The following is a 57,671-nucleotide window of genomic DNA, read 5'->3' as shown; positions in this document are numbered from 1 at the left end:
CTGGCATAGATCCGTAGGACGAACAGAACAAAGAACGCGATCGCGAGCAGCGCCACCGACACCGCTGCGGCGTCGGTGGGCCGGTCGATTTCGATGTCCTGCTGGATGAGCTGCGACGCCATCTGCGTGACGCGCGGGATGTTACCGCCGATCAGCACAACCGAACCGTATTCACCAATGGCACGGGCAAATGCGAGACCGGCTCCGCCGATGACCGCGGGAGCCAGAGTCGGCAGGACTACTGAACGGAAGATCGTCCAATTGGACGCGCCCAGAGAAGCTGCTGCCTCTTCGACTTCACGGTCGACTTCGATCAGCACCGGCTGTACCGACCTCACGACAAAAGGCAAAGTCACGAAGGCGAGCGCGACGACCAGTCCGGGCTGGGTCGCGTTGAGATGGACGTCGATCGGTGACTGCGGTCCGTACAGGGACAGCAACACGATCGACGCGACGATGGTCGGCAACGCAAACGGCAAGTCGATCAGCGCGTTCACGATTCGCTTGCCCGGAAACTCGTCTCGCACCAGAACCCACGCGATGATCGTTCCCATCACGACGTTGATCAACGCCACGATGATCGAGACGAACAGCGTCACGCGCAACGACGCCAGCGCGACAGGCGCGGTGACGGCGTTCCAGAATCCGGCGATACCGTCGTCGAAAGCGGTGGCTGTCAACGCAGCCAACGGAAGTAGAACGATCACGGAAAGCCACAGCGTGGCCACACCGATTCCGAGGGGTCCCACACTCCCCGTGACCCGCGCGAGTTTGCGTCGGCTAATCACGGGGGCGTGTTCGATAGTGTCAGTCACAGCAGCCTTACTTGGTTGCGTTGTCGTAGATCACGGCGATGGAACCGGTGTCCTTGGTGAACAAGGAACTATCGACGGCTTTCCATCCACCGAGGTCTGCGATCGTCCACAGCTTCGCGGGCTGCGGGAACTTGTCGGCGAATTCTGCGGCCACTCCGGGATCGACGGGACGGAAACCTGCTTCGGCCCAAAGCTTTTGACCTTCAGTGGTGTACAGGTAGTCCTTGAAGGCGGTTGCCTTGTCCAGAACCTTGCTGTTCGAGATCACGGCAACCGGATTCTCGATCTTGAACGTGGTCGGTGGCGTGACATGCTCGACGGGGTCACCGTTTCCTTCGAGGAAGAGTGCCTCGTTCTCATAGCTGAGCAGGACGTCGCCGCTGCCTTGAAGGAAAGCCTCCGATGCTTCCCGTCCGGACTTCGGCTGAATCTTGATGTGGTCGTTGACAAGCGCGGTGACGTAGTCGAGTCCGGCTTGCGCATTCTTTCCACCGTCACTCTTTGCGGCGTAGGGCGCCAACAGGTTCCACTTGGCCGAGCCAGAACTGAACGGATTCGGCGTAACAACTTCGAGCCCCGGTTGCAGGAGGTCGTCCCAGTCCTTGATGCCCTTCGGATTTCCGGGACGCGTCACGATGGTCACGACCGATCCGAACGGAATTCCGTTGTAGGCGTCCTGATTCCAGTTCTTGTCCACCAAGCCGGCATCGACGAGGCGGGTGATGTCAGGTTCGACGGAGAAGTTGACGAAGTCTGCTTCGGCGCCGTCTTTGACCTTGCGCGACTGGTCGCCCGAAGCTCCGTACGAGGGGTTGAAATTGACGTTCTTACCCTCCTCCGTCTGCTTGAAGGCTTCGGTGAGCTTGTCGAATCCGGGCTTCGGGACTGCGTAGGCAAACAGGTTGATGGTGCCGCCGCTACCGTCACCGGCAGCGCTGTCACCGCCAACGACGTCACTCGAGCCACCACTGCACGCTGTGAGTACCACGGCCCCCAGGGTCGCGATAGCTGTGGCAAGGATGCGGGAACGGCGTTTCATTGCAAAAACCTTCCTGAAAGGGATTATCGCAGCGATAAACGTCCACGGGATCGAACCCAAGTGGACGGAAAGAGAATCCGACAGAGAGAACTCTTATCGGCAGTGCACGACTACGTGCAGAAAAGTTCGAGCGGGGTGCAAGGCACCGCCGACGGAGTCGAACCGGAGGAAATCAACAACAGGCGACGTCAGCGACGTCGAGCATGCCGACAGCGATCAACGCCAACTCATGGCGGATCTGAGGTGCTGCTGCTTCGGACACGTCGTGGACTCTAGCAGAGCGCGCGCGGGGTCTCTACTCGTCTTGTATCGACAAAACTATCGGGTGAAAAGCCACGCCACGATGCAGAGAAGGACCAGGGCGATCAGGGCAAGAGTGACCCGTGAGCGGGGCATCAGTTTTCCTCAACTTCTCTAAGAGTTTCTCGGGGGGTTCGTCGCAACCATCCGAAGACCGGCCAGGACAACACCGCTGACAATCCACGATCGAGACCGACCGCAATCAACCAACACAGTGGAACAACGACGGCAAGGACCAACACGACCTGTGGGATGAAGGGAAGACCCGCAATCCACAGCTCGAAGCCGTCCCACCAACCCGCAATCCGATCCACGCCATCACCCTATCCTCCGGTTGCGCCCACACCGAATACGCCAAGAGTGGACGCGTCCGCGATATGGCCGGATGATGTGAAAATGAGTGTTGACGACGAAGTTCTGGAGACCGTGCCTTCCGTCACGTCCGGCCATCACCGAAGTACCTTCCCCCCGATCGACGACTACGCGTTTCTTTCCGACTGCGAGACGTCGTGCCTGATCGCGCGGAACGGTTCGGTGGAGTGGATGTGCATTCCACGCCCCGACGCCCCCAGCGTCTTCGGAGCCATTCTCGACCGCAGTGCAGGACATTTCCGAATCGGCCCCTACGGCCAGAACGTTCCGGCTGCGCGACGTTATCTCCCCGGCGGCCTCATCCTCGAAACCACCTGGCAAACGGAAACCGGTTGGCTCATCGTGCGTGACGCGCTGGTTCTCGGTCCGTGGCACAACGTCACCGAGCGTTCCAGCACACGTCGCCGCACCCCTACCGACTGGGATGCGGAGCACATCCTGCTGCGCACTGTGAAGTGCGTCAGCGGCACGGTGGAGTTGGAGATGAGCTGCGAGCCTGCGTTCGACTATCACCGCTCCCCGGCGCAGTGGGAGTACACCGGCAAGGTCTACGAGGAAGCCACCGCGACGTGTAGATCGACCAAGCCCGGCGATCACCCGACGCTGAAGATCACCACCGACTTGAGGCTGGGCATCGAGGGCCGCGAAGCGCGTGCGCGTACCCGTCTCGTCGAAGGCGACAACCGCTACGTGGCACTCACCTGGTCCGAGCTATCTGCGCCCCAGACTTTCGACGAGGCCACCGACAAGATGTGGCAGACCGCGAAGTCCTGGCGCGAATGGGTCACCATCGGCAAGTTCCCCGACCATCCGTGGCGAGCCTATCTTCAACGCAGCGCACTCACCCTCAAGGGCCTCACCTACGCGCCCACCGGCGCACTGCTTGCTGCAGCCACAACGTCACTCCCGGAAACACCAGGCGGAGAACGTAACTGGGATTACCGCTACGCCTGGGTACGCGATTCCACATTCGCACTCTGGGGGCTTTACACCCTCGGACTGGATCGCGAAGCCAACGACTTCTTCAACTTCATCTACGACGTGTCCAGTTCCGACAACGGCCAACCGCATCCACTCCAGGTGATGTACGGCATCGGCGGCGAACGAACCCTCGAGGAATCCGAACTCAGCCACCTTTCCGGCTACGACGGCGCCCGTCCCGTCCGAATCGGCAACGGCGCCTTCAATCAACAACAGCACGATATTTGGGGCACCATGCTCGACTCGGTGTACCTGCACATCCGTACTCGCGAGCGCGTTCCCGAAGCCCTGTGGCCACTCCTCAAGAAGCAGGTCGAAGAGGCCATCAAACATTGGCGTCAGCCCGATCGGGGCATTTGGGAAGTGCGCGGTGAACCACAACACTTCACCTCGTCCAAGATCATGTGCTGGGTCGCTCTCGACCGCGGCGCCAAGCTCGCAGAAATGCAGGGCGAGAAGAGCTTTGCGCAACAGTGGACAAAAATTGCCGACGAGATCAAGGCCGACATTCTCGCGCACGGCGTCGACTCCCGCGGCGTGCTCACCCAGCGGTACGGCCACGATTCACTCGACGCATCATTACTCTTGGCACCGCTCCTGCGGTTCCTTCCGGCCGACGACCCACGCATTCGTGCGACGGTCCTGGCCATCGCCGACGAACTCACCGAAGGCGGCTTGGTGCTTCGCTATCGCGTCGAGACCACCGACGACGGATTGAGCGGGGAAGAAGGAACATTCACGATCTGTTCGTTCTGGTTGGTGTCCGCCCTGGTCGAGATCGGCGAACTGGCTCGCGCAAAACACTTGTGCGAGCGGCTACTCGGATGCGCCAGCCCGCTCAAGCTCTACGCCGAGGAAATCGACGCACACACTGGTCGGCACCTCGGAAATTTCCCGCAAGCGTTCACACACCTGGCATTGATCAACGCGGTCGTGCACGTGATCCGAGCGGAGGAAGCCGCGGAGGCCGGCGCATTCCAGCCGGCGCACAGCGCGACCTAACCTGCTGTGCGCCTTTATTACCCGCGGGCGGTTAATAAAGGCGCACAGCAGCTAGGCGAAACGAGAGAGCAAGCGGTCCGCATCCGCGCCGATACGTCTGACGACGTCACCGGCCGGATGGGTACCGTGCACGAGACCTACGGCTTCACCGGCATAGACGACGCCGTTGTTGGGGTCCGACGGGTCATATGCCTTCGCGAGAGTTTCCTCGTCGGCCGAGACGCCCTCCCACGTGGAAGTGAATTCGTTGGCAATGGCCCGACCACCCCACCGTTGCGGCCACGGCTGGCTACGCGCCCGGTCGAACACGGAGGTGTAGACGGTATCCGCACTTCCGGCCTCGACGACTCGGGTGCGTGCGTAATCGGGTCCCGTGGTTTCGGGACTCGCAAGAAGAGCGGTGCCGATCATGGCGCCTTCGGCACCGGCAGCGATGACCGCTGCCAGCCCGCGGCCGGTGCCGATTCCACCGGCGGCAAGAACGGGAAGCGTTGTCGATTCCAGGATTTCCTGCAGCAACGGCAGCGTGCCGATGCGCCCGGTATGGCCTCCGGCCTCTGCGCCCTGCGCGATGACGGCGTCGACTCCGGCGGCCTCGACAACCCGTAAGTCTTCGAGCGTATTGATCTGCGACACAACAGGAATGCCTGCCGCGTGAACCCGCTCGACGTACGCGGCAGGGTCACCGAAGGACAAAGTGATCAGTGCGGGCTTCTCCGCGATAGCGGCGTCGAGCAAGCTGGTGTCACCGTCGAGTGACCACGTCATGAGGCCGATACCGAAGCGGCCGCCGACGCGAGCTTTCGCGGCCTCGTCAGCTACCCATTGCGCACTGTTGTAGCGGGCTGCACCGAGCAGGCCCAGCCCGCCGGCGGCCGACACAGCGCCGACCAATTCGCCGCCGGCGCGACCGCCCATGGGTGCCCCGAGAACGGGGATCTCGATTCCGAACTCTCGGGTCAACCACGTGGCGATCACAGGCGGTGCTCCTACTTCTTGGGCTTGTCGGTAACCGATTCGGACGACAACGCTGCCACGAAGGCTTCCTGGGGAACTTCCACTCGCCCAATGGTCTTCATGCGCTTCTTGCCTTCCTTCTGCTTCTCGAGCAGCTTGCGCTTACGGCTGATATCGCCGCCGTAGCACTTGGCAAGAACGTCCTTGCGGATAGCGCGGATCGTCTCGCGTGAGATGACCTTGGATCCGATAGCCGCCTGGATCGGGACCTCGAAGTTCTGGCGCGGAATCAGCTCGCGCAGCTTTCCGGTCATTCGGCCACCATAAGCAGCGGCGTTGGTGCGGTGCACGATCGACGAGAATGCGTCGACAGCTTCACCCTGCAGGAGGATATCCACCTTCACCAGGTCCGCTGCCTGCTCGCCGGCCTCCTCGTAGTCAAGGCTGGCGTAGCCCTTGGTGCGCGACTTCAATGCGTCGAAGAAGTCGAACATGATCTCGCCCATCGGCAATTCGTATCGAAGCTCGACACGCGTCTCCGACAGGTAGTCCATGCCGCCGAGTTCGCCGCGTCGGGACTGGCACAGCTCCATGATGGCACCGATGTACTCACTCGGCGCGATGACGGTGCACTTGGCGACAGGCTCGTAGACCTCACGAACCTTGCCTTCAGGCCAGTACGACGGGTTGGTGACAACCTGCATCGTTCCGTCTTCGAGCTGAACGCGGTAGACCACGTTGGGTGCGGTGGAAATCAGTTCGAGGCCGAACTCGCGCTCGAGCCGGTCGCGGGTGATTTCCATGTGCAGCAGTCCGAGGAAGCCGCAACGGAAACCGAAGCCCAGGGCGACGGACGTCTCGGGTTCGTAGGCCAGTGCAGCGTCATTGAGTCGCAGCTTGTCCAGAGCGTCGCGCAGGACGGGGTAATCCGAGCCGTCCATCGGGTACAGACCCGAGTAGACCATCGGCTTGGGGTCGCGGTAACCGACGAGGGGTTCCGTTGCACCGTTGCGAGCTGAGGTGACGGTGTCACCGACTCGGGACTGACGAACGTCCTTCACACCGGTGATGAGGTAGCCCACTTCGCCGACGCCCAGGCCGACGCTGGCCTTGGGTTCGGGCGAAATGATGCCGACCTCGAGAAGTTCGTGGGTGGTGCCGGTCGACATCATCGTGATCTTCTCGCGGGGACGGATCTTGCCGTCAACCACACGCACGTAGGTGACCACGCCGCGGTAGGCGTCGTAGACGGAGTCGAAGATCATCGCGCGAGCGGGACCGTCGGCCTCGCCGACCGGTGCGGGGATCTGAACGATAACTTCGTCGAGCAGTTCCTTGACACCCATGCCGGTCTTGCCCGAGACACGCAGAACGTCGCCAGGCTCGCAGCCCGTGATGTGCGCGATTTCCTCGGCGTAGCGATCCGGATCAGCAGCGGGAAGGTCGATCTTGTTAAGGACGGGAATGATCTTGAGATCCTTCTCCATCGCCAGGTACAGGTTGGCCAGCGTCTGCGCTTCGATGCCCTGAGCAGCGTCGACCAGCAGAATTGCACCTTCACAGGCCTCGAGAGCACGGGAGACCTCGTACGTGAAGTCGACGTGGCCGGGGGTGTCGATGAGGTGAAGAACGAACTCTTCGCCGTTGACAGTCCACGGCAGTCGAACGTTCTGCGCCTTGATGGTGATGCCGCGTTCACGCTCGATGTCCATGCGGTCCAGGTACTGCGCACGCATCGCCCGCTCTTCGACCACACCGGTGAGCTGGAGCATGCGGTCTGCCAGCGTCGACTTGCCGTGGTCGATGTGCGCGATGATGCAGAAGTTCCGGATCTGCGCAGGATCCGTAAACGTCTTGTCGGCGAAGCTGCTGATGGGGGACCCCTTAGTCGGACCGGCACCGGCCCGGATCCGGGCCACTGTCAACCCTTAGGATATCCAACTCTTGCGGCCACCGCGCCACTGGTTCCCGCACCTACCTGATTATGCTCGGACGCTATGGCAAGCATGTGGAAGCAGATCGGTAGAACCCTGGGCAACTTCGCCCGGGACAAGGGGCCTGCGCTCCTCCGTCAACTCCAGTCGTCGAGCGGGCCCCAGGCCTCGTCCGGACGGCCGGTGGCGGCCCGAACTGTCCCCACGGCGCACCGCGCCCGCAAGGTCGAATACTCCCCCGACTTGGACGGCAAGGCCGACCCGGGCGAAATCGTCTGGACCTGGGTTGCCTACGAAGAGGACCCCACGCAAGGCAAGGACCGCCCCGTCCTGGTCGTCGGCCGCGACGGCGACACACTTCTGGGTTTGATGCTGTCCTCACAGAGCAAGCGGGACGGTGAGCGAGATTGGCTTTCAATCGGATCCGGCCCTTGGGACGTCGAAGGCCGCCCCAGCTGGATCAGGCTGGACCGTGTACTCGACGTGCCCGAAGGGGGAATTCGCCGTGAAGGTGCGGTTATGGACCACAAGAAATTCGATGTCGTGGCAGCAAAACTTCGGGCCGACTTCAGCTGGAGCTGAAGCCGACCCGAGAGTTGAGAACAGAAAATGATCAGCTGTTCAGGCGGTTGAAACGGCCGAACAGTGCACGATAGATCAGTGCGCCGAGAGCGCCGCCGATAAGCGGGAACACGATGAAGACCCAGACCTGCGGCAAGGCACCGTTCTGGAAGGCCGCCACACCGAGACTACGAGCGGGGTTGACGGACGTATTGTCGATCGGAATCGAGACCAAGTGGATCACTGCAAGTGTGAAACCGATGGACACGCCGGCCAGCGGCACATCCGAAATCTGATCCGTCGACGCCAGAACGACAAACACCAGAAGTGCGGTCAGCAGGATCTCGATAATCATCACGGCACCGATGCCGTAACCGTCGGAAACTACCTGGCCGAGGAGGTTCTTCTCAGCTGACGGACTGTGCGCGCCCCAACCGTTTGCCCCCAGACCGTCGACTGCTCGGTTATACGCGGGAAGGCTGTTGGCGACTGTGAAGATGACAACACCCGCAATCAGTCCGCCGATTACCTGGGCGACGATGTAGATGCAGGCATTGACGGCGGAGATCCGGCCGATGACAAACTGGCCGACGGTTACCGCAGGATTGACGTGGCAACCGGAAATGGGTCCGATTGCGTACACCAGAAACATCAGGGTCAGACCGAATGCCAGCGCGACTCCGAGATTACCGACCTTGGCACCGGCGAACACTGCAGTTCCAACGGCACAGAACACGAGGACAAATGTCCCTACTGCTTCAGCCGCATACTTCTTCACATCCGAGATCGGTTCAATCTCAGTCAATTCCTGTGCAGTTGGAGACATATTTCCACCTAACTTCTCATGGATCGGTAGTAATGCTCGCTCGACTAGATTTTCCGGACTTTACGCAAGGTGTGTGAACTCCACAACAACTTTGAGATTCTTTTGGCCGGACAGAAGATAAAGGTGCCGACGACTGACGGATCCTATGAATAGTGCTGCTGCGCATACACCGAGAGTTTCTGTTCATTCTCAGCTAACTCTTCTATGTGAGCACAGTTTCTACCAGCACCCGCCCCACCCCCTTTACCGGCATGCGAACCGCGCACCACCAGCCCCCGGTCGGTGCATCTCGCTTCGAATGAACGTACACGCAATCATTCTTGTCGAGAATTCCGCAGGTTCGAAGCCTAATCAATCGTGATGATGTCTGCCCAACGGACAACTTTCAAACATTCCCGAACCATGCCAACGAAGTACATACAACGGTACTTTGCGACACAAGAGACATTCCTCCGAAAACTTGTTACAGCTCAGTTACCAACCGTCAATCCGGGTTCGTCCACTAATCGCAATTCCTTGGCAATTACCGACAACGTCAAATCCGGGGCACATTTCGAATAGTTCCGAGATCCGCGCTGAATCGTTTCGTTATCGTGCTTGACACGCCCCACACCAGACCCGCGCATCCGACGACGGCCTTCGAGCAACATCGGCACGGCTATCCAACTGCTGTCGACAGATCACTCCGACGCATGGATTCGCACCACGTGTGGGTTGTCAGACCTTCCGTCCACTGCCGACCTGGGAGGCCGCGTAGGACTGCGGCAGACACTGCCTACATGTGGGCGTTTGCGACCGTGGGAGGAGTTGAGGCGTACAACGTGTAACCTTCTCGGCAGGCGCATCGTGCGGCGGTTTGGGATATTGGACCCTGGACTGGTAATCTTGCCAGTCGGTGCATCAGTGTGCCCACAGCTTTCTCGACCGTAACCAGCTAAAGACGACAAGGATTTTACGCGTGGCCAACATCAAGTCCCAGGTGAAGCGAATCCGTACCAACGAGGCGGCCCGACTCCGTAACCAGTCGGTGAAGTCCGCGCTCCGTACCGCGATTCGTTCATTCCGCGAGGCTGCGGCAGCCGGTGACAAGGACAAGGCCAACGAGCTCCTCGTCGCCACCAGCCGCAAGCTCGACAAGGCAGCCAGCAAGGGCGTTATTCACGCCAACCAGGCTGCAAACAAGAAGTCTGCACTCTCGCAGGCTGCCAACAAGCTCTGACACACACTTTCTGACGGTTCGCCGTCACCAGTGGTGCAACAATAGCCGCTCAGGTCACTTCGACCGGAGCGGCTATTGTGCGTTCCGCAGACAGACCCGTTTCGACGGCAGAGCACACAAGTACGGGCCACATCAAAAGTGATGTGGCCCGCTCGTGGTGTCAGGTACCTCTCTCGAGATTCAGCTCTTGCGCAGCGCACACACTTTGCGCACAGCCATCTCCAGGGCGAAGGACGAATCGACTGCCGCGCCCTTCACATCCGCGTTAAGCGCCGCAACAATCTGCATGGCAGCGCCGATCGACGCTGGATCCCAGCCGTTCACTTCCTTGATTGCCTTTTTGACCTTCCACGGCGGCATCCCCAGCTCCGACGCCAATCGGAACGGATCACCATTCCGCGCGTACGGGCCCACCTTCGCGATGGTGTGGACTGCATCGGCCAGAGCGTCGGCCAGAAGAACATGCGCGGTTCCGATCTGATCAGCCCAACGCAAGGCTTCGACAGCTCCCTTGACGTCGCCGACGATCACCTTGTCTGCGACATCGAATCCGGATACCTCGGCTCTGCCGGCATAGTACTGATGCACCGCTGCGACGTCGATCTTGCCGCCGGTATCTGCAGCCAACTGCGAACAGGCCGAAGCAAGTTCGCGCAGTTTCGATCCGACGCCTTCGATCATTGCCGTGATGACATCCGGAGATACTTTGACATCGGCAGTGCGGAATTCACCCCGAACGAAGTCTGCCAACTGGCCTTTGGCGAGTTTGGTGGCCTGATGAACTACGGCACCCAATTTTTCCAGCGCCGGCGCCAGCGCTTTTGCGCGGCCACCTCCCGAATGCAGGACGATGAGAACCACACCTTCGGACGGTTCGCGAGCAGCATCGAGTACCAGCGCGACAGCATCCTTGCCTGCCTCCGCGGCAGCTTCCAGCACGATGACACGATCTTCCGCGAACAGGGACGGGCTCAACAGCTCGGCAAGTTCAGGAGCGTTGGCGTCCCCCGCACGCATCCGCGTCACCGGAAGATCCGTAATTCCTTGGCCTCGATCGCCCCGAACCTCTTTGATGAGCTTAGATACCGCGCGGTCAATCAAGAACTCGTCGTCCCCGAGAACAAGGTGTAGCGGTTCGACGCCAGCCGGATTACTCACCCGAAGATGTTCCCACGAGGTACCGACACCACGGACATGGACCCGTCGCCGTTCCCGTACACAGCGAGGGTGCCGTCACGATCGGTCCGCGCCACGGCGCCGCCCAAGGATTCGAGTTCGCCCAACACTGCGGGATTCGGGTGCCCGAACGTGTTGCCGACGCCGACACTCACCAACGTCAGCCGTGGGCGAACGGCTTCGAGGAAGGCTTCGGACGTGGTCCGCGAACCATGATGGGGCAGCTTCAGAATGTCCGCCCGCACGTCGATTCCGGCGCGCAGTATCGAAGCTTCACCGGCAACTTCCGCATCACCCGTCAGCAGGATTCGCCCAGCGCTTGTGTACGCCATCAGTACAAGAGATTGATCATTGGCGGATTCAGCCGCGTCGTCGCGGTCACGCGGCACAGCCAATGTAGGACCGAGAACACTCAGGCGCACGGAACCCAACGTGAACTCCGACCCGCTACGCAAACCGATCAGTGGAACCCCTTTCGAGCTGGCAGCAGATTCAACAACACGAAAACCTGATTCAGGCAACAACATCGGACCGACACCCACCGCTGAAACCGAACGACCGGCAAGCACCGCTTCGAGCCCACCGATATGGTCCGCATGAAAATGACTGATCACAACCAGCGCAATATCGTTGACCCCCAGCATTTTCAGGCATCTGTCCATCGATGTCGGATCAGGACCGACGTCGATCACGACTACGCGACCGTCTCCCGTCGACAACACCAGACCGTCTCCCTGCCCGACGTCGCACATCACGAATCCCCAGCCGGGCGCAATCCGTCCGCCTGCGAACAGATGCTGAAATGCCAGAGCCAGAGCAACTCCGAGCACAATCGTGCCGATCACCCACCGCGAGATACGATTCCACACCAGCACCACTGCCACCAGTAGCACACCGATGACGAACACCGCTCCGAGAATTCCCGACGGCACGGTCAGATTTGCGCCGGGAACCGCCGCTGCTCGCTCCGAGACGGAAAGCAACCACCACATCGGCGGCCGAACGGTGTGTGCCGCCAGTGTGGCCGCCGGAGCACTGATCAACGCCAGAAGTGCCACGAGCGCACCCAATACCGTCAGCACCCCGACGACCGGCGCGACCAACAGATTCGCCACGATCGCAACAACACTGAGCGTTCCCGCCATCGCGGCCACCACCGGCGCCGTCACGACAAAGGCAGCGCAAGAAACGGCTGTCGCCTCAGCCAGCCACCGTGGCCAACCGCACCGACGGAGTCCGTCGACCCACACCGGTGCGAGGATCACCAACGCGCCGGTGGCCGTGGTCGACAATACGAATCCCCAGTCCACGGCAAGTTCCGGCATCACTGTCACCAGAACGATGACCGCGCACCCCAATGCCGGCAGCGCCTGCTTGCGACGTCCGGTGACCAAACTGAGCAGACCGATCGTGCCCATCACCGCGGCCCGCAGCACACTGGGCGAAGGCCGCGCGACAATGACGAAGGCAACGAGCGTCACCACCGCAAGCGCTGCGCCGATCCGGGGATCGAACGACGCTGCTCGGACCAGCAACAAGACAGCGCCCAGAAGAATGCTGATGTTTGCGCCGGACACCGCGGTGAGGTGCGAAAGCCCAGCGGCAGTGAAGTTGTCCTTGACTACCGGCGACAACGCCGACGTATCCCCCACAACCAGCCCGGGTAACAATCCCGCCTGATCAGCGGGCAGCGCCGCGGCACAGACAGCTGCGAACCGAGACCGTACAGCTCCCGCCCACCGCTGATACCACGGTGTGTCACCGACCGCGATCGGCCCACCTTCCGTGGTGACGACCGCCAAAGTCAGATCCGATCGACGCGGCACACTCACCTTTCCCCGCACCGTGAGCACTTGCCCGGGAAGCGTTTTGGGCCAGAGGTCACTGGGCGCGCGAATTGTCACCGAACCGCCGGCATCGAATCGCTGCTTGCCTACGGTGACCGATCGGACCGAGGCGTGGAAATACACTCGAGCGGGCCCCATCGACGACGCCATTACCCGCGGGTCTTCGATCGGCGTTACCTGTACGCTCACCCACCCTCCCGACTCCGCCGCTCTCGTCAGCGGATGCACCTCCGCCTCGGACATCCGCCACGCCGTCAGGACACTGAACGCGGTGCCGAACACGCAGGCCACCAACACAACCAGAACCCAGGCTGCATATCCCCGCCGCCGAACGACGACGAAGAGGCAGGCACAGAAGGCAGCCGACACCGACGCAAGAATCCACGAAACAGTCGAGCCGAAGACGATTCCCGCAGCCGTCACACCCCACACGGTCAACGCTACGGGTACGAGTCGAGCATCAAGGACCGGCTGCTCGGTCTCACCGCTCACACCGAAACCAGCGGACGCAGCTTGTCGAGCCGAGCTGGCCCGATACCATCTACTTCACCCAATTGTTCTACGTCCGTGAACTTTCCATTGGAAGTTCGCCACGCCACAATGGCACTCGCCGTGACGGGCCCGACTCCGGGTAGCGTGTCGAGTTCGGCTTCGGTGGCAGCGTTCAGATTGATCAGGCCCCCGCCCTCCGGCGCGGCCGGTGCGCCGCCGGTGCCCGCGGCCGTGGAACTTGTCTTGGGAGCCGAATCACCGACCACGCCGACCACTACTTGATCACCGTCGGACAGTTTCTGCGCCAGATTCAAGCTCAGTGTGTCGGCACCCGCGTTCACACCGCCGGCCGCGGTCAATGCATCAGCAACACGTGAGCCGTCCGGAAGCGTCACCAATCCAGGGTTGCGTACCAGTCCCACAACACTGACCACCACACCCACCGGCGCAGCGGCCCGCGGGGATTCGATCGGCGGCGATACGCGCTCAGTGGCACTGGGCTGCCCCGACACTGTGATCGGAACGCCCACCGCCGTCGGCAACGGCGGAACCGCCTGCATGGTCGGCGAACCCCACCACACTGTGAACACACCGATCCCGGCAGCGACGAGCGCAACAATCACCAGAGCCAGGGCACCTCGGCGGCGTGGGCTCCAGCGCATATCCCGCCAGCGCTCGGGCACAGCCTGAAAACGAGGGGTGAGAGGTTCCAGCTCCTCGTCTTCGTCGGATTCGAGCAACCAATCGGGGACAGTTGGTTCCGCGACGTCTTCCCGTCCGAAACCGACACGCGCGCTGGAAAAGTCACCACTCATCGCGGCGAGGCGATCGCGCACCCTCTCCCGCTCTTCACTGATCCGCATAAGGGGACGCTAGCGAGGAGAAGCGAAAGCGCGTCGACGAGAAATCAAGCTGGGGATAACTACCGGCCTGTGGAGAACGGACCTACTGATCCGCACCGGGTTCCGGGAGCTGACACACCACAACACCGATCGCACCGACACCCACATGGGCACCGATCACCGCACTGAAGTCGGTGACCACTGTCTCGGCGATGTCCGGGATTCGGTCTTGTAATTGCTCGGCAATGCCGTCGGCTCGTTCACGCGCCTTCATGTGATGAACAGCGATTGCAACGCGGCCAAGCCCCGCCCGCTCGACTGCGGCATCGACCAGGCGTGCAAGCGCTTTGGTGGTGGTGCGGGTTTTCTCTTTCAGTACCAGCTTGCCGTCCACCAGATGCAACAGTGGTTTCATCGCCAATGCTGTACCCAATAGCGCTGCGGCCGTACTGATCCTGCCGCCGCGGCGCAACTGATCGAGCTTGTCCACGAAGATGAAGGCACGAGAACGGTCTGCGATGTCGACGGCGCGGTCGTACACGTCATCGAGCGAGGACCCGGCCGCTGCGAATCGCGCGGCCTCCAACGCGGGATACCCCAAACCCATACCCGCAGAAGCTGAATCGACAATTCGAACCTTGCCACCGAATTCCAGGGCCGCCTGCCGGCCCGCTTCCCAGGTGCCGGAGAGCTGACGTGAGATGTGCACAGCCACAACACCGTCACCCTTGCTCAGTTCGAGTGCTCGGCCGTAAGCTTCGATCAATTCTGCCGGTGACGCACCAGCCGTCGTCACCCCGGTCATGTCATCCGGAATGGTATCGACGCCTTCGAGGAAATCGCAGCCGTCACGCAGGACATGCAAGGGCACAACCTGGAGCCCACACGCATCAGCCGGCTCACGCGGGACGCAGGCGGACGAATCCGTGACGACAACAACTGACACGTCGCTACCCGACCTCGCTCGCCGAGGTGGACACACGCTGAGCTTCGGCTGCGCGAATCGTCGCAATCATGGCCTTGGCGACGCCGACATGGCCGTCCCAACCCCAGTGAATACCGTCAGGGTTTCCGTTGTCGGAAAAAACGTTCTCGCGGACGGCGTCGGCAAGATCCACGACCGGCACGTCTTTCTCGGTAGCCCACTCGGTGATCGCAGAAACAGCCGCGGGACGGCCCGCATGGACACTCGCGTACGCATCGCTGCGGTGTACCGACGGCAACGTGGCGATCATCGGCAACTCCGGCCGCATGTACTCCAACGCATTTCTCGAGCTCTCGAGGTACTCGACGCTCAACTTCGGAGGGAGAGCGACCGGGCGACCGAGCGGAGCGAGCCGCGGTTGCAGCCACTGATAGCCCTCACGTACCACGCGTCGTAGCGCCGGTGGCCGAACGTAGCGGATGGTCTCACGCAACGCAGTAGGCAACGGCGAAGGCAGGGAATCCATTCCGCCGACGGCAAACACGACGGCGCCGGCGCGCGGAACGGCAGCCCACACTCGCGGGTCCTGAGTCAGCGCCCACCAGGCGTCGCGGCACGTCCAGCCGATGCGAGCAACGAGCTCGACATCCCAACCCAATTCCTCGGCCACGATGTTCGGCCAGATACGGGGATGGTCGGCGGCAAGTCCGCCTTTGGGCCCGAAGTAGGACAACGAATCGGCAATAACCAACAAGACGGGGCGCTGCCCGTCGGCACTCTCAGAGGACGTCATTTGCGACACTCGCAGAAGCATTCCATACGTCCAGTCGCCATTCGATGGACTGGGGGTCTCCGTGTCCACTGAGTTGCACCCAACTCGTGTTTCCGAGGCCACCCAAGACCGGCCAACGATCAACCGGCAAGTCCAGCAATGCGGCCGTCAGCGCGGCAATCAGCCCACCGTGCGCCACCAGTACAACTGGCCGTTCGGACCAATCCGGAAGCGACTTCAGAAGTTCCTGCACCACCGGCACACTGCGCTTCGCGACGTCGATTCGGCTCTCACCGCCGGGCGGGGCGATGGTCGCGTCGGCGCGCCACGTCTGCCGCACGCCAGGTGTCTGCCGGTCGACGTCACCGTGAGTCAAACCCTGCCAGTCACCGAGGTGTGTCTCACGCAGTCGCGGATCGGTGAGGACCGGCAGTCCGGCCGCATCTCCGACGGCAACTGCCGTGAAATACGCGCGACGCAGGTCCGAGGACACGATGGTCAACGGCCTGCGATCAGCGATGACTGGGCCCGCACTCTTAGCTTGAGTACGGCCCAGCTCCGAAAGATCGGTGTCGAGTTGCCCCTGCATCCGAGAATCGGCGTTGTATTCAGTTTGTCCGTGGCGCAACAAGATGAGCCGACGGACACTCGACGCCGGACTGGGCGCCGAGGAAGTCACAGCGAGAGGTCCGACGCGTCCGGCTCGGAAACCGTATCGGTGTCGAAAACCGTATGTGCGTCGGCCGGTCCGGGACGGTTCTCGCCGAGGCCTTCGACCTCTACCGTCGGGCAGTCCTTCCACAGGCGATCGAGAGCATAGAAATTGCGCTCCTCGTCGTGCTGGACGTGAACGACGATCTCGGCGTAGTCGAGCAGCGCCCAACGTCCCTCACGGGTGCCTTCGCGACGGAGCGGCTTGTGGCCGGCTTCGCGGAGGCAATCTTCGATGTTCTCGACAATCGAGTTCACCTGACGCTCGGTCTGGGCGGATGCGATGACAAAGCAGTCCGTGATGACCAACTGCTCAGACACGTCGAGCACCACCACTTCGGTAGCCAGCTTCTCGTCGGCCGCCAGGGCCGCGATGCGTGCCATGTCGATGGCTTGTGTTGTTGCGCTCACTCGATGTTCTCCAGTTTCGTCTTCAGGTCTTGCTTCTAGTTCGAATCAGCGGACTTGCCAGGCGCCGGCTCCGACATCGTGGTCGCCCCGTCACGCCGCTGAGCGTCGACGGGTCGATACAAATTCCGCTTCGAGATGTACTGCACCACTCCGTCCGGCACCAGGTACCAGACGGGACGGTCTTCGCTCGCCCGACGTCGACATTCGGTCGACGAAATGGCAAGCGCCGGGATCTCGATCAATGTCACCGCGTCCGCGGGCATGGTGTCGAGATGACCGGCCAGGTGTTCGGCGTTGAGATCGAAACCCGGCCGCGATACGCCCACAAATTTCGCCAATGCAAACAACTCTTCCCAATCTTGCCAGGAAAGGATGCTGGCCAGCGCATCGGCACCGGTGATGAAGAACAGTTCGGCGTCGGGATGATAGGCCCGTAGGTCGCGGAGAGTGTCCACGGTGTACGTCACTTTTTCGCGGTCGACATCGACGCGAGAGACGGAAAACCGCGGGTTGGAGGCGGTAGCGATGACAGTCATGAGGTATCTATCCTCCGCCGGACTGACACCTCGCGCCTGCTTCTGCCACGGTCTGCCGGTGGGGACGAAGATCACTTCGTCGAGCCCGAACCTGTCGGCGACCTCACTGGCTGCGACGAGGTGTCCGTGGTGAATGGGGTCGAAAGTGCCACCCATCACGCCGAGGCGGCGTCGAGCACGTTCCACCGATTGTCCCTTCTGCACGACTGACGAGCTTACGTGTTTCACACCGGCAGCAAGCCGGACACCACTTCGGCCAACTGCTTGGCGGAGCGACACTCATGCATGCTGATGACTTCGTTGTAGACCTTGGCTGCAGAGTCGCCCGTCCCCCACTGCCCCTTGGGCTCGGGGTTGAGCCAGTGTGCGTGCTTGGCGACGGCAACCATCTGTGCCAACGATTGGAGGTTGGGGTCCCGGTAGTTGTTGCGGCCGTCGCCCAGGATCAGCATCGATGTGCGACTGGTGATGCTTTGCGCAAACTTCTCCTGAAACACCCCGAAGGCATTTCCGTAATCGGAGTGACCGTCGTACGTGATGAGTTCGGCTTCGCGAATCATCCGCGACATCGCAGACCCGAGATCGGCATTGGAATCGAAGAACCGGGTGACCTCGTCGGTGGTGTCGATGAACGCAAAAACTCGTACTCGTGAGAACTGCTCGCGCAGCGCGTTGACCAACAACAAGGTGAAGTGGCTGAACCCGGCGACCGACCCGGAAACGTCGCACATCACCACAAGTTCGGGACGCGCACGCTTCGGCTTCCGTTGCACCAGATCGATCGGAACCCCACCGGTGGACATGGATTTGCGCAACGTACGGCGCAAATCGATGGAACCCGATCGGCTTCGACTCCGCCGGACAGCCAGGCGGCTGGCGAGCAACCTGGCCAGCGGCGCGACGTTCTTCTTGAGTGTGGTGAGTTCTGCGTCGGAAGCACGAAGGAAATCGACTTCCTCCGCCAGTTTCGGAACGCCGTACGTAGCGACGCGTTCCTTGCCGAGGTTCTCGGCCGTGCGTCGACGCGTTTCCTTCTCGACCATCTTGCGGAAATCTGCGATTCGCTGGGCTGCGGTGCGCTTGGCGACCTCCGACTGATAGTCGGATGCATCCTTGCCTTCGCTGCCCGAACCTTCTTGATTGCCGAGTAGACCTTGAAGGATCTTGTTGAGCAACGTCTCCGGTGCCACGTCGCGAAGTGCCTGGTACGCGGAGAACGACGGCCCGTTACTGGACTGGTACTGCCCCATCTCCTCGACCATCGCGGCGGTGAGAAGTTCGGTCAGCTCCATTGCCTCGTCGCTGCCGGCGGTCAGCAGTTCGGCGATCAGCTCACGCAATGCCTGCAGATCGATGGTTCCGTCGGCCTTGCGCGGCAGCGAGACGTCGACGTCGCCGACGGCACGGTTACCGATCGCTTTCGGGAACCACAGATCGAATACCGCGTCGAAGGTGGCTCGGTGGGTGGGCCGACGCAGGAGCGAGCAAGCCAGCCCCTCACGCAGGGACTCACGGTCGAGAAGGTCGAGGACTGACATGACCTTGCCGGCGTCGACGGTCTCGGAAGGTCCGACCATGATTCCGCGTCGGCGAAGTGCCTCGACAAAATCGACGAGGTGACCGGGCAGACCGTGCGGTGCTGCCAACCCACCCGGCTTGAGCGGTGACGTCGAACCTCCGAGGGCCATGACCAGACCTCAGTTCAGCCGAAGTTCAGCGGTGGCTCGCACCTGATCGGACTGGTGCTTGAGGATGACACCGAGGGTTGCGCGCACGGCGTCGTCGTCAAGAGTGTCCATACCCAGCGCGAGGAGCGTACGGCCCCAGTCGATGGTCTCCGATACCGAAGGAACCTTCTTGAGCTGCATTCCGCGCAGAACTCGAATGGTGTTGACCAACTGCTCGGCGATGGCTTCGGGAAGCTCAGGCACACGGCTGGCGAGAATGCGGCGCTCGAGATCGGCATCCGGGAAGTCCAGATGCAGGAACAAGCAACGACGCTTGAGCGCCTCGGACAGCTCACGGGTGGCGTTGGACGTCAGCACAGTGAACGGCTTGCGAGTTGCCGTGATGGTGCCTAGTTCCGGGATGGTGACCGCGAAATCGCTCAGAACTTCGAGAAGGAGACCCTCGATCTCGACATCTGCCTTGTCGGTCTCGTCGATCAGCAGCACGGTCGGCTCCTCGCGGCGAATTGCCTTGAGCAGCGGCCGAGCCAGCAGGAACTCCTCCGAGAACACATCTGCCTTGGTGGAATCCCAGCTGTGATCGGAGCCTGTCTGGATCCGCAGAATCTGCTTCGCGTGGTTCCACTCGTACAACGCGCGGGCCTCGTCGACGCCTTCGTAGCACTGCAGACGGATGAGCTCCGCACCCGTCGTCTGGGCGACAGCGCGAGCCAGTTCCGTCTTTCCGACGCCGGCCGGCCCCTCGATGAGCAAGGGCTTACCGAGCCTGTCCGCGAGGAATACGGCGGTGGCAGTCCCCTTGTCAGACAGGTAGCCGGTTTGAGCCAGCCGCTCGATGACGTCGTCGACGCTCGAGAAAAACGGTGATGTGTCGGGAAGAGCGCGGTCCACGGTTAACTCCTTGAAGGTGGGTCAAGTCTGGGCGAACTTTTCAGGCGGAGCGGGTGTGTCCGTCGCCCCAGACGATCCACTTGGTGGACGTCAGCTCCGGCAGCCCCATGGGGCCGCGTGCATGAAGTTTTTGTGTCGAGATGCCGATCTCGGCGCCGAATCCGAACTGCTCGCCGTCGGTGAATGCGGTGGACGCATTGACCATCACGGCAGCTGCGTCGACGCGGGCGGTGAACTCGCGCGCGGCCGAGAGATCTGCTGTGACGATAGCTTCGGTATGTCCGGTGCCGTACTGATCGATGTGCTCGACGGCAGCATCGAGATCCTTGACAACCTTGAGAGCGACGTCGAGTGTCAGGTATTCCTTCGACCAGTCGTCCTCGGTCGCGGGAACCAGACCGGGCAAATCTCCGTGAACAACGACGTCGTGCATCTGCAGGGCCTGCAGAAGTTGTGGCACCGCGGTCTCCGCGATGGCCGAGTCGATCAAAATGGTCTCGGCAGTGTTGCAAACGCTGGGACGACGCGTCTTGGAGTTGATCAGAATCTTCTCGGCCATCACCAGATCAGCTGCCGAATGCACGTAGACGTGGCAGTTTCCGACGCCCGTCTCGATGGTGGGAACGGTGGCGTCCCGGACGACCGCACTGATCAGGCCGGCGCCACCACGCGGGATGACGACGTCCACGAGTCCGCGAGCCTGAATCAGGTGGGTAACCGTGGATCGATCAGCGCTGGGCAGGAGCTGAACTGCGTCTTCCGGGAGCTTCTGCGCAACCAACGACTCGCGAAGAGCTACAACCAGAGCCTCGTTGGACTTGACTGCGGACGACGAACCACGAAGCAGCGCAGCATTTCCCGACTTGAGTGTCAGGCCGAATGCGTCGACCGTCACGTTGGGGCGAGCCTCGTAGACCATGCCGACGACGCCGAGCGGAACTCGCTGCTGACGCAATTCCAAGCCGTTAGGCAGGGTAGATCCGCGGAGCACTTCACCGATGGGATCGGGCAATCCGGCAACCTGACGCAGGCCGGAGGCGATGCCCTCGATCCGGTCCGCGGTGAGGCGCAAACGGTCGAGGAGTGATTCCTCGGTACCGGCAGCCTTGGCAGTGTCGATGTCGATGGCATTTGACGCAAGAATCTGATCGGTGGCAGCAAGAACTGCATCGGCTGCAGCATGGAGCGCGGCATCCTTCTGCGCAGTGGTCAACAGGGCCAGAACACGCGAGGCCTTACGGGCGCGGCGAGCGGCCTCGTGCACGACAGTGCGCGTGTCGGAAGCGCCTGAACCCGCGGTGGGCCCGGCAGAAGTTACAGCAGTCATAGATACACATTAGCCATCCACCCCGACAGCCTGCTTTCGGGAATGATTCGGACTCGAATCGCTGTTGCACGAGGTTGAGAAGTCCACCCGACTCAAAGTTCGAGTCGGGGACCTACTTATCCACATTCTTCCAGTCAGGAGCATTTTCCGTGAGTCTGCTGTTCGAACCCATAACCCTGCGCGGTGTCACCATTCCTAACCGTGTGTGGATGGCGCCCATGTGCCAATACTCGGCCGATGTCATCGGTGACCAGGTCGGAGTGCCCAACGAATGGCATCGAACTCACCTCGTCAGCCGGGCGATCGGCGGCGTCGGTCTGATCCTCACCGAGGCGACGGCAGTGAGCCCCAACGGCCGGATCAGCGCCGCTGATCTGGGGATCTGGAACGATCAGCAGGCTCGCGCCTTCGCTGAGATCAACGCGCAACTCGCGTACTTCGGCGCCGTTCCCGGTATCCAGTTGGCACACGCGGGCCGTAAGGCGTCGACGCAGGTTCCGTGGCGCGGCGGCAAGAGTCTCGATGCCGACGACCGCCTTGCCTGGCAGACCGTCGCGCCCAGTGCTGCGCCCTTCGGTCACCTCACCGAACCCGTCGAACTCACCACCGAAGACATCGCGAAGGTGGTTGCGGACTTTGCCGCAGCAGCAACCCGAGCGCTCAAGGCTGAATTCAAGGTAGTCGAAATCCATGCGGCTCACGGCTACTTGATTCACCAATTCCTCTCCCCTGAGAGCAACAAGCGGACAGACCACTACGGCGGCAGCTTCGACAACCGCATCCGATTCCTCCTTGAAATCCTCACCGCAGTTCGTGAAGTGTGGCCCGCTGAGTTGCCGCTCTTCGTCCGTATGTCCGCCACAGACTGGCTTACGGAGGAGCGCGGGCTCGAGGTTGGTAGTTGGACGGCGGATCAGACTGTCGCACTTGCCAATATCCTCTCCGACTACGGGGTCGACCTCATCGACGTCTCCACCGGCGGCAATTCGCCAGGAGTACAGATCCCGGTGGAGCCGGGATACCAGGTTCCGTTTGCCCGCAGAATCCAGAATGAAACTCTGCTCCCCGCTGCCGCAGTCGGGCTGATCACCGAACCTGAACAAGCCGAGAGAATCATCGAGGACGGCAGCGCGATCGCCGTGCTCCTCGGCCGCGAACTACTGCGCGATCCGTACTGGGCACGGCGCGCCGCCCGAGAACTGAATGCCGAAGTGGGACCCCGGGTTCCGTCGCAGTACGCCCGGGCTTTCTAACCCGAGAATCGGTTTCTGCGTTTCCCTTTGATACCGTGAGTGCCTTACTTGCCGGTAGTCCGGAGCCCTCGGGGCTCCGGACATTGCCGCGAGCCAGAGCCGTGCGACGGGGGTCGCATCGAGCCACAGGGCACGCGGACGTTTTGTTCCCGACCGGCGCATCGGCGAGTGGGCAACAAAAGATGCGTGCATCAGGTACGTGCTCCGCTCGATTCGATGATTGCGCTGGGGAGCGCTGTCATGACAACACCAGAGAACTCGATCAGTGCCCTCGACGTGGCCGAATCACCCGATGTCACCGTCACCGACAACGCGTCGGTCAAGAAGGCTGTCAAGGCGACGATGCTCGGAAATGCCATGGAATGGTTCGATTTCGGCGTCTACGCCTATCTAGCCACCACTATCGGAAAAGTGTTCTTCCCGGAGGTCAGCGGTAGCGCGCAACTCCTCTCGACATTCGCAATTTTTGCCGCGGCGTTTATCGTCCGACCTTTGGGTGGCTTGTTCTTCGGTCCACTCGGCGACCGCATCGGACGTAAGAAGGTCCTGGCCACCACCATTATTCTGATGGCCGGCAGCACATTCGGGATCGGTCTTATCCCGAGCTACGAGTCCATCGGAATCGCGGCACCGATACTCCTCGTTCTCCTTCGCCTTCTGCAAGGCTTCTCCACCGGCGGCGAATACGGCGGAGCCAGTACCTTTGTCGCCGAATATGCACCCGACAAGCGTCGCGGCTTCTTTGCCAGCTTCCTCGAATTCGGCACTCTGGCAGGGTATGTGGCCGCGGCCGGCATTGTCACGATCATCCAGACCGTGGTCAGCCCGGAAGAACTCCTCCAATGGGGTTGGCGCATCCCGTTCCTCATCGCCGGTCCGCTGGGCCTGATCGGCTTGTATCTCCGATTACGATTGGAGGAAACACCGGCATTTCAGCAGATGGAACAGGCCGAAGAGCGTTCTCTCGCCGACGAATCCACCGGCACGAAGCTCCGCGAGACGATCGTCGAGAATTGGCGACCACTGGTTCTGTGCATCGTGCTCGTCGCAACGTACAACATCGCCCACTACGGCCTGCTCAGCTACATGCCTACCTACCTCACCAACACTTTGGGTTACGACGAATCCCATGGTCTTGTTCTCATGATCATCGTCATGCTCGTGATGATGATCGGCATCAGCTACGTTGGCAAATGGTCCGACCGGGTTGGCCGGAAACCTTTGCTGCTCAGCGGATTTATCGGCTTCTTCGTGTTGTCGTTGCCTGCCTACCTCCTGATCGGCGTCGGCAACTACTTCACTGTTTTTCTCGGCCTGGCGATCCTGGGCGGACTTCTCCTCCTCTTCGTCGGTGTGTTCCCCTCAGTACTCCCCGCACTCTTTCCCACTGGAATTCGATACGGCGGCTTGGCAATCGGATACAACCTCGCAGTGTCGATCTTCGGCGGCACCACTCCCCTGGTACTGACCGCTCTCGAAAGTTCAACCGGAAGCAATCTGGTTGCTCCGATGTACATGATGATTGCAGCGGTCATCGGTGGTCTCGCAGTTCTCCTGATCCCAGAGACGGCCCGAAAGCCTCTCGACGGTTCGCCGCCGGCAGTAGCCACCAACGACGAGGCCCGTCGAATCATCCTCAAGGTGCGCCGCAAGAAGGTGAAGGCCGATAACCTCGACGTATGAGCCAGCCCCGCATCGTCGTTGTCGGCAGCGTCAACATGGACCTCACCTCCACTGTCTCCCGATTCCCGGTTCCCGGTGAAACCTTGCTGGGCACTGCCTTTGCCACCGCTGCCGGTGGCAAAGGCAGTAATCAGGCCATTGCCGCCGCCAAAGCCGGCGGCGACGTCATCTTCATCGGCGCGGTGGGCGACGACGGTTTCGGCCGGGAACTCCGGCAGACGCTCGATTCTGCCGGTGTCGATACGACGCTGTTGCGCACCGTCAACGGCCCCAGCGGAGTTGCGGCAATTACCGTCGACGCTCGGGCCGAGAACAGCATCATCGTTGTTGCCGGAGCCAATGGATCCGTCACTGAGTTGACCGACAGCGATCTCGACGCCATCGCAAACGCGGACGTGCTGTTGTGCCAACTCGAGATTCCGCTGGCGACCGTAGTTGCCGCAGCAAAGCACGCTCAGCTCAATGACACAACCGTCATACTCAATCCTTCACCGGTACAAGATCTTCCGAACACACTGATCGACGCAGTAGGCATCCTGATCGTGAATCAGACCGAAGTGGAACAGCTTTCCTCGATCACCGATCGCGTCGAACACCTGGTCACGACCCTCGGAGCGGGTGGCGCCGATCTGCGCAGCCGAGGCAGCGCCGTCCACGCGGATTCACCGAAAGTGACGCCGGTCGATACCACCGGCGCGGGCGATGCCTTCACCGGCGCCTTTGCCGTGGAATGGATACTTGACCGATCACGTGCGCTGCATTTTGCGTGCGTGGCGGGGAGCCTCGCAACGACGGTCCCCGGCGCGGCTGCGTCGTCGCCGACCCGAACCGCGATCGAGGATTTGCTGGAAAGCTCGGCTTGACTCTCACACCGTGTGAGGCCGTAGAACTGACGGTGTCGGTAATTCACGCAAGAAGGTGAGGCAATCATGCTGAGCATCGGGGACTTCGCGAGAGCCGGCCGTGTGTCCGTGCGGATGCTTCGCCACTACGACGCCATCAGCCTGCTCACCCCAGTCGAAGTAGATGCCTCCACGGGATACCGCTCCTACTCCGCGGGCCAATTGGCGTTGCTCAACCGAATCGTGGCGTTGAAGGATCTGGGACTCACGCTTGCCCAGGTCCGGCAAGTGGTCGAGTCGTCCGTCAGCGTCGACGAGATTCGCGGGATGCTCACGCTTCGCCGCGCCGAGCTCGAGACCCGGATCCAGGAAGACACCGCGCGACTGGCCCACGTCCAGGCGCGTTTACGCATCATCGAGAGTGAGGGAAAGATGTCTACCTACGAAGTTGTAGTCAAGCCGGTTCCTGCCGTGCGAGTGGCCGAGTTGACCGGTATCGCCAAGTCCATGGAGCCGTCGTCCATCGGTCCCGTTGTTCAAGGGCTCTACGGCAAGCTCAGCTCCGAACTGGGCCGCGCCGGCCTGATCCCCATTGGCCCGGCAATCGCCTACTACGAGGACGCCGGGGACGAAGAGAACGTCGTCGTACATGCCGCTTTGCCGGTAGACGCGAACCCCAGTGACGAATACGACTTCACTGTGACCGATCTGCCGGGCGAACAGCAGATGGCAACTCTGCTGCACAAGGGCTCGATGGAGAACTGCCTACCGGCTTACCAGGCACTTGCCCGCTGGATCGACGAAGCCGGATACCGCAATGCCGGACCGGGTCGCGAGGTGACTTTGGCTTACACCGAGGACGTCGACGGCTGGGTCACCGAACTTCAGCAGCCCATCGACAAGGTCTGAAATACGCACCTGTCGGAGGTGTCATGCACCATGGGAGGCATGACCACCACCACTGCCCCCGTACTGCGCGACGAAGCCGAGCGTCTGCTCCGCGAACTCGCCGGGCCCGATGCCTGCCTGCGCGAGGACCAGTGGATCGCGATCGAGGCCCTGGTGGTTCAGCGCAAGCGCGCTCTGGTGGTGCAGCGGACCGGCTGGGGTAAGTCGGCGGTGTACTTTATCTCCGCAAAGCTCCTGCGTGCTGCTGGGCACGGTCCAACGGTCATCGTCTCCCCTCTCTTGGCGCTCATGCGCAACCAGGTCGCCTCCGCCGAACGGGCGGGTGTTCGCGCTGCCACCATCAACTCCGGCAACATGACCGAATGGGACGATATTCACGCCCGCGTCGCCGCAAATGATCTCGACGTTCTGCTCGTCAGCCCCGAGCGTCTCAACAACCCGGACTTCCGGGACCAGGTTCTGCCGTCCTTGGCTGCCGATGCCGGACTGGTCGTCGTGGATGAGGCTCACTGTGTGTCCGACTGGGGTCACGACTTCCGTCCGGATTACCGGCGCATCCGGACGTTGATCGCCGAACTCGGGGACGGCATTCCTGTTCTCGCGACAACTGCGACGGCCAATGACCGCGTCGTCGCCGACGTGTCCGCACAACTCGGAGTCGGCGGCGAGGAAACGTTGATTCTGCGCGGCGGACTCGAACGCGAATCACTGCACCTATCTGTCGTTAATATCCCGGAGGCAACAGCGCGCGCCGCCTGGCTCGCTCAGATCCTGGACACATTGCCTGGTTCCGGCATCATCTACACCCTCACCGTTTCGGCAGCCCGCGACCTGTCGAGCCTGCTGTCCGAGCGTGGCCACACTGTCGCCGCGTACACCGGCCAAACCGACCCCACCGAGCGTGAATCCCTCGAGCAGGATCTGCTCGGGAATCGTGTCAAAGCCCTTGTCGCGACGTCTGCTCTCGGGATGGGTTTCGACAAGCCTGATCTCGGCTTCGTGATCCACCTCGGCGCACCGTCATCACCGATCTCTTACTACCAGCAAGTCGGACGCGCCGGTCGTTCCACCGATCGCGCTGACGTGATCTTGCTTCCGGGCTCCGAGGACAAGCAGATCTGGAGCTACTTCGCGTCCGTTGCGTTCCCGCGTGAACACCTGGTCCGCAGTGTCATCGAGCACCTCGACACCGAAAAAGCCACGTCGACACCGGCATTGGAACCCTTGGTCGAGCTCAACCGCACCCGGCTCGAAATGGTCTTGAAAGTCCTCGATGTCGACGGGGCGGTCAAACGCGTCAAGGGCGGCTGGATCAGCACCGGAGAACCGTGGGTGTACGACGCGCTGCGCTATGGCCGTCTCGAGGAAGCTCGCCAGGCCGAGCAGGCTGCTATGGTCGAATTCCAGAACATCACGACCTGCCGAATGACCTTTCTCCGTGAGCAACTCGACGATCCCGGCCTCACCCCGGACAACTCGCAGTGCGGTCGATGCGACAACTGCACCGGTCAGCGGTATGACACGACAGTCGACACCGCCGCACTCGACGAAACTCGGGCACGCCTGCAGCGCCCCGGTTTCGATCTCGAACCACGCAAGATGTGGCCGACGGGACTCAGCAAGCTGGGAATCAACCTGTCCGGAAAGATCAAGGAAGGGCCGGAATCCGGACGCATCCTCGGACGTCTGTCCGATCTCGGCTGGGGCCAGCGCCTACGCGCGTTGCTCGACGGACCCGATGCCGAGGTGCCTGATGCAGTAGTCAGTGCCTGCATCAGTGTTCTGGCAGCGTGGGATTGGACTGATCGACCCACCGGCGTGATGGCGCTTGAATCGTCAACTCACCCAATCCTTGTCCGGAGCCTTTCGGCGAAGTTGGCTCAGGTCGGGCGACTCACCGACCTCGGCGTACTTCACCTTCGGCCTGAACATCCACCCGTCTCGGCCGCCAACTCGGCCTATCGCGTCGCCGGATTGGTTGACGCGTGGGATGTTCCCGACATGAGCGCACATCAAGGGCCCGTCCTCCTGGTAGATGCACTCGCCGATACCGGTTGGACTTTCACGATGGCTGCCCGCGCATTGCGTCAAGCCGGTGCACAGTCAGTGCTTCCGTTGGCGCTCGCAAGCCCGAAATAGTCGCTCCGACAACACCAATAGTTACATAATGTGACCACCCTCACATTCATGCTGTCACCTGCGCCGTACCCGGTTACCCAAGGCCCGAAACGGACATCTACATGACTTCTGCAGCAATGCTTGTTACGTTCAGATGACAGATGAAGCCTGTTGATACGAGAGCTATCCCGACCACCGCGCCGGACGCGGTGTTACTGCGAAGCCCACAGATCGATGACGGAGTCCGGCTCTGGCAGATCGCACGAGATTCGAAGGTGCTCGACCTCAATTCGAGTTATGCATACCTGTTGTGGTGCAGGGATTTCAGCGCAACATCGATTGTTGCGGAAGTAGACGGACGTGTTGTCGGATTTGTTTCCGGCTACGCCCGGCCCAGCGCACAGGAAACCCTGTTCGTATGGCAAGTCGCGGTCGATGAAGACCAGCGCGGTAAGGCAATTGCCGGCCGCATGCTGTCAGCATTGATGGATCGCACAGCGCCACTGGGTGTTACACATCTGGAGACGACGATCAGCCCCGACAACGAGGCTTCGATCGCACTCTTCACCGCGCTCGCACGAAGGCGCGAATTACCTATCAGTCGGCAGAGCTTGTTCTCGCCCAATGATTTTCCCGATGGACACGAAGCCGAAGATCTTTTCCGCATCGGCGCCTAGCGCGTTGCGCGCTGGGTACACAGCATGCCCCGGAGGAACTAAGAAGATATGAACATCAACGAAGCAAGCATTTTCGAGACGCTCGAGTCCGAAGTTCGCAGCTACTGCCGTGATTGGCCGGCAGTGTTCACCAGCGCTTCCGGATCGTGGATCCGTGACGAGAGCGGGCGCGACTACCTGGATTTCTTCGCCGGCGCCGGCGCACTCAACTACGGACACAACAACCCGGTGCTGAAATCAGCACTGGTCGACTACATCATGAGTGACGGCATCACCCACGGCCTCGACATGTCGACTGTCGCCAAACGTGAGTTCCTGGAAACCTTTCAGCGCAACATCCTCGAGCCACGTGGCCTCGACTACAAAGTCCAGTTTCCCGGGCCCACCGGAACAAATGCTGTCGAAGCCGCACTCAAGCTGGCCCGCAAGGTCACTGGGCGATCCGCAATCATCAACTTCACCAACGCTTTCCACGGTATGACACTGGGAGCACTGTCGGTTACCGGCAACTCGATGAAGCGAGCCGGCGCCGGTGTACCACTGGTGCACACAACGCCGATGCCGTTCGACAACTACTTCGACGGCGTCACCGAGGATTTCCAGTGGTTCTCACGGGTGCTCGATGATTCCGGCAGCGGATTCAACCGTCCCGCAGCTGTCATCGTCGAGACCGTGCAGGGTGAAGGCGGCGTCAATGTCGCTCGCCCCGAATGGCTTCGGGCACTCGCAACGCTGTGCTCCGATCGCGGAATCCTGCTGATCGTCGACGACGTCCAGATGGGTTGTGGCCGTACGGGTCCGTTCTTCTCGTTCGAAGAAGCCGGAATCGTTCCCGACATCGTCACGCTCTCCAAATCCATCGGCGGCTACGGAATGCCCATGGCGCTCACACTGTTCAAACGTGAACTCGATGTCTGGGGTCCCGGCGAGCACAACGGAACGTTCCGCGGAAACAACCCCGCGTTTGTCACATCCAAGGTGGCACTCGATCATTACTGGTCCGACGATGCGCTCACCAAGACGACCCTGAAGAAGGGCGCCCGCATCCGCGAGTGCTTCGCAAATCTCGCCGATCAATTCCCCGGCGAGGTTTCGACCCGCGGACGCGGTCTGGTCCAGGGACTTGTCTTCGAGCAGCCCGAACGGGCCGGCAAGGTCTGCCAACTGGCATTCGACGAGGGATTGCTGGCGGAAACCTCCGGCCCGTCCGACCAGGTAGTGAAACTGCTTCCGGCACTGACGATTACCGATGAGGAGCTCGAGCACGGCCTCTCCATTCTGGCCGAAGCGACACTCAAGGTCTGCAGCTAAGGGAAGGACTCCCCCATGATCGTTCGCACCACCACCGAAATTTCCGGCACAGACCGCGACGTCTCCAGCGAGGACGGAAACTGGCGCAGCAAGCGCATCGTTCTCGGCGGCGACCGCGTGGGCTTCTCGTTCCACGAGACCACCATCAAGGCCGGATCCATCAACGAGTTCCACTACGCCAACCACGTCGAGGCAGTGTGGCTCGTCGAAGGCACCGGCAAGTTGATCGACCTGGACAACAACAAGGAATACAGACTGGCTCCCGGGTCGATGTACCTACTCGACGGCCATGAGCGTCACCGCGTCGAGCCGGACACCGAGATGCGTATGTTGTGTGTGTTCAATCCCCCGGTCACCGGCCGGGAAGTGCACGATGAAAACGGAATCTACCCACTCATCGAGGTCCCCGCGTAACGTCAAGCCATGGCGCCTGACACTTCACCCCGCGTAGCTATCGGCCCCGCCCCCGATGCACTGCTCGACAGCGCAGTGCTCCGGGGCGGCGGCGTGATCAGTCCGATCGAATCTGCCGACGCCCTGATCTGGGCTGGTTTGCCGGATTCGTTTCCGAGAGTATTGCCCCCGTCGATCCGATGGGTGCAGCTGCCCTCCGCCGGGATCGAGGACTGGTTCGAGGCCAAAGTGATTTCCAAGGACACCGACATCACGTGGACGTCTGCTGCCGGCGCATTCTCCGCCTCGGTAGCAGAACACGCATTGATGTTGCTCCTGGCCGGAGTTCGCCACCTGCCCGCGCACATCGAGGCAAAGACGTGGCGTCAGTTCGAGTTCTTCCCGAAGATCGGTACTTTACGTGGTTCCACGGTCGCAATTATCGGAGCCGGTGGAATTGGTCGTGCGTTGATCCCGATGCTGGCCGCACAGGGGGCAGACAGCATCGCGGTCAATCGCAGCGGTAGTCCAGTACCCGGCGCCATCGCAACATTTCCGGCGTCGAAGATGGATGAAATCTATTCTCGTGCAGACCACTTCGTCATTGCAGCGCCCGCCACTCCAGCGACACGCCACCTCGTAGGGCGTGCTCAGCTTGCGCAGATGCGCCCCCATTCGTGGGTGATCAATGTCGCGCGCGGTTCACTGGTCGACACCGATGCCCTCGTCGAGGCCATCGAAACAGAGGGCATCGGCGGCGCCGGACTCGATGTCACCGAGCCCGAACCGCTCCCCGACGGTCACCCCCTGTGGGACTTGACCAACGCCATCATCACGCCGCACGATTCCAATCCGCCGGGTGTCCGCCCCGCCGCGTTTGCCGATCACGTGAGCAAGAACGTGGCCCGCTTCGCGAAGGGTGAAACTCTCGCAGCCCTCGTGGATCCGATCGCCGGTTACTGACCTACGGCTGCCTATGACGCGAAAGCTCCGGAGTTCCACGCTTGGGCAAACTGGTTCCAGGGAGTAAAACCAAAAGTAGCCCCATCCCACACTATGGGCAGCGTAATCCCGAACATGACTACTCCTCGTCTTTGTACTCCAAGGAGGACTACCCGAGGCCGCCGAGTTCCACACTGCGTACTACCCGCCCTGGCTCGGCGGGCGACCGACGCGCCTATCCTGGAACCCGTGCACACCAGCAACGCCGGACTCGACGCTCTGACCGAACTTCTGTCAGGCCGACGCCTAGCCATCGTGACGGGGGCCGGCATCTCCACCGATTCAGGGATCCCTGACTACCGCGGACCCGATTCCCCTCCCCGCAACCCGATGACGTTTCAACAGTTCATCGGCGACTCCGCGTTCCGACGCCACTATTGGGCGCGCAACCACATCGGCTGGCGGTTCATGGACGGTGCCCGCCCTAACCTCGGCCACCGAGCGGTGGCTTCGCTCGAGCGCAATGGCCAGGCCGTCGGAGTCATCACCCAGAATGTCGACCTCCTGCACACCAAAGCCGGGGCTCGCAACGTCATTGATCTACATGGCACCTACGCGCAGGTTCGCTGCCTGGACTGCCAGAAGTTGATCTCCCGCACCACACTTGCCGAGCGCCTGGAAGAAGCAAACCCGGGGTTTGCCGAAACTGTTGCTGCTGCACAAGGAGTGGAGATCGCACCGGACGCGGATGCCGTCATCGAATCGACAGCACATTTTCGCGTGGTGGACTGCGACGTGTGCGGCGGAATCCTCAAGCCTGACATCGTGTACTTCGGTGAGTCTGTTCCCAAAGAGCGGGTTGCCCGCGCCTACAGCCTGGTTGACGCAGCCGACGCGGTGCTGGTTACCGGATCCTCGTTAACCGTCATGTCGGGTCTACGGTTCGTGCGCTATGCCGCGAAGGCCGGCAAGACGATTGCGATAGTCAACCGCGGACACACCCGCGGCGACGAATTCGCAGATCTGAAACTCGAAATCGGCTGTACCGAAGCACTTTCCGCACTGGTAACCAGTGAAACTTACAGGGCAACCAAGTCGTCGGCATGAACGACGGGGCGTTGCATCTCCGCGGGCAGTTCGGCGGTAGAACGTCCCAGAATGTCTTCGATTTCCGACGCATCGAAGGCCACAACACCGCGGGCTACGGGCTTCTCCCCCGGTCCCATGAGCGACACGACGTCACCGGCATGGAAATCGCCTGACACACCGACGATTCCGGCCGAGAGCAAGCTTCGACGCTTGCCCACAACTGCACTGACAGCACCCTCGTCGAGATGCAGGTCTCCCTGCGTATCAGCGGCATGACGCACCCAGAACCGGCGAGCAGACAGCCTGGTGGGCCGCGCCGCAAAAGCAGTTCCGACATCGGCGCCGCTGAGGGCCTGCGCCGCATCGGATGCCGCGGCCAGTAGAACGGGCACTCCGGAATCCGCAGCGAGACGAGCGGCTGAAAGCTTGGAGGCCATCCCCCCGGTGCCCAACGCTCCGCCGGAACCGGCGACAACGCCGTCCAGATCTTCGGGGCTGTTGACCTCGGAAATCAGTGTGGCGCCACCCTTTCGGGGATCACCGTCGTAGAGCCCGTCGACGTCGGACAGAAGAATCAGGGCGTCGGCGCCAACCAGATGCGCAACCAATGCAGCCAGGCGATCGTTGTCACCGAAACGGAGTTCGGTTGTTGCGACAGTGTCGTTTTCGTTGACAATGGCTACCGCATGCAGTGCTCTCAGACGATCGAGAGTGCGCTGCGCGTTGCGGTGTTGCGTGCGTCGCGCGATGTCGTCGGCGGTGAGCAGCACCTGCCCGACGGTGCGGTCGTACCGCGCGAAGGAAGTACCCCAGGCATGTGCCAGCGCCAATTGTCCGACGCTGGCAGCAGCCTGCTTGGTTGCGAGATCACGAGGTCGCTTGGTGAGCCCGAGCGGTGCCAACCCGGCACCGACAGCACCGGACGACACGACGACAACATCGGAGCCCGCACGCATGCGGGCTTCGATGGCGTCGGCCAGCAGATCCAGTCGATGAGTATCGAGTCCCGCGACCAAACTGGTTAGCGCGGACGACCCGATCTTCACGACAATACTGTGAGCCGACGCAATCGACTCCCTGGTGGAACCGAGCACAGTCCCGTTCCCTCGCTTCTGGTCTCGCCGGTATCCGGTTACTTCTGAATCAGTTGTCTTCGTCGAGCAGCCCGCGACGGACGCGGCGAGCGTGCTTACGCTCGTCGGCACCGATGCGCTCGACCTGATCGAGTCGCGGATCAGTACCGCGGCCCGTACGGGTGAGGTCGACGCCGGCCGGCGTCTGCGGCTCCCAATTGAAGCAGACGTCGCCGATCGTAACCGGTGCACCGGGCTGCGCGCCCTTCTTGACCAGTGCTGCTTCGACACCCAACCGAGCGAGACGGTCGGCGAGGTAGCCGACGGCTTCGTCGTTGTCGAATGCCGTCTGACGGATCCACCGCTCCGGACGGGTACCGCGGACGATGAATCCGCCCACCTCTTCCGGATCTGGTTCGACGGTGAAGCTGGAGTCCTTGACCACGACCGGACGAATGATCTGACGGCTGGGCTCCGGCTTGGGATTGGCCTCACGATAGTCGAGGACCATCTTCGCCAACGCGAATGTCAACGGACGCAAACCTTCTCGACTTACTGCCGAGATCGTGAAGACCGGCCATCCGCGAGCTTCGATTTCAGGAGTGACCATTTCGGCCAACTCCGCAGCTTCGGGCACGTCGGTCTTGTTGAGAATGACAACGCGCGGACGCTTGTCGAGATCTCCCAGTCCCGAATCGCCGGACAGTGCCGGCGTGTATGCCGCCAGTTCGGCTTCAAGTGCGTCGATGTCGGAGATGGGGTCGCGTCCCGGATCCAGGGTCGCGCAGTCGACTACGTGAGCCAGCACAGCACAGCGCTCGATGTGACGCAGGAAGTCGAGACCCAAACCGCGCCCCTCACTGGCACCGGGAATCAGGCCAGGCACGTCGGCGACGGTGAAGGTGGTTTCACCGCTCGACACGACGCCGAGGTTGGGGACGAGAGTCGTGAAGGGGTAGTCCGCGATCTTCGGCTTGGCAGCCGACAGAACGGAAACCAACGACGACTTACCGGCGGACGGGAATCCGAGCAGTCCGACGTCGGCGACTGATTTGAGTTCGAGAACCAGATCACGCTCGACGCCGTCTTCACCGAGAAGCGCGAAACCGGGAGCCTTGCGGGCCTTCGAGGACAATGCAGCATTGCCGAGGCCACCGCGTCCACCCTGAGCTGCGTCGTAACGCGTCCCGACGCCGACCATATCGGCGAGGATGTTGCCCTTGGTGTCGAGCACGACGGTTCCGTCGGGAACCTTGAGGACGAGGTCCTCACCGTTTGCGCCCTCGCGGTTACTGCCGGCTCCCTGCTTGCCGTTGGTGGCCTTCGCATTGGGGTGGAAGTGGAAGTCGAGGAGGGTGTGGATGTTCTCGGCGACGACGAGAACTACATCGCCGCCGCGTCCACCGTTTGCTCCGTCGGGGCCAGCCAGCGGCTTGAACTTCTCACGGTGAACGGAGGCACAACCATTGCCGCCTCTTCCAGCGCTGACGTGCAGCACAACACGGTCAATGAATCGGGACATGACTGCCGGATCCTTCCTCAGTCAATTGCGGGTCTCACGCGATGAGCTGAACTTCTGGTGAGCAGGGTTGCTCGGGACAAAACAAACAGGACTGCTTAAACAAACAATAGGGGCGGACCAGGTTATTTCAACCCTGGTCCGCCCCTATTGGGAGCTTGAACACGTTTCGGCATTACTACAGGAGCGCAACCGGAAGCGTACTACTAGCGAGAAAGACTAGACCTCAACCGCAACGACGGCCGGAACGATGTTCACGGTCTTGCGTCCACGCTTCTGGCCGAACTCGACTGCACCGGCAGCGAGAGCGAACAGGGTGTCGTCGCCGCCACGGCCGACGTTAACGCCGGGGTGGAAGTGCGTGCCGCGCTGGCGAACCAGGATTTCGCCTGCGCTGACCGACTGGCCGCCGAAACGCTTCACGCCGAGGCGCTGAGAGTTTGAATCGCGACCGTTACGGGAGCTGGATGCACCCTTCTTATGTGCCATGTTGTTGACCCTCCTCGGGTGAAATCAGCTGAAAAGAACGAGTTACTTGATGCTCGTGATCTTGATCACGGTAAGCGGCTGCCTGTGGCCCTGACGCTTGTGGTAACCCGTCTTGTTCTTGAACTTGTGAATGCGGATCTTCGGGCCCTTGGTGTGCTCGACAATCTCACTGGTGACCGAGACGTTCGCCAACTTGGCGGCCTCGACAGTCAGGTCAGATCCGTCAACCACGAGAACGGGAGCAAGCGAGACAGCAGTGCCGGGCTCACCCTCGATCTTCTCGACCTTGACGAGGTCACCAACAGCGACCTTGTACTGCTTTCCGCCGGTCTTGACGATCGCGTACGTTGCCATCGGAGGGCTACCCCTTGCTTCTTCGAACTTGCTCGCGCTGCTGCCTTCAGGCTTCAAATGCATCGCGACTGGTCTGGTTTATGTCACCTCGGCTCGGTACTGAACCAACAAACGGTCAGTACCTGGAAATTCTCATGCACTCTAGGCACACGGAATCTCTACCGCCGGGTGGCGACTATGCAAGGTTACGGGAAAGCAACCGTCATGGTCAAACCGCCCCGCCGAGGGGTAAATCGATTGTACATTTACTGCTTCTACCAGCGGAAACTTCGGACCACGGCTGGATGCCCGCCACTAGGTGCGCGGACATCCAGCCATCCGAAAGAAGGTAGTTCTCTACTCGCCTTCGACCGGAGGACCGGCCGGACGTGCTGCTGCGCGGCGACGGCGAGGCCTCTTGACCACCACGACGTCGTCTTCCACCGGCGCCGAGACGGCTGCCACTGCCGGTTCTGCCACGACTACCTCTGCGACAGGTTCCGGCGCTACCGCCTCGACGACAGGTTCCGGCGTCGGAACTACGAAGACCGTGCTCACTTCGGGCGCTTCCGTGACGGGTGCCGACGCTGCCCGAGACGCCCTACGACTGCGACGACGACCCCGCGGAGCAGATTCGACGTGTCCGTCCTGACGCTCAGTCGCATCGCTCTTGGCCGTATCGGGCTGCGCCGCAACATTATCCACAGCGCCATCATTAACCCGGCCAGAATCGGCAACAGCCGAATCCGCACGTTCGACGCTTTTGGAAGCATCGAACTCCGAGGTAGCGTCCGTTGCTACGTTGCCGTCTTCGTCATGATGCGAAGCCATCGCCAGGGCGACCGGATGTGCACGCTTGACGGTCGCGTCGACGGGCGGAACCTCAACCGCGGGCGCTTCCTGGCCGTTGGACTCGCTCGGCGCGGGCTTGTCGGCGCGGCCGCGCTTGTTCTTGCGCGATGTTCCGGGCTCGCTCCGCTGTGAACCGGACCGTGATCCACCGTCGTCAGCCGACTTCACCTCGACCGGCTCGGAATGCACGATGATGCCGCGGCCATGGCAGTGCTCGCAGGTAGTCGAGAATGCCTCGACCAATCCGGTGCCCAGCTTCTTACGCGTCATCTGAACCAAGCCCAGCGAGGTGACCTCGGATACCTGGTGGCGCGTGCGATCGCGGCCCAGGCATTCGGTGAGACGACGCAGGACAAGATCTCGGTTCGATTCGAGGACCATGTCGATGAAGTCGACGACGATCATTCCGCCGATGTCCCGCAGGCGCATCTGGCGAACGACCTCTTCGGCAGCTTCGAGGTTGTTTCGCGTGACGGTCTCTTCGAGGTTGCCACCCGCTCCGGTGAACTTGCCGGTGTTGACGTCGACAACCGTCATGGCCTCGGTGCGGTCGATCACCAGGGTGCCGCCGGACGGCAGCCACACCTTGCGGTCGAGTGCCTTGGCCAACTGCTCGTCGATGCGACGCGCTGCGAAGACGTCGATGTTGTTGTTCGGCGTGTACTTCTCGAGCCGCGGCAGCAGATCGGGAGCCACGGAGTTGATGTAGTTCTCAACCGTCGTGTGCGCCTTCTCGCCTTCGATGACCAACTTGGAGAAGTCTTCGTTGAACAGGTCGCGAATCACCTTGACCAGCATGTCCGGCTCTTCGTACAGTGCCTGCGGCTGACCGGACTTGCCGGTGTCCGCCGCTGCGGCCTGCTCTTCGATGCCGGCCCACTGCGACTGCAGGCGAGTGACGTCGCGCGCCAACTCTTCTTCGCTGACGCCTTCGGAGGCAGTGCGGATGATCACGCCGGCGTCGGCCGGAACGATGTCGCGCAGGATTTCCTTGAGACGCTTGCGCTCGGTGTCGGGCAGCTTGCGGCTGATACCGGTGGACGAACCTCCCGGCACGTACACCAGGAATCGTCCGGCCAACGAGATCTGCGTGGTCAGGCGAGCACCCTTGTGCCCGACCGGATCCTTGCTGACCTGCACCAGAACCTGATCGCCCGGCTTGAGAGCCTGCTCGATCTTGCGGGAATTGCCACCGAGACCGGCGGCTTCCCAGTTGACCTCGCCGGCGTACAGCACACCGTTACGACCACGTCCGATGTCGATGAACGCAGCTTCCATGCTGGGCAGCACGTTCTGGACGCGGCCCAGGTACACGTTGCCGACCATCGAGGCAGCTGCCGAGTTGGTGACGAAGTGCTCGACCAGAACGCCGTCTTCGAGGACCGCGACCTGCGTGGTGGCATGCGGCTGACCGCTGTCCGCACGATCACGAACAACCATCACACGATCGACAGCCTCACGGCGTGCCAAGAACTCGGACTCCGTCAAGATCGGCGGACGACGACGACCGGCATCCCGACCGTCGCGGCGACGCTGACGCTTCGCTTCGAGACGCGTCGAGCCGCTGATCCCCTGGACTTCGTCCTTGACGACGCGAGTCTTGCTACGCGGTTCACGCTCGTGAACGACGGTGTTCGGCGGATCGTCTTCCGATACGACGGTGGCATCGACGGCGGCGTCGGTTCCGGTCTTACGACGACGACGACGGCGACGACGACGGTTGGTGCCGTCGGCATCGAGGTCTGAATCGTCAGCATTCTCGGACTCGGACTCGGTGGTCTCGTCGGAGCTTTCCTCGGCGTTGTCAGCTGAGGGGCTCACAGCAGGGGTCTGGGTGGCTTCGGGAGCCGATTCCGGCTCGGCATCCGAAGACTCGGACTCGTCGTCACCCTGCTCGTTGGCCTGCTCGCCGCGACCGCGGCCACGGCCACGGCGTCCACGACGACGACGACGCGGCTGGCCGTCCTCATCCTCATCGGACTCGGCTTCGGTGCTCTCACCTTCGGTTTGTGCCGAGGTGATGCTCTCCGGTGCCGGCTCGACTACTGCCGTCTCCGGTTCTGCGATCTCGGTTTCGACCGGCGTTACTGTCGATTCCGGGGCGACTACGGGTGCGGCCGGCTCACGACGCGCACGACGACGACGCGGCGCCACCTCGACGGCTTCGAGGTCCGGTTGGAGGAACAGCGGTACCTGTGCCGGTGCGGGCGCTGCCTTGGACGGCTGCGCCTGGGGACGTTCGAAGGACGTGAAAAGGTCGGACTGCTCAGCTTCCTTGGTCTGCAAGGCCGCTGCTGCATCCAGATCTGCAGTGATCTCGGCAACTGCGGGATCGACGACGGCTGGCTCTTCGACTGCCGGTTCGGTAACTGCAGGCTCTTCGACAACAACCTTCTTGCGCGAGCGCCGGGCACGAACCGGCTTCTCGGCAACAGGCTTTTCGACGGGCTCTTCGACAACAGGCTTTTCGACGACTGGGTCGATCAGCGCGTCTAGTTCGGCGACAACGGGTTCGATTGCCTCGGCCGCGGAATGAAGCGATGCGTGAATGCGTTCTGCGAGGTCACGGTTCAGGCTTGACTGAGCACTGCGGACATCAGTTCCGAGCGCAACGGCCTCGGCGAGTACCTGCTTGCTGGTGATTCCCAGTTGCTTCGCCAGCGCGTGGACGCGCATCTTGTCCGGAAAGACCGGGGTTTCGTTTGATTCTGATTCTGTTGGGGCTTGATTGGCCACGTAAGTCTCCTCAGCCCCCGGGCGCGTCCAACTCTGCAATCGAGTTGTCACGCGGCCACGCAGGGGCGCGCTGTGTGTACTCGCACTCAGAAGTGAGTACGAGATTGTAAAGGTCTCGCTCCGCATGGTCCGTAATGCCCGTTATTCACTGCGGACGCATGAAGTGCCTGGCTGGATGGCAGCGATCCGCAACTCGAGCGCCTGATCATCCAGCATGCACGGGTCCAGGGATTTCCTGTTGACCGGTAGCAGCGATGAAAGGGCATCGAATCTGTGTCACATCGAACCTAGTGCCATCCGGCTGAACGCGCGTACAACAAATTTGCGGTCCAACTGATAGCAGTATCCCACATCCGTGCACCCGTTACTGCAAGGGCGCACCGATGTGGGATCAGTGCCGTTCGGGTGAAGCGTACGAAAAATCAGATGGAAGAGAGCGCCGGGAACCAGAGTGCGATTTCGCGCTCTGCGGACTCGACGGAATCGCTTCCGTGAACCAAGTTCTGCTGCGACTCCAGGCCGAAGTCTCCGCGGATTGTTCCTGGTAGCGCCTTCTCCACCGGGTCGGTTCCGCCGGCAAGCTGACGGAAAGCTGCAATGGCACGGGGGCCTTCGAGCACTACGGCAACCAGCGGACCGGAGGTGATGAACTCCAACAAGCTCGGGTAGAACGGACGCTCGGCGTGCTCCGCATAGTGGCTACCAGCCACGTCTTCGGAAGCAACCCGGAGGTCGAGTGCTGCGATGGTAAGGCCCTTGCGCTCGATACGACTAAGGATTTCTCCCACGTATCCACGGGCAACGGCATCGGGCTTGATCAGTACGAGGGTGCGCTCAGTCACGTCCGCCAGCCTAAATGGTCAGTCTCGCTGACCTGGAAGCAGGCCCTTCTCCATTCGTTGCGCGATGTCTCTTCGCAGGTAGACCAGGTAGGCCCAGACGAGGCCGAACACAAGTCCCATCACACCGATCGACACGTGAATGAAGACGCCGAGGACCAGAAGTACCTGCAAGGCGACGTTGTACCAGATCGCCCAAGGCCGTCCCTGGATGCCGCCGCCCAGAATCATCAGCACACCCAGCCCGATGATGTACGTACCGCTGAACCACGTGAGTCCACCACCGACAACCTGCACTACCGGAATCGTCAGGAACACCACGATCGACTCGACGATCAAGGTTCCCGCCATGACACCGCGGAAGCCCTTCCACGGATCCTTGGTCGGCGGGCCGAACTGTCCATCCGGCGTCGAACTCGGGTCTGACGGGGTACTCACGCTGGATCCTTTCCGAACAATGTGCGGGCTGCGCCTGCAGTAACCACCGATCCGGTCACCACGACACCGGCCCCGGATACTGCTTCGCCCGGCTCGGCAACCTGCTCCGCCATTTCGATGGCGGTCTCCAGAGCGTCCACCAACAGCGGCGATACGACGACGCGTTCGTCACCGAACTTGGCGACGGCGATGTTCGCGAGTTCCTCGACGTCCATCGCGCGCGGCGAGCCGTTGTGGGTCACGACAATCTCGTCGAAGACGGACTCGAACGCCGTCAAGATCGCGTCGACGTCCTTGTCTGCCATGACGCTGACAACTCCGACGAGCTTGCGAAAGTCGAACTCGGCGGCGAGCGCCGCAGCGAGCGCACGCGCACCGTCCGGGTTGTGAGCTGCATCGAGGAAAACCGTCGGCGCGCTCCGAACTCGTTCGAGGCGACCAGGATTGACGACGGAAGCAAACCCGGAGCGGATGGCATCCTGATCGAGCTGGCGATCCGGGCCGGCACCGAAGAATGCCTCGACTGCGGCCAACGCGAGTACTGCGTTGCGGGCCTGATGTTCACCGTGGAGAGGCAGGAAGATCTCGGTGTAGACGCCGCTGAGACCCTGAAGTTCCAGCTGCTGCCCACCGACTGCGATCTGTCGGCCGAGCACCTTGAATTCGGAACCTTCACGCGCCACTGCTGCATCGGTTTCGACGGCACGTCGCAGCAGAACCTCCATGACCTCGGGAGTCTGCTCCGCGATGATCGCGACGGTGTCAAGTGGAACCAGGCCTTCGCGGCCCTTCTTGATGATTCCGGCCTTCTCCTCAGCGATACCGCCGAGATCACTGCCCAGGTACTCGGCGTGATCGAGACTGATCGGGGTGATGACCGCGACCTGTCCGTCGATAACGTTGGTGGCATCCCACCGTCCGCCCAGACCGACCTCGACAACGGCAACATCGACCGGCGCTTCCGCAAATGCGGCGTACGCCATAGCGGTGAGCACCTCGAACTTGCTCATTGCCGGTCCCCCGGCGGCCTCGGACTGCTGATCGATCATCTGTACGTAGGGCTCGATCTCGCGGTACGTGTCGACATAGAGCCGCGGCGAGATCGGCTTGCCGTCGATGCTGATCCGCTCGGTGGCGATCTGCAAATGCGGACTGGTTGTGCGGCCCGTACGACGATGCAGTGCGCTCATGAGCGAATCGATCATGCGCGTCACCGACGTCTTGCCGTTGGTGCCGGTGACATGCACGGCCGGATAGTTGTGCTGCGGTGACCCGAGCACATCCATCAGGGCCTCGATGCGCGTCAGCGACGGCTCCATCTTGGTTTCCGGCCAACGCTTGTCGAGTGCTGCTTCGACCAGCGCCAACTCGGCGATATCTACCGGTGTCGGTACCGCACTGAGCGGTACTGCACCGAAATCTCCGAATTCTGATTCCCCGAACGGCGGGGGCTCTACCGAGCTCACTTGTCGCCCAGCTCCTTCAAACGGTTGGTGATGCGCTCGATCTCTTCGATGGCGATCTGACGACGCGATTTGATCTTGTCGACAACGGCGTCGGGCGCCTTCGCGAGAAAGGCTTCATTGGCAAGCTTGTTGTCCGCGGTGACGAGTTCCTTCTGCGCCGCGGTCAGGTCCTTCTCGAGCCGCTTCTTCTCGGCGCCGAGGTCGATGGTGCCGGACGTGTCGATATCGACAGTCACGGTTCCCTGACTCAGGCGCACCTCCACCGAGATGGAGGCCTCGAAGCCCTCTTGCGGCTCTGTCAGCTTCGCGAGCGCCTGGACGTAGGCAAACTGGCCGTCCAGTCCAGCTTCGGACAGTCCCGAAGCCCGAGCCGGGACCTTCTGAGAAGGCTTGAGGCCCTGATCATTTCGGAAGCGTCGGACCTCGGTGATCAAACGCTGGGTATCTTCGATCCGGGTAGCAGCCGCAGTGTCGACGGCTTCGCCGGACAGCGTCGGCCAATCTGCGACGACGATGGACTCGCCACCGGTCAGTACCTTCCACAGGGTTTCCGTGACGAACGGAATGACGGGGTGCAGCAGGCGCAGCAGCGCGTCGAGGACGTTGCCGAGGACAGCGCGGGTGTTGGCCGCGGTGGTCTCGTCGCCGGCAAACTGAACCTTGGCCAGTTCGAGGTACCAGTCACAGACCTCGTCCCACGCGAAGTGGAACAGGCCTTCACAGGCCTTGCTGAACTCGTATCGATCGAACGCCGAATCAGCCTCGGCTGCAACAACGTCCAGACGATCGAGAATCCAACGGTCCGCGTCGGTAAGCTCGCTGCGCGCCGGTAACGGTGCCGGCGCGGCGCCGTTCATGAGCGCGAACTTGGTGGCGTTGAACAGCTTCGTGGCGAAGTTACGCGAGGACTGCGCAGAATCCTCACCGACTGAGAGGTCGCTACCCGGGTTGGCACCGCGGGCGAGGGTGAAGCGCAAAGCATCGGCGCCGAAACGCTCGACCCAGTCCAGCGGATCGATACCGTTACCGCGCGACTTCGACATCTTCTTGCCGAACTGGTCGCGGACCAGACCGTGCAGGAACACGTCCTTGAACGGAACCTGCGGGCCCGACTTTCCGGCACCGGCAGTGATCGATTCATCTTCGGACACGTACGTGCCGAACATCATCATGCGGGCGACCCAGAAGAACAGGATGTCGTAACCCGTCACCAAAACACTGGTGGGGTAGAACTTTTCGAGTTCCGCCGTGCTCTCGGGCCAGCCCATCGTCGAGAAGGGCCACAGGCCGGACGAGAACCAGGTGTCGAGAACGTCGGGGTCCTGAACCCAGCCTTCGGGTGCGGTTTCGTCGGGGCCGAAGCTGGCAACTTCGCCTTCAGGTCCGTACCAGACGGGGATGCGGTGACCCCACCACAGCTGACGCGAAATGCACCAGTCGTGCATGTTGTCGACCCAGTCGAACCAACGCGGTTCCTGGCTGGCCGGGTGAATCACGGTGTCGCCATTACGAACTGCATCACCGGCAGCCTTGGCCAGGGTCTCGACCTTGACCCACCACTGCAACGACAGACGCGGTTCGATGGCTTCACCACTGCGCTCGGAATGTCCGACACTGTGCAGGTACGGGCGCTTCTCGGCGACGACGCGACCCTGCTCGGCGAGTGCCTCACGAACCTTGACACGAGCCTCGAAACGGTCCATGCCGTCGAACGCGGTTCCGGTATCGGCGATCTTGCCGGCTTTGTCCATGATCGTGGGCATGGGCAGGTTGTGCCGCATACCCATCTCGAAGTCATTGGGATCATGGGCGGGCGTGATCTTGACGGCGCCGGTGCCGAACTCGGGGTCGACATAATCGTCGGCGATGATCGGGATCTGACGGCCGGTGATCGGGTGCTCGAGGGTGGTGCCGAGCAGATGCTTGTAGCGCTCGTCTTCCGGGTGCACTGCCACTGCGGTGTCACCGAGCATCGTTTCGACGCGAGTGGTGGCAACGATCACGTGCGGCTCGTTGTCGTTGAGGGAGCCGTAACGGAGGGAAACTAGCTCCCCCTCGACGTCCTCGAACTTGACCTCGATGTCGGAGATCGCGGTCTGCAGCACGGGCGACCAGTTGACCAGGCGCTCGGCGCGATAGATCAGGCCCTCGTCGAACATCCGCTTGAAAATGGTCTGCACGGAGCGCGAGAGGTTCTCGTCCATCGTGAAGCGCTCGCGGCTCCAGTCGACGCCGTCACCAATACGGCGCATCTGGCCGCCGATGGTGCCGCCGGACTCACGCTTCCAATCCCAGACCTTCTCGATGAACGCTTCGCGCCCGAGGTCTTCCTTCTTCTTACCCTCGGCTGCCAGCTGCTTCTCCACAACGGACTGCGTCGCAATACCGGCGTGATCCATACCCGGCAGCCACAGAACCTCGTAGCCCTGCATCCGCTTGCGACGGCTCAACACATCCATGAGGGTGTGGTCGAGCGCATGGCCCATGTGCAGGCTGCCCGTCACATTCGGCGGCGGGAGCACGATCGAGTATCCGGGCTTGTCGCTGGATGCGTCGGCCTGGAAGTAGCCCGCATCCACCCAACCCTGATACAAATCAGCCTCTACAGCGCTGGGGTCCCAGCTTTTGGGGAGGGCGTCGGCGGGGGTCTGAGGGTTCTCTGGGGATGCACTGGTCACCCCATGATCCTAGTGACTCCCCCGCTGCGAGCGAATTTGCCCGTCACGTGAGACCCGGCAGATCTGCAGCGACCTCTGAACTCGAGACCAGCGACACAGTCACAGCCGAGGCCTTCTCGCGCATGGCTGTTGTCCGCCGAACGAAGGATACTCATCGATCCGCCCCGCTGAAATGATCGTGGCGAAGGATTTCCGACAATCACTCTCCGGAGGAATCATGTTGAACAAGTTGGGTTCTCGATACAGCAGTGTTCGCACTCGGGCTGCCGCGGCCACCATCGGAGCAGCGATTGCCCTCGTGGTTCCGGCCGCAGCGTCCGCCCAACCCGGAATTGAAAGAAGCGTGGACGGAAGCATTGCCACGATCAACGGCAGCATCGGCGACGCCGGCAACGATAGTGCGAACGGCATCGCCAGCGGCAGCCGCGGTGACATTGCCGACGGTATTGCCACCGGCGATCCCCGGGCAACTCTCAACGGTTTGGCGAGTGGCAGTGGCGGCGGCGGCGGATCGTTTACACCGACACAAGGTTGCAATGCATCGACTATTTCCGGCGGCGCCGGCATCACCAGCACCAAGCATCAGATCGGCCGGGGCGGTCCCACCTCGTTCCTCGTGGGTTACGAGACCTACGCCATCCCGGAGCTGATCGAGGTCTTCTACGAAGGCCAGCTGATCCAGAGCACCGGGTACGCCGGCGGCGACATCAACCAGTGAACCGGTGCGCTGGTCGTCAACGTTCCGCCGGGGCTCGCGTCGTCAGGACTGGTCCGTGTCACGGGCCCCAACTACACCGATTGGAATTACACCGTTCAGGGCCCGGGCGCCTGACCCGTCGTGGGCCCCGTTCGACGGCCGAGGCCGGCGTCGATCAACCGAGAATCTCCGGGAGCGGTACATCCTCACCCAGGATGTGCTCGGACAGGAATGCGGTGACAACCTCGTACCAAATCTTGGTATGTGCCGGCTTGAGCACCCAGTGATTCTCGTCCGGGAAGTACAGGAACCGATGGTCCGTCTTGCCATCTGCGTCGGCCGGCAATCCGGACTCCGCCAGCAGTTCGTACCAGAGTCGTAACCCTTCGCCGATCGGTACTCGATAGTCCTTGTCCCCGTGAACAACCAGCATCGGGGTATTGATGTCGGCTACATAGAGGTGGGGTGAGTTCTCGACGGCCATCTCGGGAGTCATCTCCCGTTGCCAATACCACGCCGAGTCCGTCGTCGGCCCGAACTGGTCCAGCGCCCACAGACTTGCGTGAGTGACAATGGCATCGAACCGATCCGTATGGCCTGCAATCCAATTCGCCATGTAGCCGCCGAACGAACCACCCATTGCGCCGGTGCGGTTCGGGTCGATCTCGTCGCGCGCCTCGGCGGCGTCGGTGATCGCCATCAGATCGGTGAAGGGCGCTTGGCCCCACTGCCCCCAGCCGCGCTGCACAAAATCTTGGCCGTATCCCGTGGACAACGCCGGATCGGGCAGCAGTACCGCATAACCCTTGGCCACCAACAGCCACGGATTCCATCGCCATGACCAGGTATTCCACGAGTTGAGCGGACCACCGTGCACCCACAGCAACAGAGGCACCGGCGAGTGAGCCGCTGCACCCGTCGGCAGCGCCAACCAACTCCGAATCGGGCTCCCATCCTCGCCTTTGGCACTGATCTCGGTCAGAGTGCCCGGCAATTCCGGCAAGGGGTCCGGTCCTCGTAGGGCCGAAACCTCACCCGTGCGAATGGCAATGCGCACTACGTGCGGCGGCGTTTCGTACGACGCACGCAAGGCGTAGATCGACTCACCGTCGGAAGACACCCGGACATCGTTGTAGGCCGCGTCGTCGGTGGTCAACTGGACAGGCTGACCCCACAGGTCAATGGTGAAGACTGGGCCACGCCCGTTGTCGTCCGCGGTCACAACCAGCCCGGAACCATCCGAAAGCCATGCCAGCGACGTCGGCCACCGATCCCAGCCTTCCGCGACAGTGGTCTCCGTGGAGGTCTTGAAAACGTAGAGCCCCAGGGAAACTCGCGGCGCGAGTTCCGGAGTTGTCAAAGTTTCACGGATGAAGACAACCTGGGTTCCGTCCGGCGACAGAACCGGACTGTGCACATCTGCGCTCGCGTCGTCCACCACCGTGACGCGATCGCCGCTCACTGTGTCGATACGTACGAGCGTCGACCGACGGGCAGCACCGAAATCTCCGACGGCCCAGGTCGATATCGCAAACATGCCGTCACTACTGATCGAGAGCGTCCCCTCACGCAACGCGCCGCCGGCATCGGGCGTCACGTCCCGCAGTACGACGGCACCTTCCGAATCCGATTCTCCGACAACCAGATGCGGCTGATCGGGACCCAGATCATGATCCCAGTGGCGCACGGGATAACCCGTGTGGAGCATCGCCGTAACCTTGCCGTCCTTGCGTGCCTTGCGGATTTCGTCATCGAGGTCGAGGGTGCGCGCCGACGCCATCACCGGTGTGTGGGCAACAAAAGTCGGAGCCGCCTTGGCTGCTGTGACACCCGAGATTCCGGAGCCGCGAGTGCACACCAACTGTGCCTCACCGCCCGCAGCGGGTAGTCGCCACAATGCCGGCTGCGGGGTTTCCTCCCCGGGCACGGAACGTGTTGCGGTAAAAAGGATGTCACCGTCGAAAGCAAATACCGCGCCGGATTCACTGGTCGTGCCCCAGGTCAATCTGCGAGCGGGCCGACGCCCGGCGGGATCGAACTCCCATAGCGACGTCACGTACTCGGCACCGGCATCGTCGAGAACAGTTCTCCCGCAGATCAGAACAGAACCGTCGGGCGAGAGTGCGAGGCCGGACAGGCGAGGTAGGGCAATGTAATCGTCCATCTCGTCGAACGGCGTACCCCCATGCAATTCCGGCAACATCACTTCGGTTCCCGCAACATCGGATAGACCATCGGCCCTCCGTCGGGGATCACGATTTCGCCCGTCACTTCGAACCCGAAGCGGTTGTAGTACGGGATGTTCTCCTTCTTGCTGGATTCGAGATACGCGGGAATCCGATCACGATCACATCGGTCGAGTCGCGAGTTCAGCAGCGCCTTGCCATAACCGCCGCCGCGCGCGTTGGCTCCCGTGCCGATGGTGGCGAGGTACCAATGCGGCGTTGTCGGGTGAGCCTTCTCGAGGACTCCACCCACTTCTGCACCAACCATGATGCGAGAACCCAACGCACGCAAGGTAGCCGGGAAACTGATCATGGATTCCCAGGTGGACTGCTTCCATCGCCCCGGCGGATCCCAGAGCGCCGCGCCCCCGATCACGCCGTTGCCGTCGACGGCCACCTCGGCGCCGCCACCGGACAGGTGGTGGTATCGAACTTCGGCGGCGAACAATTTGGCCAACCGGCCTCGACGCCCGTCCTCGTCCGGAAGTATCCACGCCATCAACGGATCGTCCTCGAACGCGTCGGCAAGTACTGCTGCAAGAGCAGAAATGTCCGCGGTTTCAGCCGGCCTTACGCTCACACCCATCATGTGAGCGTACCGGGCAAAGTCGGCTCGAACGCTCAGACCACTCTCCCCTGGGCGCGTTATTAGATAACGTTCGCCAAACCTTCTCGTGGTTTTTTGACCGTCGTTCCAATCTCCTATGGCGGTGCACGTCACTTCAGGCCAGTATGGACACATGACGCGCCGCGGACCCTCGAAGGACATCGACGAGTCGGACCTCGAGATCACTCACCCCAAGGACTACGCGGCCGGAGTGCCGGCAGTTCTCGTTTCGCTGCAACGAGGAATCGAACAGATGGGGGCGTTGCGGACCGCGCGCACACTCACTCGATTGAACCAGCGCCACGGTTTCGACTGCCCCGGCTGCGCCTGGCCCGAAACACCCGGTCACCGCAAGCCGGCAGAATTCTGCGAGAACGGTGCCAAGGCCGTTGCAGAAGAAGCAACCCTGCGCACCGTCACCCCGGAGTTTTTTGCCGAGCACTCCCTCGCAGATCTGGACGGCAAGACCGATTACTGGCTAGGCCAACAAGGCCGGCTGACCCACCCGATGGTGCTGACCCCCGGCGCTACCCACTATCAACCCATCGACTGGGATGGCGCTTACGCGCTGATCGCGGACCACCTGAAGGGTCTCGACTCACCGGACGAAGCAGTCTTCTACACGTCGGGGCGCACCTCCAACGAAGCCGCATTCCTGTACCAGTTGATGATTCGCAGCTACGGCACCAACAATATGCCCGACTGCTCCAACATGTGTCACGAGTCCTCCGGCAGCGCACTGACCGAGTCGATCGGCATCGGCAAGGGTTCAGTGACGGTTCCCGACCTCGAAAACGCCGATCTCATCCTGATCGCCGGGCAAAACCCCGGCACCAACCATCCCCGCATGCTCTCCACCTTGGAGAAGGCAAAGGGTAACGGCGCCAAGATCATCGCGATCAATCCTCTGCCCGAAGCCGGACTCAAGCGATTCAAGGATCCACAGAAGGTGTCCGGAGTAGTCGGTCACGGCGTCGACATCGCCGACGAGTTCCTGCAGATCCGCCTCGGCGGCGACATGGCCCTGTTCCAGGGTCTGGGCAAACTGTTGCTCGAACAGGAGGATCGCGCTCCGGGCACCGTTGTAGACCGCACGTTTGTCGACGAGTACTGCGCGGGCTGGAGCGACTACGAAAAGCACATCCGCGCAGTCGATCTCGATACCGTGCTCGAAGCGACCGGTCTGACGATGGCGCAACTCGAAGAAACGGCGACTGCCCTCGCGCGATCGGAGCGCACAGTCACCTGCTGGGCTATGGGGCTCACCCAGCAAGCCCACGGAGTCGCCACCATCGAGGAAGCAGTCAATCTTCTCCTGATGCGCGGGATGATGGGCAAGCCCGGCGCCGGAGTATGCCCGGTCCGAGGGCATTCCAACGTGCAGGGCGACCGCACGATGGGCATCTGGGAGAAGATGCCCGAAGAATTCCTGGCCGCGCTCGACACCGAATTTGCAATCAGCGCCCCTCGCAAGCACGGCTGGGACACCGTCGACGCAATTCGCGCCATGAACGCCGGCAAGGCAAGCTTCTTCATGGCGATGGGCGGCAACTTCATTCAAGCCAGTCCCGATACCGCAGCGACGGAAACTGCCCTTCGCCAGTGCGAACTCACCGTGCAGGTCTCCACCAAACTCAACCGCAGCCACGTTGTCCACGGCCAGACCGCGATCATCCTCCCCACCCTCGGCCGCACCGATCTCGACGTTCAATCGAGTGGCAAACAGCTTGTGTCCGTAGAAGATTCCATGTCGATGGTGCACCTCTCGCGTGGCCGTCTCACCCCGGTCAGCCCGTACCTGCGCAGCGAAGTTGCCATCGTGTGCCAACTCGCCCGCGAGATACTCGGCGAAGACCACTCGGTGCGGTGGTCCGCATTCGAAGGAAACTACGACTTGATCCGAGACTCCATCTCACGCGTCGTCCCCGGATGCGAGAACTACAACGCACGAGTGCGCCAACCGGACGGCTTCCAACTTCCACACCCGCCCCGCGATTCACGCGAATTCCGCACCCACACCGGCAAAGCGAACTTCGGAATCAACGAACTGCGGTGGCTACCGACCCCGAGCGGTCGATTGATTCTTCAGACCATGCGCAGCCACGACCAGTACAACACCACCATCTACGGCCTCGACGACCGTTATCGCGGCATCAAGGGTGGACGCAAAGTCATCCTCGTCAATGCCGCCGACATCACCGACCTCGGATTCATCGACGGAGCCCTCGTCGACATCATCTCCGAGTGGACCCGCGCCGACGGAACCCTCGAAGAGCGTCGGGTCACGGATTTCCGCATCGTCTCGTACGACACCCCGCGCGGAAATGCCGCTGCGTACTACCCCGAGACCAATCCGCTGGTTCCGCTCGAACATGTAGCAGCCAAGTCGAATACGCCGGTATCCAAAGGCGTGACCGTTCGGCTCGAACCTGCGGGCGTCCACTGATGGGCCGAGTAACGGCACGAACGCCGGTAGTCCGAATCTCCGGCAATCAAGTTGTGCGCAGACCGGACAACCTCGCCGTCGAAGAACCGCTCGAAATGCGCGTCGGCGGGAAGGTCCTGGCGGTGACGATGCGAACCCCGGACAACGACGTCGACCTAGTTCACGGCTTCCTGCTCAGCGAGGGCATCATCGCAACCCGCGACGATGTCAGCATCGTTCGCTACTGCGACGGCGTCGACGCGAATGGCGCCAACACGTACAACGTGCTGGACATCGCTTTGGCTCCCGGTGTGGCGTTGCCGGATCCGAGCACGGATCGCAGCACTGTCATCAGCTCTGCCTGCGGGGTGTGCGGAAAGACGTCGCTCGACGCCGTCCGAACAACCACAAAACATCCGCTCGTCGGAGACACAACCGCGGTCACGTCGACAACTCTGGGCTCCATGCCCGTCACACTCCGCTCAGACCAACGAATTTTCGAGCGCACCGGCGGTCTGCACGCGGCCGGATTGTTCACCAGCGCCGGTGAACTGCTCGCTCTCCGCGAAGACGTCGGACGGCACAACGCGGTGGACAAAGTGATCGGCTGGGCAATCACCGACGGCCGAGTCCCCCTCTACGACACCGTCTTGATCGTCAGTGGGCGCGCGTCGTTCGAGCTGGTCCAGAAAGCGGTCATGGCCGGAATCCCGATCCTGGGCGCGGTCTCGGCTCCGTCGTCATTAGCAGTTGAACTCGCCCAGGAATCCGGTCTCACGCTCGCCGGATTTATTCGGGGCGACTCGATGAACGTGTACTCGCACCCACATCGCGTCGTGATCGGGTGACCGACCGCGTGTTCTCACTCGGGCGCATACGCTAGTAGTTGAACGCGCAACTGCAATCAGGAGGACGAACGTGACGGACACCGTCGAACACCAGGTAACCGGACTTTCACTCGAGGACAAAGCGTCATTGACCTCGGGGTCCGATTTCTGGCACAGCCAGGCAGTCTCCGGAATTCCCTCGATGCTGCTGACCGACGGGCCCCACGGCGTTCGTAAGCAACCCGAAGGCGGCGACGCGCTCGGACTCGGCCAGAGCATCCCGGCTACGTGTTTCCCGCCTGCCGTCGGGCTCGGCTCATCCTGGAACCTGGACCTCATCCAGAGCGTCGGCGAAGCCCTGGGCGACGAGGCCAAGGCCGAACGCGTCTCCGTACTTCTCGGCCCCGGCATCAACATCAAACGCTCCCCCCTGTGCGGGCGAAACTTCGAGTACGTCTCCGAGGATCCCTTCCTCTCGGGCCGATTCGCGGCTTCCCTGATCACGGGCGTTCAATCACGTGGCGTCGGCACGTCACTCAAGCACTTTGCCGCCAACAATCAAGAGACCGACCGCATGCGGGTCAGCGCCGACATCGACGAACGGACTCTGCGCGAGATCTACCTGGCGGGCTTCGAATACGCCATTACCACTGCGGCGCCCACCACCGTGATGTGCTCGTACAACAAGATCAACGGCGTCTACGCAAGCCAGGACCACTGGCTTCTCACCGAAGTTCTGCGCGAGCAGTGGGGCTTCGACGGTCTCGTTGTTTCCGACTGGGGTGCCGTCAACGACCGCGTCGCAGCGATTGCCGCGGGGCTGGACCTCGAGATGCCCGTTTCGGGTACCGACGGAGAGATCGTCGACGCCGTCCGCAACGGGGACCTCGAAGAATCCGTCGTGGACACCGCCGCCCAGCGCGTCTCGACGCTTGTCGAACGCACCGCCGGCGCGCGGGTCGAAGGTCACACCTACGACGCCGAGGGTCACCACCAGCTTGCCCGAACCGCGGCAGCCGAATCCGCCGTGCTCCTCGAGAACGACAACAACATCCTCCCGCTCGCAGCCGAGGCACAGACCATCGCAGTCATCGGCGAGTTCGCTCGCAGCCCTCGCTACCAGGGTGCCGGTAGTTCACAGGTGGTTCCGACGACGCTCGACAATGCCTTGGACGCCGTCCAGGCGATTGCCGGTTCCGAGCGCGTGAGTTTTGCGCCGGGATTCAACTTCGACGGAAATGCTGACCGCGAGAAAGTCGCTGAGGCTGTCGAGGCAGCCCGCAACGCCGATGTCGCTGTCCTTTTCCTGGGCTTGTCGTCAGCCACCGAATCCGAGGGGTTCGACCGGACGGACATCGACCTGCCCGGCGACCAGTTGGCCCTGCTGCAAGCAGTTCACGCAGTCAATCCGAATACCGTCGTCGTGTTGTCCAACGGTGGTGTCGTGTCGATTACGCCTTGGCGGAAATATGCAGCTGCCATCCTCGAAGGTTGGCTACTCGGCCAGGCCGGCGGATCTGCAATCGCCGACATCCTGTTCGGCGTCGTCAACCCGTCCGGACACCTCACCGAGACGATTCCCCTTCGCCTGCAGGACAATCCGTCATACCTTCACTTCCCGGGAGCGCAGCAGCACGTCCGCTACGGCGAAGGACTCTACGTCGGATACCGCTACTACGACTCCGTCGACCACGACGTTGCCTACCCGTTCGGATTCGGCCTCAGCTACACCACCTTCGAGGTCACCGAAACCTCCGTCATCGCCTGCGACAACTCCGCCGAACTGACAGTGACCGTTCGCAACAGTGGCGAGCGGGCCGGCAGCACCGTCGTCCAGACCTACGTCCACGACACGTCCGGGACCATCAACCGCCCCACACAAGAATTGAAGGGATTTGCAAAGATTCACCTCGCACCTGGTGAAACAGCCTCCGCAACAATCACACTCGATTCCCGTGCGTTCTCCTACTGGTCTGTCGAGGGTCAGAACTGGGCCGTCGAAGCCGGTGACTACGACATTCGGGTCGGTTTCTCCTCACGCGACATCGCAGCCACCGAGCGGGTCACACTCACCGGCAATATTGGCGTCCGCCCCCTGACTCCGATGTCCACCATCGCCGAATGGTTTGCCCATCCCGTCGGAGGCGCAGTCCTCGGTGCCGCGATGGCCGAGGCCATGTCCGAAGACGCGGCGCCGGTACCACCAGAGTTGATGGCAATGGCGGGTTCCATGCCCCTCGTCAAACTCGCGGGCTTCGGGCTCGGCATGACCGTCGAGCAAGTTGACCAACTGGTCGCGGCAACGCAGCAATAGCCACCGCCTGAACACCCCACAAAATGACTGTGGCCCTGTATCTCACGAAGGAGATGCAGGGCCACAGTCATTTCACGCTGTGAAGCAAGGACTAGGCAGTCTTGTCACGCCGTTCGCCCCGCTCGGGCTTGCGGGGAACGATGGTCGGCAGAACGTTGTCGTTAACGGTTTCGGCGGTCACCACAACCTTCTCGACATCGTCGCGGCTGGGGATGTCGTACATCACGGGGAGGAGAACCTCTTCCATGATGGCGCGCAAACCACGGGCACCGGTGCCGCGGAGAATTGCCTGGTCGGCGATCGCATCGAGGGCTTCCTCGGTGAACTCGAGCTCCACGCCGTCCATGTCGAAGAGTCGACGGTACTGCTTGACCAAAGCGTTCTTGGGCTCCGACAGAATCTTGACCAACGATTCCTTGTCGAGGTTGGTGACCGACGCGATCATCGGCAGACGCCCGATGAACTCGGGGATCAAACCGAACTTGATCAGATCCTCGGGCATGACCTCCGCGAAACGATCAATCGTGTCCATTTCAGCCTTGGAGCGAACCTCGGCGCCGAAGCCGATCCCGCGCTTACCGACACGGTCGGACACGATGCGCTCGAGACCGGCAAACGCGCCGGCCACGATGAACAGCACGTTCGTGGTGTCGATCTGGATGAACTCCTGATGCGGATGCTTACGTCCGCCCTGCGGCGGGACGCTGGCCTGCGTACCCTCGAGGATCTTCAGCAGAGCCTGCTGAACGCCTTCACCGGACACGTCCCGGGTGATAGACGGGTTTTCGCTCTTACGAGCGATCTTGTCGACCTCGTCGATGTAGATAATGCCGGTCTCGGCGCGCTTGACGTCGTAATCGGCAGCCTGAATCAGCTTGAGCAAGATGTTCTCGACGTCTTCACCGACGTAACCAGCTTCGGTCAACGCAGTGGCGTCGGCAATCGCGAACGGAACATTGAGCATCTTCGCCAACGTCTGCGCGAGGTACGTCTTACCGCAACCTGTGGGGCCGAGCATCAAGATATTCGACTTTGCGAGTTCTACGGTCTCCCCGCGCGCATCGCGGCCCTTGTCGCCGGCCTGAATGCGCTTGTAGTGGTTGTAGACAGCCACTGCGAGTGTCCGCTTGGCGGAATCCTGACCGATGACGTAGTTCTCGAGGAAATCCCGAATCTCCGCAGGCTTGGGAAGCTCGTCGAGCTTGACCTCGCTGGACTCGGCCAACTCTTCTTCGATGATCTCGTTACAGAGGTCGATGCACTCATCGCAGATGTACACCCCGGGTCCTGCAATGAGCTTTTTGACTTGCTTCTGGCTCTTGCCGCAGAAAGAGCACTTGAGCAGATCCCCGCCGTCGCCGATGCGTGCCATCTCGTGAGGTCCCTACTTCCTTCATGTACTTACACTCGCCGCCATCGATCAGCCGTGACGCTCCGTGGAAATCTTTCGTGGAAATCTCGGAGCAGCGATCGAGAACCAGCCCGTGAAGTGACGGTACCCGCAGATCCGAAGCCGGGTCGACCTGTTCTCGGCGTTTCGTCTGCGAATTGAAAACAACCTTGCCGAAAAATTGATCAGCCCACCTTCATGACCTGCCAATTCCCGACCAAACCGCCTCGTGTCGAACGGAAAATTCCAATGTTCGACACGAGGCGGAAACGGACTACTTCTGAGCGCTGAGCTTCCGGTACGCCAGAACGTCGTCGATGATGCCGTATTCCTTGGCCTGCTCGGACGTGAGGATCTTGTCGCGATCGGTGTCGACGCGGATCGTCCCCGGGTCCTTGCCGGTATGCAGGCCCAAGGTGTTCTCCATGAGGCGACGCATACGCTCGATCTCCGCAGCCTGGATCTCCAGATCGGAGACCTGGCCCTGGATGCCGCCGGTGGACGGCTGGTGGATCAGGATGCGCGAGTTGGGGAGCGCAAAACGCTTACCGGGCGTACCACCGGCGAGCAGGACGGCCGCAGCCGACGCAGCCTGGCCGAGGCAGACCGTGCTGATGTCTGCACGCACGTACTGCATCGTGTCGTAGATCGCCATCAGCGCGGTGAACGAGCCACCGGGAGAGTTGATGTACATCGTGATGTCGCGGTCCGGATCCTGAGATTCGAGAACCAGAAGCTGCGCCATCAGATCGTTGGCGGAGACATCGTCGACCTGCGAGCCGAGGAAGATGATGCGCTCCTCGAACAGCTTGTTGTACGGGTCGGACGTCTTGACTCCGTAGCTTGTCTGCTCCGTGAACTGGGGCAGGATGTAGCGCGACTGGGGTGCCGACGGCGCCTGGCCGCCCAGCGAGTGAGCTCCGAAAGGATTGGTCATCAGTTCTCCAAAGTATGAATTGGGCAGCAAGGACAGACGGGCCGGCTCAGTTACCGGCGCCGCCGGCCTGGTTTGCACGGGAGACGACGTGGTCGACGAAGCCGTACTCGAGGGCTTCCTTCGCCGTGAACCAACGGTCACGATCGGAGTCGGCCGTGATCTGCTCAACCGTCTGACCGGTGTGCTCGGCAATCAGCTCGGCCATCTCACGCTTGGTGTGCTTGAACTGCTCAGCCATGATCGCGATGTCACTGGCGCTACCACCGATACCGGCGGACGGCTGATGCATCATGATGCGAGCGTGCGGCAGGGCGTAACGCTTGCCCTTGGTTCCGGCCGAGAGCAGGAACTGGCCCATCGAAGCGGCAAGACCCATACCGAAGGTCGCGATATCGCATTCCGCGAACTGCATGGTGTCGAAAATTGCCATACCGGCGGTAACTGATCCGCCCGGCGAGTTGATGTAGAGCGAGATGTCCCGCGTCGGGTCCTCGGCCGAAAGCAACAGGATCTGAGCGCAAAGCTTGTTGGCAATGTCGTCGTCGACCTGGGTACCGAGGAAAATGATGCGCTCACGCAGCAAGCGCTCGTATACCGAGTCGCTGAGGTTCAACCCAGCTGTCGCGGAAGTCATGGCGGGACTCTGCACAGTCTCCAGATGATTGGAAGTCACGGTACCTGCCTTCTATGTGGATCTTCTTTGCGAAATACTCTTCTGCTGACACAGACACTAACGAAGTAGGGCGGCACCGGAGTCCCGGTGCCGCCCTACTTCGCTCAAAGCGGAAAACTTGATGCAGTCAATCGTGGTGAAAACACCCGATATTCTGCTTGTTTACTTGTCTTCGCTCTCGGCGGAATCAGACGCTTCTGCGTCAGCTTCTGCCTCGCCGCCACCGAAAAGCTCGGCGGTGTCGACAACGGCACCGCTGGTGTCGGTGACACCGGCAGCCTCGACGACGGCTGCGAGAGCCTTGCCGCGGCG

At 61.7% G+C, this 57,671-nt stretch carries 50 protein-coding genes (2 of these 50 cut by a window edge); 17 read left to right on the top strand and 33 right to left on the bottom strand.

All coding sequences use genetic code 11. The features are described 5' to 3' along the window. The 4 genes from cysT to MTX36_RS07470 all read right to left on the bottom strand — a co-directional run. Positions 1 to 815, bottom strand: the 5' portion of a protein-coding gene (gene cysT / locus MTX36_RS07480) for a sulfate ABC transporter permease subunit CysT (RefSeq protein ID WP_243619098.1). It extends 31 nt beyond the left edge of the window; 815 of the gene's 846 nt are visible here — the first part of the coding sequence; its start codon is at positions 813 to 815; its stop codon lies beyond the left edge, outside the window. 7 nt (positions 816 to 822) lie between these two features. Continuing rightward, positions 823 to 1,854 (bottom strand): sulfate ABC transporter substrate-binding protein, encoded by a 1,032-nt coding sequence (locus MTX36_RS07475; RefSeq protein ID WP_094273918.1) that lies wholly within the window; start codon positions 1,852 to 1,854, stop codon positions 823 to 825. A 172-nt stretch (positions 1,855 to 2,026) separates the two neighbouring features. Continuing rightward, positions 2,027 to 2,116: an Ms4533A family Cys-rich leader peptide gene (locus MTX36_RS30520; RefSeq protein ID WP_318294108.1), complete on the bottom strand. Its 90-nt coding sequence runs from the start codon at positions 2,114 to 2,116 to the stop codon at positions 2,027 to 2,029. A gap of 133 nt (positions 2,117 to 2,249) precedes the next feature. After that, positions 2,250 to 2,468 (bottom strand): hypothetical protein, encoded by a 219-nt coding sequence (locus tag MTX36_RS07470; protein ID WP_169634564.1) that lies wholly within the window; start codon positions 2,466 to 2,468, stop codon positions 2,250 to 2,252. 82 nt (positions 2,469 to 2,550) lie between these two features. On the opposite strand from MTX36_RS07470, the gene MTX36_RS07465 reads away from it, so the two are divergent. Continuing rightward, on the top strand, positions 2,551 to 4,509 hold the full coding sequence (locus tag MTX36_RS07465) for a glycoside hydrolase family 15 protein (RefSeq protein ID WP_243619097.1): 1,959 nt from the start codon (positions 2,551 to 2,553) through the stop codon (positions 4,507 to 4,509). Between the two features lie 51 nt (positions 4,510 to 4,560). Here the strand turns inward: MTX36_RS07465 and MTX36_RS07460 are convergent, their stop codons facing one another. Together MTX36_RS07460 and lepA are read right to left on the bottom strand one after the other, a co-directional pair. Further along, positions 4,561 to 5,487 (bottom strand): nitronate monooxygenase family protein, encoded by a 927-nt coding sequence (locus MTX36_RS07460; protein WP_243619096.1) that lies wholly within the window; start codon positions 5,485 to 5,487, stop codon positions 4,561 to 4,563. Between the two features lie 11 nt (positions 5,488 to 5,498). Next, complete coding sequence (lepA, locus tag MTX36_RS07455; protein ID WP_094273930.1) at positions 5,499 to 7,391, bottom strand: translation elongation factor 4; 1,893 nt, start codon at positions 7,389 to 7,391, stop codon at positions 5,499 to 5,501. 72 nt (positions 7,392 to 7,463) lie between these two features. Here lepA and MTX36_RS07450 point away from each other — a divergent pair, with 72 nt between their 5' ends. Next, positions 7,464 to 7,982 carry a type II toxin-antitoxin system PemK/MazF family toxin gene (locus MTX36_RS07450; protein ID WP_243619095.1) on the top strand — a complete coding sequence of 173 codons (519 nt, stop codon included), beginning with the start codon at positions 7,464 to 7,466 and terminating at the stop codon, positions 7,980 to 7,982. Between the two features lie 31 nt (positions 7,983 to 8,013). Here the strand turns inward: MTX36_RS07450 and MTX36_RS07445 are convergent, their stop codons facing one another. Then, positions 8,014 to 8,787: an aquaporin gene (locus MTX36_RS07445; protein ID WP_243619094.1), complete on the bottom strand. Its 774-nt coding sequence runs from the start codon at positions 8,785 to 8,787 to the stop codon at positions 8,014 to 8,016. A gap of 958 nt (positions 8,788 to 9,745) precedes the next feature. Between MTX36_RS07445 and rpsT the strand changes: the two genes are divergently transcribed. Next, positions 9,746 to 10,006, top strand: a complete 261-nt coding sequence (rpsT, locus tag MTX36_RS07440; protein ID WP_243619093.1) for a 30S ribosomal protein S20 — start codon at positions 9,746 to 9,748, stop codon at positions 10,004 to 10,006. A gap of 180 nt (positions 10,007 to 10,186) precedes the next feature. Here the strand turns inward: rpsT and holA are convergent, their stop codons facing one another. The 11 genes from holA to MTX36_RS07385 form a co-directional block, all read right to left on the bottom strand. Further along, complete coding sequence (gene holA, locus MTX36_RS07435) at positions 10,187 to 11,164, bottom strand: DNA polymerase III subunit delta (protein ID WP_243619092.1); 978 nt, start codon at positions 11,162 to 11,164, stop codon at positions 10,187 to 10,189. After that, positions 11,161 to 13,521 carry a ComEC/Rec2 family competence protein gene (locus tag MTX36_RS07430; RefSeq protein ID WP_243619091.1) on the bottom strand — a complete coding sequence of 787 codons (2,361 nt, stop codon included), beginning with the start codon at positions 13,519 to 13,521 and terminating at the stop codon, positions 11,161 to 11,163. The genes holA and MTX36_RS07430 overlap by 4 nt, the downstream gene beginning before the upstream one ends. Further along, complete coding sequence (locus MTX36_RS07425) at positions 13,518 to 14,384, bottom strand: helix-hairpin-helix domain-containing protein (protein WP_243619090.1); 867 nt, start codon at positions 14,382 to 14,384, stop codon at positions 13,518 to 13,520. Before MTX36_RS07425 ends, MTX36_RS07430 begins: the two co-directional genes overlap by 4 nt. Before the next feature lie 82 nt (positions 14,385 to 14,466). Continuing rightward, positions 14,467 to 15,309: a DegV family protein gene (locus MTX36_RS07420; protein ID WP_243619089.1), complete on the bottom strand. Its 843-nt coding sequence runs from the start codon at positions 15,307 to 15,309 to the stop codon at positions 14,467 to 14,469. Between the two features lie 4 nt (positions 15,310 to 15,313). Next, positions 15,314 to 16,081, bottom strand: a complete 768-nt coding sequence (octT, locus tag MTX36_RS07415) for a diglucosylglycerate octanoyltransferase (RefSeq protein ID WP_243619088.1) — start codon at positions 16,079 to 16,081, stop codon at positions 15,314 to 15,316. After that, a complete protein-coding gene (locus MTX36_RS07410; RefSeq protein WP_308198203.1) occupies positions 16,068 to 16,739 on the bottom strand; it encodes a histidine phosphatase family protein in 672 nt (223 codons plus the stop codon). Before MTX36_RS07410 ends, octT begins: the two co-directional genes overlap by 14 nt. Beyond that, the gene (rsfS, locus tag MTX36_RS07405; protein ID WP_094273939.1) at positions 16,736 to 17,182 is read right to left on the bottom strand and encodes a ribosome silencing factor; all 447 of its coding nucleotides are present in this window, start codon (positions 17,180 to 17,182) and stop codon (positions 16,736 to 16,738) included. The genes MTX36_RS07410 and rsfS overlap by 4 nt, the downstream gene beginning before the upstream one ends. A gap of 35 nt (positions 17,183 to 17,217) precedes the next feature. After that, complete coding sequence (nadD, locus tag MTX36_RS07400) at positions 17,218 to 17,874, bottom strand: nicotinate-nucleotide adenylyltransferase (RefSeq protein WP_206041864.1); 657 nt, start codon at positions 17,872 to 17,874, stop codon at positions 17,218 to 17,220. 68 nt (positions 17,875 to 17,942) lie between these two features. Beyond that, on the bottom strand, positions 17,943 to 19,406 hold the full coding sequence (locus MTX36_RS07395) for a VWA domain-containing protein (protein ID WP_243619087.1): 1,464 nt from the start codon (positions 19,404 to 19,406) through the stop codon (positions 17,943 to 17,945). Between the two features lie 9 nt (positions 19,407 to 19,415). Next, entirely contained in the window at positions 19,416 to 20,297 is an 882-nt protein-coding gene (locus MTX36_RS07390) for a MoxR family ATPase (protein WP_243619086.1), read from the bottom strand. A 40-nt stretch (positions 20,298 to 20,337) separates the two neighbouring features. Beyond that, the gene (locus MTX36_RS07385; RefSeq protein WP_243619085.1) at positions 20,338 to 21,624 is read right to left on the bottom strand and encodes a glutamate-5-semialdehyde dehydrogenase; all 1,287 of its coding nucleotides are present in this window, start codon (positions 21,622 to 21,624) and stop codon (positions 20,338 to 20,340) included. A 149-nt stretch (positions 21,625 to 21,773) separates the two neighbouring features. Between MTX36_RS07385 and MTX36_RS07380 the strand changes: the two genes are divergently transcribed. The 10 genes from MTX36_RS07380 (at position 21,774) to MTX36_RS07335 (ending at position 32,859) form a co-directional block, all read left to right on the top strand. Next, positions 21,774 to 22,877 (top strand): NADH:flavin oxidoreductase/NADH oxidase, encoded by a 1,104-nt coding sequence (locus MTX36_RS07380; RefSeq protein ID WP_243619084.1) that lies wholly within the window; start codon positions 21,774 to 21,776, stop codon positions 22,875 to 22,877. A gap of 240 nt (positions 22,878 to 23,117) precedes the next feature. Then, a complete protein-coding gene (locus tag MTX36_RS07375; RefSeq protein ID WP_243619083.1) occupies positions 23,118 to 24,560 on the top strand; it encodes an MFS transporter in 1,443 nt (480 codons plus the stop codon). Then, positions 24,557 to 25,423 carry a ribokinase gene (locus MTX36_RS07370; protein ID WP_243619082.1) on the top strand — a complete coding sequence of 289 codons (867 nt, stop codon included), beginning with the start codon at positions 24,557 to 24,559 and terminating at the stop codon, positions 25,421 to 25,423. Before MTX36_RS07375 ends, MTX36_RS07370 begins: the two co-directional genes overlap by 4 nt. A gap of 66 nt (positions 25,424 to 25,489) precedes the next feature. Further along, positions 25,490 to 26,311 carry a MerR family transcriptional regulator gene (locus tag MTX36_RS07365; protein WP_243619081.1) on the top strand — a complete coding sequence of 274 codons (822 nt, stop codon included), beginning with the start codon at positions 25,490 to 25,492 and terminating at the stop codon, positions 26,309 to 26,311. A 39-nt stretch (positions 26,312 to 26,350) separates the two neighbouring features. After that, entirely contained in the window at positions 26,351 to 28,450 is a 2,100-nt protein-coding gene (locus MTX36_RS07360; RefSeq protein ID WP_243619080.1) for a RecQ family ATP-dependent DNA helicase, read from the top strand. A gap of 140 nt (positions 28,451 to 28,590) precedes the next feature. Then, positions 28,591 to 29,106, top strand: a complete 516-nt coding sequence (gene ectA, locus MTX36_RS07355; protein ID WP_094273947.1) for a diaminobutyrate acetyltransferase — start codon at positions 28,591 to 28,593, stop codon at positions 29,104 to 29,106. Positions 29,107 to 29,154: 48 nt separating this feature from the next. Continuing rightward, positions 29,155 to 30,417: a diaminobutyrate--2-oxoglutarate transaminase gene (gene ectB / locus MTX36_RS07350; RefSeq protein ID WP_243619079.1), complete on the top strand. Its 1,263-nt coding sequence runs from the start codon at positions 29,155 to 29,157 to the stop codon at positions 30,415 to 30,417. A gap of 15 nt (positions 30,418 to 30,432) precedes the next feature. Further along, positions 30,433 to 30,831 carry an ectoine synthase gene (locus MTX36_RS07345; protein ID WP_243619078.1) on the top strand — a complete coding sequence of 133 codons (399 nt, stop codon included), beginning with the start codon at positions 30,433 to 30,435 and terminating at the stop codon, positions 30,829 to 30,831. 9 nt (positions 30,832 to 30,840) lie between these two features. Continuing rightward, positions 30,841 to 31,773 carry a D-isomer specific 2-hydroxyacid dehydrogenase family protein gene (locus MTX36_RS07340; protein ID WP_243619077.1) on the top strand — a complete coding sequence of 311 codons (933 nt, stop codon included), beginning with the start codon at positions 30,841 to 30,843 and terminating at the stop codon, positions 31,771 to 31,773. A 228-nt stretch (positions 31,774 to 32,001) separates the two neighbouring features. Beyond that, positions 32,002 to 32,859, top strand: a complete 858-nt coding sequence (locus MTX36_RS07335) for an NAD-dependent protein deacetylase (protein ID WP_243619076.1) — start codon at positions 32,002 to 32,004, stop codon at positions 32,857 to 32,859. Here the strand turns inward: MTX36_RS07335 and proB are convergent. From proB to MTX36_RS07290, 9 genes are all read right to left on the bottom strand, one after another. Next, positions 32,832 to 33,935 (bottom strand): glutamate 5-kinase, encoded by a 1,104-nt coding sequence (gene proB, locus MTX36_RS07330; RefSeq protein ID WP_243619075.1) that lies wholly within the window; start codon positions 33,933 to 33,935, stop codon positions 32,832 to 32,834. The genes MTX36_RS07335 and proB overlap by 28 nt on opposite strands. A 49-nt stretch (positions 33,936 to 33,984) precedes the next feature. Next, on the bottom strand, positions 33,985 to 35,436 hold the full coding sequence (gene obgE / locus MTX36_RS07325) for a GTPase ObgE (RefSeq protein WP_243619074.1): 1,452 nt from the start codon (positions 35,434 to 35,436) through the stop codon (positions 33,985 to 33,987). 216 nt (positions 35,437 to 35,652) lie between these two features. After that, entirely contained in the window at positions 35,653 to 35,922 is a 270-nt protein-coding gene (rpmA, locus tag MTX36_RS07320; protein ID WP_094273954.1) for a 50S ribosomal protein L27, read from the bottom strand. A 42-nt stretch (positions 35,923 to 35,964) separates the two neighbouring features. Next, the gene (gene rplU / locus MTX36_RS07315; RefSeq protein ID WP_243619073.1) at positions 35,965 to 36,276 is read right to left on the bottom strand and encodes a 50S ribosomal protein L21; all 312 of its coding nucleotides are present in this window, start codon (positions 36,274 to 36,276) and stop codon (positions 35,965 to 35,967) included. 336 nt (positions 36,277 to 36,612) lie between these two features. Further along, a complete protein-coding gene (locus MTX36_RS07310; protein ID WP_243619072.1) occupies positions 36,613 to 39,843 on the bottom strand; it encodes a translation initiation factor IF-2 N-terminal domain-containing protein in 3,231 nt (1,076 codons plus the stop codon). A 422-nt stretch (positions 39,844 to 40,265) separates the two neighbouring features. Further along, entirely contained in the window at positions 40,266 to 40,685 is a 420-nt protein-coding gene (gene ndk / locus MTX36_RS07305; protein ID WP_094273957.1) for a nucleoside-diphosphate kinase, read from the bottom strand. 18 nt (positions 40,686 to 40,703) lie between these two features. Continuing rightward, a complete protein-coding gene (locus MTX36_RS07300) occupies positions 40,704 to 41,120 on the bottom strand; it encodes a DUF4233 domain-containing protein (RefSeq protein ID WP_374230444.1) in 417 nt (138 codons plus the stop codon). Beyond that, complete coding sequence (locus MTX36_RS07295; protein WP_243619227.1) at positions 41,117 to 42,496, bottom strand: folylpolyglutamate synthase/dihydrofolate synthase family protein; 1,380 nt, start codon at positions 42,494 to 42,496, stop codon at positions 41,117 to 41,119. The genes MTX36_RS07300 and MTX36_RS07295 overlap by 4 nt, the downstream gene beginning before the upstream one ends. An 86-nt stretch (positions 42,497 to 42,582) precedes the next feature. Further along, entirely contained in the window at positions 42,583 to 45,264 is a 2,682-nt protein-coding gene (locus MTX36_RS07290) for a valine--tRNA ligase (protein WP_243619071.1), read from the bottom strand. 217 nt (positions 45,265 to 45,481) lie between these two features. Here MTX36_RS07290 and MTX36_RS07285 point away from each other — a divergent pair, with 217 nt between their 5' ends. Next, entirely contained in the window at positions 45,482 to 45,982 is a 501-nt protein-coding gene (locus MTX36_RS07285) for a hypothetical protein (protein WP_243619070.1), read from the top strand. Between the two features lie 154 nt (positions 45,983 to 46,136). Here the strand turns inward: MTX36_RS07285 and MTX36_RS07280 are convergent, their stop codons facing one another. Then, positions 46,137 to 48,164: an alpha/beta fold hydrolase gene (locus tag MTX36_RS07280; RefSeq protein WP_243619226.1), complete on the bottom strand. Its 2,028-nt coding sequence runs from the start codon at positions 48,162 to 48,164 to the stop codon at positions 46,137 to 46,139. After that, positions 48,164 to 48,772, bottom strand: coding sequence for a GNAT family N-acetyltransferase (locus MTX36_RS07275; protein WP_243619069.1), 609 nt, complete (start codon positions 48,770 to 48,772; stop codon positions 48,164 to 48,166). The genes MTX36_RS07280 and MTX36_RS07275 overlap by 1 nt, the downstream gene beginning before the upstream one ends. A gap of 154 nt (positions 48,773 to 48,926) precedes the next feature. Between MTX36_RS07275 and MTX36_RS07270 the strand changes: the two genes are divergently transcribed. From MTX36_RS07270 to MTX36_RS07260, 3 genes are all read left to right on the top strand, one after another. Beyond that, positions 48,927 to 51,239 carry an FdhF/YdeP family oxidoreductase gene (locus MTX36_RS07270; RefSeq protein WP_243619068.1) on the top strand — a complete coding sequence of 771 codons (2,313 nt, stop codon included), beginning with the start codon at positions 48,927 to 48,929 and terminating at the stop codon, positions 51,237 to 51,239. Further along, complete coding sequence (fdhD, locus tag MTX36_RS07265; RefSeq protein WP_243619067.1) at positions 51,239 to 52,066, top strand: formate dehydrogenase accessory sulfurtransferase FdhD; 828 nt, start codon at positions 51,239 to 51,241, stop codon at positions 52,064 to 52,066. Before MTX36_RS07270 ends, fdhD begins: the two co-directional genes overlap by 1 nt. 70 nt (positions 52,067 to 52,136) lie before the next feature. Next, positions 52,137 to 54,359 (top strand): glycoside hydrolase family 3 C-terminal domain-containing protein, encoded by a 2,223-nt coding sequence (locus MTX36_RS07260; RefSeq protein WP_243619066.1) that lies wholly within the window; start codon positions 52,137 to 52,139, stop codon positions 54,357 to 54,359. A gap of 91 nt (positions 54,360 to 54,450) precedes the next feature. Here the strand turns inward: MTX36_RS07260 and clpX are convergent, their stop codons facing one another. The 4 genes from clpX to tig all read right to left on the bottom strand — a co-directional run. Next, complete coding sequence (gene clpX / locus MTX36_RS07255) at positions 54,451 to 55,731, bottom strand: ATP-dependent Clp protease ATP-binding subunit ClpX (RefSeq protein WP_094273964.1); 1,281 nt, start codon at positions 55,729 to 55,731, stop codon at positions 54,451 to 54,453. A gap of 292 nt (positions 55,732 to 56,023) precedes the next feature. Continuing rightward, positions 56,024 to 56,686 (bottom strand): ATP-dependent Clp protease proteolytic subunit, encoded by a 663-nt coding sequence (locus tag MTX36_RS07250; RefSeq protein WP_094273965.1) that lies wholly within the window; start codon positions 56,684 to 56,686, stop codon positions 56,024 to 56,026. 46 nt (positions 56,687 to 56,732) lie between these two features. Beyond that, on the bottom strand, positions 56,733 to 57,320 hold the full coding sequence (locus MTX36_RS07245; RefSeq protein ID WP_094275150.1) for an ATP-dependent Clp protease proteolytic subunit: 588 nt from the start codon (positions 57,318 to 57,320) through the stop codon (positions 56,733 to 56,735). 201 nt (positions 57,321 to 57,521) lie between these two features. Further along, positions 57,522 to 57,671: the 3' portion of a trigger factor gene (gene tig / locus MTX36_RS07240; protein ID WP_243619065.1), read on the bottom strand. 1,224 nt of this gene lie beyond the right edge of the window; the window shows 150 of its 1,374 coding nt (coding positions 1,225-1,374); its start codon lies off the right edge, out of view; it ends in the stop codon at positions 57,522 to 57,524.

The organism is Rhodococcus sp. ARC_M6 (assembly GCF_022810305.1).
Lineage (GTDB): Bacteria > Actinomycetota > Actinomycetes > Mycobacteriales > Mycobacteriaceae > Rhodococcus_F.
Note: the sequence above shows the minus strand (reverse complement) of the source record. Positions and strands in the feature narration are given on the sequence as shown.

Excerpts from the sequence above, each read along its gene's own strand:
- MTX36_RS07395 (WP_243619087.1), bottom strand. The coding sequence starts at position 19,406 with ATGGCCCTCGGAGGTTCGACGTCACCGCTCAAGCCGGGTGGGTTGGCA.
- MTX36_RS07280 (WP_243619226.1), bottom strand. The coding sequence starts at position 48,164 with ATGTTGCCGGAATTGCATGGGGGTACGCCGTTCGACGAGATGGACGAT.
- MTX36_RS07250 (WP_094273965.1), bottom strand. The coding sequence starts at position 56,686 with ATGACCAATCCTTTCGGAGCTCACTCGCTGGGCGGCCAGGCGCCGTCG.
- ectB (WP_243619079.1), top strand. The coding sequence starts at position 29,155 with ATGAACATCAACGAAGCAAGCATTTTCGAGACGCTCGAGTCCGAAGTT.
- MTX36_RS07445 (WP_243619094.1), bottom strand. The coding sequence starts at position 8,787 with ATGTCTCCAACTGCACAGGAATTGACTGAGATTGAACCGATCTCGGAT.
- MTX36_RS07385 (WP_243619085.1), bottom strand. The coding sequence starts at position 21,624 with ATGACTGCTGTAACTTCTGCCGGGCCCACCGCGGGTTCAGGCGCTTCC.
- MTX36_RS07285 (WP_243619070.1), top strand. The coding sequence starts at position 45,482 with ATGTTGAACAAGTTGGGTTCTCGATACAGCAGTGTTCGCACTCGGGCT.
- ectA (WP_094273947.1), top strand. The coding sequence starts at position 28,591 with ATGAAGCCTGTTGATACGAGAGCTATCCCGACCACCGCGCCGGACGCG.
- MTX36_RS07365 (WP_243619081.1), top strand. The coding sequence starts at position 25,490 with ATGCTGAGCATCGGGGACTTCGCGAGAGCCGGCCGTGTGTCCGTGCGG.
- MTX36_RS07360 (WP_243619080.1), top strand. The coding sequence starts at position 26,351 with ATGACCACCACCACTGCCCCCGTACTGCGCGACGAAGCCGAGCGTCTG.
- rpmA (WP_094273954.1), bottom strand. The coding sequence starts at position 35,922 with ATGGCACATAAGAAGGGTGCATCCAGCTCCCGTAACGGTCGCGATTCA.
- octT (WP_243619088.1), bottom strand. The coding sequence starts at position 16,081 with ATGACGTCCTCTGAGAGTGCCGACGGGCAGCGCCCCGTCTTGTTGGTT.
- obgE (WP_243619074.1), bottom strand. The coding sequence starts at position 35,436 with ATGTCCCGATTCATTGACCGTGTTGTGCTGCACGTCAGCGCTGGAAGA.
- nadD (WP_206041864.1), bottom strand. The coding sequence starts at position 17,874 with ATGGGTGGCACTTTCGACCCCATTCACCACGGACACCTCGTCGCAGCC.
- MTX36_RS07370 (WP_243619082.1), top strand. The coding sequence starts at position 24,557 with ATGAGCCAGCCCCGCATCGTCGTTGTCGGCAGCGTCAACATGGACCTC.
- MTX36_RS07450 (WP_243619095.1), top strand. The coding sequence starts at position 7,464 with ATGGCAAGCATGTGGAAGCAGATCGGTAGAACCCTGGGCAACTTCGCC.
- MTX36_RS07340 (WP_243619077.1), top strand. The coding sequence starts at position 30,841 with ATGGCGCCTGACACTTCACCCCGCGTAGCTATCGGCCCCGCCCCCGAT.
- MTX36_RS07345 (WP_243619078.1), top strand. The coding sequence starts at position 30,433 with ATGATCGTTCGCACCACCACCGAAATTTCCGGCACAGACCGCGACGTC.
- MTX36_RS07375 (WP_243619083.1), top strand. The coding sequence starts at position 23,118 with ATGACAACACCAGAGAACTCGATCAGTGCCCTCGACGTGGCCGAATCA.
- MTX36_RS07275 (WP_243619069.1), bottom strand. The coding sequence starts at position 48,772 with ATGGGTGTGAGCGTAAGGCCGGCTGAAACCGCGGACATTTCTGCTCTT.
- MTX36_RS07465 (WP_243619097.1), top strand. The coding sequence starts at position 2,551 with ATGAGTGTTGACGACGAAGTTCTGGAGACCGTGCCTTCCGTCACGTCC.
- MTX36_RS07245 (WP_094275150.1), bottom strand. The coding sequence starts at position 57,320 with ATGACTTCCGCGACAGCTGGGTTGAACCTCAGCGACTCGGTATACGAG.
- clpX (WP_094273964.1), bottom strand. The coding sequence starts at position 55,731 with ATGGCACGCATCGGCGACGGCGGGGATCTGCTCAAGTGCTCTTTCTGC.
- MTX36_RS07425 (WP_243619090.1), bottom strand. The coding sequence starts at position 14,384 with ATGCGGATCAGTGAAGAGCGGGAGAGGGTGCGCGATCGCCTCGCCGCG.
- MTX36_RS07270 (WP_243619068.1), top strand. The coding sequence starts at position 48,927 with ATGACGCGCCGCGGACCCTCGAAGGACATCGACGAGTCGGACCTCGAG.
- fdhD (WP_243619067.1), top strand. The coding sequence starts at position 51,239 with ATGGGCCGAGTAACGGCACGAACGCCGGTAGTCCGAATCTCCGGCAAT.
- rplU (WP_243619073.1), bottom strand. The coding sequence starts at position 36,276 with ATGGCAACGTACGCGATCGTCAAGACCGGCGGAAAGCAGTACAAGGTC.
- MTX36_RS07475 (WP_094273918.1), bottom strand. The coding sequence starts at position 1,854 with ATGAAACGCCGTTCCCGCATCCTTGCCACAGCTATCGCGACCCTGGGG.